Origin of the sequence: Bartonella sp. ML70XJBT (genome assembly GCF_028618425.1) — a bacterium.
In the GTDB taxonomy this organism is placed as follows: domain Bacteria; phylum Pseudomonadota; class Alphaproteobacteria; order Rhizobiales; family Rhizobiaceae; genus Bartonella.
Window position 1 is genome coordinate 173,014 of record NZ_JAQISX010000001.1, and the last position, 57,671, is coordinate 230,684.

45 protein-coding genes and 2 tRNA genes (1 of these 47 running past the window's edge) are annotated in these 57,671 nt (G+C 37.9%); 26 read left to right on the forward strand and 21 right to left on the reverse strand.

Features of this window, described 5'->3' with window-relative positions:
* From pheS to nth, 4 genes are all read right to left on the reverse strand, one after another.
* Positions 1–447, reverse strand: the beginning of a protein-coding gene (gene pheS, locus PVV65_RS00650) for a phenylalanine--tRNA ligase subunit alpha (RefSeq protein WP_273788831.1). Its footprint begins 636 nt before the window's first position; only the first 447 of its 1,083 coding nucleotides appear in the window; it begins with the start codon at positions 445–447; its stop codon lies beyond the left edge, outside the window.
* Between the two features lie 93 nt (positions 448–540).
* A complete protein-coding gene (gene rplT / locus PVV65_RS00655) occupies positions 541–942 on the reverse strand; it encodes a 50S ribosomal protein L20 (protein WP_273753880.1) in 402 nt (133 codons plus the stop codon).
* Between the two features lie 33 nt (positions 943–975).
* Complete coding sequence (gene rpmI / locus PVV65_RS00660; protein ID WP_120121604.1) at positions 976–1,179, reverse strand: 50S ribosomal protein L35; 204 nt, start codon at positions 1,177–1,179, stop codon at positions 976–978.
* A 155-nt stretch (positions 1,180–1,334) separates the two neighbouring features.
* Complete coding sequence (gene nth, locus PVV65_RS00665) at positions 1,335–2,096, reverse strand: endonuclease III (protein WP_275046163.1); 762 nt, start codon at positions 2,094–2,096, stop codon at positions 1,335–1,337.
* 120 nt (positions 2,097–2,216) lie between these two features.
* Between nth and PVV65_RS00670 the strand changes: the two genes are divergently transcribed.
* The 3 genes from PVV65_RS00670 (at position 2,217) to ilvD (ending at position 5,864) form a co-directional block, all read left to right on the forward strand.
* The gene (locus tag PVV65_RS00670; RefSeq protein ID WP_273753879.1) at positions 2,217–2,648 is read left to right on the forward strand and encodes an Hsp20 family protein; all 432 of its coding nucleotides are present in this window, start codon (positions 2,217–2,219) and stop codon (positions 2,646–2,648) included.
* Between the two features lie 26 nt (positions 2,649–2,674).
* Positions 2,675–2,926, forward strand: coding sequence for a DUF1150 domain-containing protein (locus tag PVV65_RS00675; RefSeq protein ID WP_005774433.1), 252 nt, complete (start codon positions 2,675–2,677; stop codon positions 2,924–2,926).
* A gap of 1,099 nt (positions 2,927–4,025) precedes the next feature.
* Positions 4,026–5,864 (forward strand): dihydroxy-acid dehydratase, encoded by a 1,839-nt coding sequence (ilvD, locus tag PVV65_RS00680; protein WP_273788832.1) that lies wholly within the window; start codon positions 4,026–4,028, stop codon positions 5,862–5,864.
* Between the two features lie 1,038 nt (positions 5,865–6,902).
* Here ilvD and mutS read toward each other — a convergent pair.
* On the reverse strand, positions 6,903–9,647 hold the full coding sequence (gene mutS / locus PVV65_RS00685) for a DNA mismatch repair protein MutS (RefSeq protein ID WP_273788833.1): 2,745 nt from the start codon (positions 9,645–9,647) through the stop codon (positions 6,903–6,905).
* Positions 9,648–9,843: 196 nt separating this feature from the next.
* On the opposite strand from mutS, the gene PVV65_RS00690 reads away from it, so the two are divergent.
* A complete protein-coding gene (locus PVV65_RS00690) occupies positions 9,844–12,144 on the forward strand; it encodes an NADP-dependent malic enzyme (protein WP_273788834.1) in 2,301 nt (766 codons plus the stop codon).
* Between the two features lie 65 nt (positions 12,145–12,209).
* On the opposite strand, the gene secB is transcribed toward PVV65_RS00690, so the two are convergent.
* Together secB and PVV65_RS00700 are read right to left on the reverse strand one after the other, a co-directional pair.
* Complete coding sequence (gene secB / locus PVV65_RS00695; protein ID WP_273788835.1) at positions 12,210–12,686, reverse strand: protein-export chaperone SecB; 477 nt, start codon at positions 12,684–12,686, stop codon at positions 12,210–12,212.
* Between the two features lie 144 nt (positions 12,687–12,830).
* Positions 12,831–13,325 (reverse strand): FxsA family protein, encoded by a 495-nt coding sequence (locus PVV65_RS00700; RefSeq protein ID WP_273753874.1) that lies wholly within the window; start codon positions 13,323–13,325, stop codon positions 12,831–12,833.
* A 171-nt stretch (positions 13,326–13,496) separates the two neighbouring features.
* Here PVV65_RS00700 and PVV65_RS00705 point away from each other — a divergent pair, with 171 nt between their 5' ends.
* Together PVV65_RS00705 and PVV65_RS00710 are read left to right on the forward strand one after the other, a co-directional pair.
* Complete coding sequence (locus PVV65_RS00705; RefSeq protein WP_273788836.1) at positions 13,497–14,189, forward strand: Tim44/TimA family putative adaptor protein; 693 nt, start codon at positions 13,497–13,499, stop codon at positions 14,187–14,189.
* A gap of 46 nt (positions 14,190–14,235) precedes the next feature.
* Positions 14,236–14,826 (forward strand): Smr/MutS family protein, encoded by a 591-nt coding sequence (locus tag PVV65_RS00710; protein ID WP_273788837.1) that lies wholly within the window; start codon positions 14,236–14,238, stop codon positions 14,824–14,826.
* Positions 14,827–15,755: 929 nt separating this feature from the next.
* On the opposite strand, the gene PVV65_RS00715 is transcribed toward PVV65_RS00710, so the two are convergent.
* Positions 15,756–16,286, reverse strand: coding sequence for a GcrA family cell cycle regulator (locus PVV65_RS00715; protein ID WP_273788838.1), 531 nt, complete (start codon positions 16,284–16,286; stop codon positions 15,756–15,758).
* 482 nt (positions 16,287–16,768) lie between these two features.
* Between PVV65_RS00715 and PVV65_RS00720 the strand changes: the two genes are divergently transcribed.
* From PVV65_RS00720 to PVV65_RS00730, 3 genes are read left to right on the forward strand one after another with little or no spacing between them, the layout of a single operon-like run.
* Positions 16,769–17,983, forward strand: a complete 1,215-nt coding sequence (locus PVV65_RS00720) for an aspartate aminotransferase family protein (RefSeq protein ID WP_273788860.1) — start codon at positions 16,769–16,771, stop codon at positions 17,981–17,983.
* Positions 17,980–18,912 (forward strand): ornithine carbamoyltransferase, encoded by a 933-nt coding sequence (argF, locus tag PVV65_RS00725; RefSeq protein WP_275065127.1) that lies wholly within the window; start codon positions 17,980–17,982, stop codon positions 18,910–18,912. Before PVV65_RS00720 ends, argF begins: the two co-directional genes overlap by 4 nt.
* Positions 18,913–18,951: 39 nt before the next feature.
* Complete coding sequence (locus tag PVV65_RS00730) at positions 18,952–19,953, forward strand: Hsp33 family molecular chaperone (RefSeq protein WP_273788839.1); 1,002 nt, start codon at positions 18,952–18,954, stop codon at positions 19,951–19,953.
* Positions 19,954–20,343: 390 nt separating this feature from the next.
* Here PVV65_RS00730 and PVV65_RS00735 read toward each other — a convergent pair whose 3' ends face one another.
* The 5 genes from PVV65_RS00735 to ccmA are packed head-to-tail and all read right to left on the reverse strand — an operon-like array spanning position 20,344 to position 23,280.
* Positions 20,344–20,952, reverse strand: coding sequence for a DsbE family thiol:disulfide interchange protein (locus PVV65_RS00735; RefSeq protein ID WP_273788840.1), 609 nt, complete (start codon positions 20,950–20,952; stop codon positions 20,344–20,346).
* Complete coding sequence (locus PVV65_RS00740) at positions 20,945–21,178, reverse strand: hypothetical protein (protein ID WP_273753868.1); 234 nt, start codon at positions 21,176–21,178, stop codon at positions 20,945–20,947. Before PVV65_RS00740 ends, PVV65_RS00735 begins: the two co-directional genes overlap by 8 nt.
* Positions 21,166–21,945: a heme ABC transporter permease gene (locus tag PVV65_RS00745; RefSeq protein WP_273788841.1), complete on the reverse strand. Its 780-nt coding sequence runs from the start codon at positions 21,943–21,945 to the stop codon at positions 21,166–21,168. Before PVV65_RS00745 ends, PVV65_RS00740 begins: the two co-directional genes overlap by 13 nt.
* 46 nt (positions 21,946–21,991) lie before the next feature.
* Positions 21,992–22,657, reverse strand: coding sequence for a heme exporter protein CcmB (gene ccmB, locus PVV65_RS00750; protein ID WP_273788842.1), 666 nt, complete (start codon positions 22,655–22,657; stop codon positions 21,992–21,994).
* A gap of 11 nt (positions 22,658–22,668) precedes the next feature.
* The gene (gene ccmA / locus PVV65_RS00755; RefSeq protein WP_273788843.1) at positions 22,669–23,280 is read right to left on the reverse strand and encodes a heme ABC exporter ATP-binding protein CcmA; all 612 of its coding nucleotides are present in this window, start codon (positions 23,278–23,280) and stop codon (positions 22,669–22,671) included.
* A 296-nt stretch (positions 23,281–23,576) separates the two neighbouring features.
* On the opposite strand from ccmA, the gene acnA reads away from it, so the two are divergent.
* The 11 genes from acnA to gpsA all read left to right on the forward strand — a co-directional run bounded on the left by acnA (position 23,577) and on the right by gpsA (position 37,577).
* Positions 23,577–26,264 (forward strand): aconitate hydratase AcnA, encoded by a 2,688-nt coding sequence (gene acnA, locus PVV65_RS00760; protein WP_273788844.1) that lies wholly within the window; start codon positions 23,577–23,579, stop codon positions 26,262–26,264.
* A 241-nt stretch (positions 26,265–26,505) separates the two neighbouring features.
* Positions 26,506–26,772 (forward strand): 30S ribosomal protein S20, encoded by a 267-nt coding sequence (gene rpsT / locus PVV65_RS00765; RefSeq protein WP_012230450.1) that lies wholly within the window; start codon positions 26,506–26,508, stop codon positions 26,770–26,772.
* 701 nt (positions 26,773–27,473) lie between these two features.
* Positions 27,474–29,045 (forward strand): chromosomal replication initiator protein DnaA, encoded by a 1,572-nt coding sequence (gene dnaA, locus PVV65_RS00770; protein WP_273788845.1) that lies wholly within the window; start codon positions 27,474–27,476, stop codon positions 29,043–29,045.
* A 188-nt stretch (positions 29,046–29,233) separates the two neighbouring features.
* Positions 29,234–30,355: a DNA polymerase III subunit beta gene (gene dnaN, locus PVV65_RS00775; protein WP_273788846.1), complete on the forward strand. Its 1,122-nt coding sequence runs from the start codon at positions 29,234–29,236 to the stop codon at positions 30,353–30,355.
* Between the two features lie 20 nt (positions 30,356–30,375).
* A complete protein-coding gene (recF, locus tag PVV65_RS00780; protein WP_273788847.1) occupies positions 30,376–31,509 on the forward strand; it encodes a DNA replication/repair protein RecF in 1,134 nt (377 codons plus the stop codon).
* Positions 31,510–31,562: 53 nt separating this feature from the next.
* Entirely contained in the window at positions 31,563–32,030 is a 468-nt protein-coding gene (aroQ, locus tag PVV65_RS00785; protein WP_273788848.1) for a type II 3-dehydroquinate dehydratase, read from the forward strand.
* Positions 32,031–32,136: 106 nt separating this feature from the next.
* Entirely contained in the window at positions 32,137–33,108 is a 972-nt protein-coding gene (cyoA, locus tag PVV65_RS00790; RefSeq protein ID WP_273788862.1) for a ubiquinol oxidase subunit II, read from the forward strand.
* Between the two features lie 75 nt (positions 33,109–33,183).
* The gene (gene cyoB / locus PVV65_RS00795) at positions 33,184–35,202 is read left to right on the forward strand and encodes a cytochrome o ubiquinol oxidase subunit I (protein WP_273788849.1); all 2,019 of its coding nucleotides are present in this window, start codon (positions 33,184–33,186) and stop codon (positions 35,200–35,202) included.
* Positions 35,199–35,867, forward strand: coding sequence for a cytochrome (ubi)quinol oxidase subunit III (locus PVV65_RS00800; protein ID WP_273753858.1), 669 nt, complete (start codon positions 35,199–35,201; stop codon positions 35,865–35,867). The genes cyoB and PVV65_RS00800 overlap by 4 nt, the downstream gene beginning before the upstream one ends.
* A 5-nt stretch (positions 35,868–35,872) precedes the next feature.
* Positions 35,873–36,355, forward strand: a complete 483-nt coding sequence (cyoD, locus tag PVV65_RS00805) for a cytochrome o ubiquinol oxidase subunit IV (protein WP_273788850.1) — start codon at positions 35,873–35,875, stop codon at positions 36,353–36,355.
* A gap of 217 nt (positions 36,356–36,572) precedes the next feature.
* Positions 36,573–37,577, forward strand: a complete 1,005-nt coding sequence (gene gpsA / locus PVV65_RS00810) for an NAD(P)H-dependent glycerol-3-phosphate dehydrogenase (RefSeq protein WP_273788851.1) — start codon at positions 36,573–36,575, stop codon at positions 37,575–37,577.
* Positions 37,578–39,470: 1,893 nt separating this feature from the next.
* Here the strand turns inward: gpsA and fabI are convergent.
* From fabI to fabA, 3 genes are read right to left on the reverse strand one after another with little or no spacing between them, the layout of a single operon-like run.
* On the reverse strand, positions 39,471–40,280 hold the full coding sequence (gene fabI, locus PVV65_RS00815; protein ID WP_273753855.1) for an enoyl-ACP reductase FabI: 810 nt from the start codon (positions 40,278–40,280) through the stop codon (positions 39,471–39,473).
* A gap of 47 nt (positions 40,281–40,327) precedes the next feature.
* Positions 40,328–41,548 (reverse strand): beta-ketoacyl-ACP synthase I, encoded by a 1,221-nt coding sequence (gene fabB / locus PVV65_RS00820; RefSeq protein WP_273753854.1) that lies wholly within the window; start codon positions 41,546–41,548, stop codon positions 40,328–40,330.
* A gap of 57 nt (positions 41,549–41,605) precedes the next feature.
* Complete coding sequence (fabA, locus tag PVV65_RS00825; protein ID WP_120121634.1) at positions 41,606–42,115, reverse strand: 3-hydroxyacyl-[acyl-carrier-protein] dehydratase FabA; 510 nt, start codon at positions 42,113–42,115, stop codon at positions 41,606–41,608.
* A gap of 232 nt (positions 42,116–42,347) precedes the next feature.
* On the opposite strand from fabA, the gene irrA reads away from it, so the two are divergent.
* Entirely contained in the window at positions 42,348–42,860 is a 513-nt protein-coding gene (gene irrA / locus PVV65_RS00830) for an iron response transcriptional regulator IrrA (protein ID WP_273753853.1), read from the forward strand.
* Positions 42,861–42,906: 46 nt separating this feature from the next.
* On the opposite strand, the gene PVV65_RS00835 is transcribed toward irrA, so the two are convergent.
* The 4 genes from PVV65_RS00835 to PVV65_RS00850 all read right to left on the reverse strand — a co-directional run bounded on the left by PVV65_RS00835 (position 42,907) and on the right by PVV65_RS00850 (position 47,727).
* A complete protein-coding gene (locus PVV65_RS00835) occupies positions 42,907–43,467 on the reverse strand; it encodes an SH3 domain-containing protein (protein WP_273753852.1) in 561 nt (186 codons plus the stop codon).
* Positions 43,468–44,819: 1,352 nt separating this feature from the next.
* Entirely contained in the window at positions 44,820–45,053 is a 234-nt protein-coding gene (rpsU, locus tag PVV65_RS00840; RefSeq protein WP_273753851.1) for a 30S ribosomal protein S21, read from the reverse strand.
* Between the two features lie 184 nt (positions 45,054–45,237).
* Positions 45,238–46,911 (reverse strand): formate--tetrahydrofolate ligase, encoded by a 1,674-nt coding sequence (locus PVV65_RS00845; RefSeq protein ID WP_273788852.1) that lies wholly within the window; start codon positions 46,909–46,911, stop codon positions 45,238–45,240.
* A 739-nt stretch (positions 46,912–47,650) separates the two neighbouring features.
* Positions 47,651–47,727, reverse strand: a tRNA-Arg gene (locus tag PVV65_RS00850).
* 363 nt (positions 47,728–48,090) lie between these two features.
* Here PVV65_RS00850 and PVV65_RS00855 point away from each other — a divergent pair.
* The 3 genes from PVV65_RS00855 (at position 48,091) to pgi (ending at position 54,217) form a co-directional block, all read left to right on the forward strand.
* Positions 48,091–49,227, forward strand: a complete 1,137-nt coding sequence (locus tag PVV65_RS00855; RefSeq protein ID WP_273788853.1) for an efflux RND transporter periplasmic adaptor subunit — start codon at positions 48,091–48,093, stop codon at positions 49,225–49,227.
* Positions 49,227–52,364, forward strand: a complete 3,138-nt coding sequence (locus tag PVV65_RS00860) for an efflux RND transporter permease subunit (RefSeq protein ID WP_273788854.1) — start codon at positions 49,227–49,229, stop codon at positions 52,362–52,364. Before PVV65_RS00855 ends, PVV65_RS00860 begins: the two co-directional genes overlap by 1 nt.
* A gap of 188 nt (positions 52,365–52,552) precedes the next feature.
* The gene (gene pgi / locus PVV65_RS00865; protein WP_273788855.1) at positions 52,553–54,217 is read left to right on the forward strand and encodes a glucose-6-phosphate isomerase; all 1,665 of its coding nucleotides are present in this window, start codon (positions 52,553–52,555) and stop codon (positions 54,215–54,217) included.
* 1,256 nt (positions 54,218–55,473) lie between these two features.
* Here pgi and PVV65_RS00870 read toward each other — a convergent pair.
* Positions 55,474–55,563, reverse strand: a tRNA-Ser gene (locus tag PVV65_RS00870).
* Between the two features lie 294 nt (positions 55,564–55,857).
* Here PVV65_RS00870 and rplU point away from each other — a divergent pair.
* Together rplU and rpmA are read left to right on the forward strand one after the other, a co-directional pair.
* Entirely contained in the window at positions 55,858–56,334 is a 477-nt protein-coding gene (rplU, locus tag PVV65_RS00875; protein WP_273788856.1) for a 50S ribosomal protein L21, read from the forward strand.
* Positions 56,335–56,346: 12 nt separating this feature from the next.
* A complete protein-coding gene (rpmA, locus tag PVV65_RS00880; protein WP_273753844.1) occupies positions 56,347–56,616 on the forward strand; it encodes a 50S ribosomal protein L27 in 270 nt (89 codons plus the stop codon).
* The last annotated feature ends 1,055 nt before the right edge of the window (positions 56,617–57,671 follow it).

Genomic DNA, 57,671 nt, shown 5'->3' on the forward strand with positions numbered 1-57,671 from the left:
TTCAGGAAAATTCAATGCCGTAAAATTATAATAATCTGTTTCAATATCTGGTCCTTCTGCAAGTGAAAAACCCAATTTTGTATAAATGGCGATAATTTCTTCAATTACTTGTGAAATAGGATGAATACGTCCCCGTTCCATAGGCGAAGAGCGAACAGGCAAGGTAATATCAACCGTTTCACGAGAAAGACGGGCATTCATTGCTTGTCTTTTCAAAAGATCACGCTTTTGCGTCCATAATTCTAAAATGCGATTTTTTAATCCATTAAGAACGGGTCCAACTTTTTGGCGCTCGCTCGCCTCCATCTTTCCTAATGCTTTTAATTTTTCAGAGATACTCCCTTTTTTACCCAATGCTGCAATACGCACTGCTTCAAGGGCCTGTTCATCACCTGCAGCTTCTAAGGCTAAACAAATTTCTTGTTCCAGACGCTCAATATCGTTCATATTTTTGCCTATTTTTTAATAAAAAAAACCCGCACTCGCAATAGCCAGCACGGGACCTCGAATAAATAAATGCTTTAAGAGAACACGACTGGCTTACTTGACAGCGCTTTCAAAAGCATTAGGTGTTGTATCTTTTAAATATTCTAAAGCTTTTTTTGCCGAAGCGACTAAAGCAGAGAATGCTTCTGCCTCATAGATTGCTATATCTGAAAGAACTTTACGATCAACTTCAATACCAGCTTTTGATAAGCCATCAATAAAACGTCCATACGTTAAACCTTCTGCACGAGCAGCCGCATTAATTCTCTGAATCCACAAAGCGCGGAAAGTACGCTTTCTATTTTTGCGATCACGATAAGCATATTGCTTTGAACGATCAACTGCTGCCTTAGCAGCACGAATAGTATTTTTACGACGACCGTAAAAACCTTCAGCCTGTTTCAAAACTTTTTTGTGTTTAGCGTGGGCTGTCACACCTCTTTTTACACGTGCCATGTAATACTCTCCTAAAAATCAAAAGCGTAAGGTTTAAGAACCATTCGGCAAATAATACTGAATAACTTTCTTGGCATCTGGCTCACTCAAAACCATCGTTCCACGTGCATCACGAATAAATTTATTCGAACGCTTAATCATACCATGGCGCTTACCGGCGGCTGCTACTTTAATTTTGCCTGACGCAGTGATTTTAAACCGCTTTTTAGCGGATGATTTGGTCTTCATCTTGGGCATTTTGCTACTCCATACATTAATAATTCAACCGAACATTTTATTCACTCAAGTGGACCAACACTTGAATAAGCATTTAAACAGCCACGGCATGCCCTGCCGGGCGGTTCTCCAGAGACGCTTTCATAAGCTAGTATACACAAAATAGCAAGAGTGTATTACAAAAAAATCGGCGCTCCATTACCTTGAATTTCAACCAAAGGTGCTGGAATAGCATTTGTTTTGCTTGCAGCTTTACATAAATCAGCAATAATGCATTGCCTACATTGTGCTTTACGTGCTTGGCAGACATAACGCCCATGCAAAATCAGCCAATGATGCGCATGACGAAGATAATGAATCGGTATAATTTTTAATAATTTTTTCTCAACAATCTCTGGTGTTTTGCCGGGTGCCAAACCAAGGCGATTGCTTAAGCGAAAAATATGTGTATCGACCGCCAATGTAGGCTGGCCAAAAGCAACATTCAAAACGACATTCGCTGTTTTACGTCCTACGCCTGGAAGCGACATAAGTGCTTCACGCGTATCAGGGACTTGACCACCATATTGCTCCATTAAACAGTTGCAAAGTGCATAAACATTACGTGCTTTTGCACGCCAAAGACCAATTGAACGGATATGGCGTGCTATTCCTTCTTCTCCTAATGCAACCATTTTTTCTGGTTGATCAGCAAGGTGAAAGAGTTCTTTTGTCGCTTTATTAACGCTTACATCTGTCGCTTGAGCTGAAAGAACAACGGCAATCAACAGTGTAAAAGTATTTATATAGTTAAGATCACTTTTAGGTGTTGGGCGTTGCACAGAAAAACGGCGAAATATTTCTGCAATTTCATTTTCATTATATAATATACCAGATAAATTTCGCACCTTTGACAAATTTATGGTATTTCGAGGTATTTTTATGTTACTTTGAGACATTAAGCTCTCTTAATCTTCTCTCTTGAAGTTATCATTCGCGCTCGCTATATGAGAAGAATGCAGCGAACACTTTATATAGAGTTTTGTCAAGTAAAGCCGCTTTAAAGAGGATACTCATGAATGACACATGTGACACCTTTCTCTAATCCTTTCCTTTTAGGATTTGAAACTGTAGAAAAAATATTACAACGTATCGGTAAAGGTGATGAGGCTTACCCAGCCTATAATATTGAGCGTTTACATAAAAACGATGATGCAAATCATATCCGGATAACTTTAGCTGTTGCTGGATTTAAGATTAATCATCTTAATATTTTGCTCGATGATAATCAATTGGTTATTCATGGTAAACAAACAGACAATCAAAATCACCAATATTTATATCGCGGTATAGCCGCGCGGCAATTCCAGCGGATCTTTGTTCTTGCGGAAGGGATGAATGTTACAAATGCAGAGTTGAAAAATGGTCTTTTATCAATTAATCTGTATCAACCAAAATTAAAAAAAGAAATAAAACAGATTCCAATTAAAGTCAGTTGTAGTGAGTCATAAAAGTTAAGGCGTAAAGGAATAGTGAAATGGGAGAACATAAACAAAGCTTATCATTTCAGAACACGTCCTACTCTGATGCGGGACAGATTGCTTATTTAAAAAAGGTTTGTACAGATGATCTGGCTAAAAACTTTCCAGATCTTCCACCTATGACTCCAGGCATTACCATATGGGCGCTTTTTGGTGAAACAGGTTATCCTATCATTTTATCCGATGAACGCTCTATTGCTCTTGCTGGAGCCAATGAGCATGAACTCCAGATTGTTACTCTACACTAGATTGCGCTTTACGAGAAAAAATGGATCTATTTATAAATTCTATCCGTTTTTTCTCAGTTAAAGGGTGTTGTGCTGTTTAGCGGTATTGTTAGATTTTTCCTTCTTTTATTGGTGAGGGCCGCGGTGTTTTAGTATTGTGTGGAGCTTAGAAGGATTGGCATTTTTCTGCAATGTGGCGTTATCACTAAAATAAAAGATTGATGACTATTCATCATTAATTTTTTGTAACTGGAATAAAGAGCCTGAAAATTATGAGATTCCCTCATTTAAGGTATTCTCGTATTGATCAATTAAAATTACTTGTTTTCCCATCATAAGTAGAGTTGGCGTGTAGGTAAAAAATACTTGAAGGAAAGAATATTCCCTTTATGAATTATCTTAATTGTCAATGACTTTTACAACATTGGATGAGTAAAATGTACGATTTTACCAAATTTTTCTTTACATAAATGTAAAGGTGGTGGTGCTCTATAAGTTTTATTTATTTATGGGGATATTATACCATTCATGGGCTTGGTGGTGAAATGGGCTAGAGCATATTAAGAGATACTTCTTTAAAATGAATGCGTGAATTGGTAGGAAAAGTTCATTCCACTGGAGCACTCTATTTGCGTGAAGATCTTGACTTCATTGAAGAATGTGAAAAACAAAAGCATGAGAGAATTATCATTATTTAAGATATCGCTATGGATGCTTTTGAAAGGTGTAAAGCTTAGAGTGTAAGGAGATGGTAGGTTTTTATACCATTATGCTTTCATATTCTTTACCAATTAGGCTGTCCTCTTCTTCCAGAAATTACGCAAACAGATTGATGTAATATACGCACTAAATCTTACATATAAAAATCTAGAATAGTTTGTTCTGCACTGAATCATTTTGAATTTGTCTCAAACGTGTAGTTATTCTGTGATTAGATATTGATTATCAGGTAATAGCAAAATAAAAGCTTTATGACTTTATGAGAAAGTTTATGTAAGGCCTTTAATTTTGTGCTTCGAATGCTTCAGGACAAGGTATTTTTTTTGAATATTAAAGCTTTTGTTTTATGGTGAAGTTACAGCACAACAAGCGAAATGGAATTATTTGAGGGGAAAAAATAATGCCTTCTTACCGTTCAAGAATATCAACACACGGGCGTAATATGGCAGGAGCTCGCGGTCTTTGGCGTGCAACAGGGATGAAAGATGCGGATTTTGGTAAACCCATTATTGCGATTGCGAATTCTTTTACACAATTTGTACCAGGGCATGTTCATTTAAAAGATCTTGGACAATTGGTTGCACAACAGATAGCCATTGCTGGTGGTGTTGCAAAAGAGTTTAACACCATTGCTGTAGATGATGGAATTGCGATGGGTCACGATGGAATGCTTTATTCTCTGCCCTCACGTGAAATTATTGCTGATTCTGTAGAGTATATGGTCAATGCCCATTGTGCGGATGCTCTTGTTTGTATTTCTAATTGTGACAAAATTACACCTGGAATGTTAATGGCTGCTTTACGATTGAATATTCCAACAATCTTTGTTTCAGGCGGGCCTATGGAAGCCGGTAAGATTAAATGGAAAGATCAAGATTTAAGGGTTGATTTGGTTGATGCCATGGTTGCCGCCGCTTCAGAACAGAATTCAGAAGAAGAAGTTGCTGAAATGGAACGTGCTGCTTGTCCTACATGTGGGTCTTGTTCAGGAATGTTTACGGCTAATTCCATGAATTGCTTAACAGAAGCTTTGGGGCTTTCGCTTCCTGGAAATGGATCAGTGCTCGCAACACATGCAGATCGACGGATGCTTTTTGAAGAAGCTGGAAGGCAGATTGTTGCATTGGCCAAGCGTTATTATGAAAAAGATGATGAAACGATTTTGCCACGCTCTATTGCTTCACGCAGGGCTTTTGAAAATGCCATGACTGTTGATATTGCCATGGGGGGGTCAACCAATACGGTACTGCATCTTTTAGCAGCGGCACAAGAAGGTGAGGTGGATTTTACCATGACGGATATTGACCACCTTTCACGTCGTGTTCCAGTTTTATGCAAGGTTGCTCCTGCTGTTGCGAATGTCCATATGGAAGATGTTCATCGCGCAGGTGGTATTATGGGGCTTTTAGGCGAGCTAGATGCGGCTGGACTCATTGATACATCAACTTATACGGTTCACGCAAAAACCATGAAAGAAGCTCTTGATCATTGGGATATAAAACAAACTAAAGAATCAACAGTTTATGCATTTTATCGTGCCGCTCCAGGGGGTATTCCGACACAGATAGCTTTTAGTCAATCTTGTCGCTATGAGACTCTTGATTTTGATCGTGAAAAAGGTGTGATTCGCGATAGAGAGCATGCGTATTCACAAGATGGAGGATTGGCAGTTCTTTATGGAAATCTTGCTAAAGATGGCTGTATTGTAAAAACAGCAGGCGTTGATCAATCAATTTTGACCTTTAAAGGTCCAGCAAGAATTTTTGAAAGTCAAGATTCAGCTGTTTCAGCGATCTTAAATGATAAAATTAAAACAGGTGAAATTGTTTTAATCCGTTATGAAGGACCGCGTGGGGGACCTGGAATGCAAGAAATGCTTTATCCAACGAGTTATCTCAAATCTAAAGGATTGGGCAAAGTTTGTGCACTTATTACGGATGGACGTTTTTCAGGGGGAAGCTCAGGGCTTTCGATAGGCCATATTTCACCAGAAGCAGCTGAAGGAGGAGAAATTGCGTTGGTGGAAGAAGGGGATATCATAGAAATTGACATTCCAAACCGTAGCATTCATATGTTGGTTGATGATGTTGAGATGAAACAGCGTCGTGCCAAGATGGAAGCGAAAGGAAAAGATGCTTGGCAACCAGTTGAGAGGCGTCAGCGCAAAGTTTCAAAGGCTCTCAAAGCTTATGCTGCGATGACAACCTCTGCTGCAAAAGGTGCTGTTCGTAATATTTGATGAGATGAAGGATGCGTCCTTATAAGAAAAGTTAAAGAGAAAGTATGCTTTGATTTTTTGCACGATATTCTAAGCAGATTATTCTATAAGTTTACGAACTTATCATAATATTTTGAGTCATCGTGAATGTGATTAAAAAACATAAATATGATTTAAAAGCTTATTGCAGATTTTTTGTTTTAGCAACTAGCTATATAAGATAGGTGAAGAAGGGGATTGATGATTTTTCATATTATCTTCTAAGTTTTGTAGGAGATTGCGACCTCTTTTTACGCGTATTTAGGAAAGATATTTACTGTATTGGTGATATTATCATGTTATGTCGTAAAACACTCTTATTGAGGGCTGTGATATAAAACGGCCTTCAATATTAAGTATTTTTTAGTGTGTGGGAATATTCTTAAAAGAAGCTTGTCAATTCTTTAGTTTTAGTGAATCATATGACTGAAATTCAAGGAAGAACTTCTAGAATCTGGTCTGAAAACAGCCCAGATTTAAGTGAGAATTTCCATTTTTGAGATGCGGGAAGGAGCTCAAAGGCTTTTTAGGAAAATCAAAAGCAGTAGGGTTTATTCATACGACGTATGTAAAAACAGTAAAAGAGTTCTTTATCGTTTAAAATGTCAACAAAATCTACGATCCATTATCTATGAATTTATTATGCAAAATTGGGTGGCATTCCAACACAGACAGCTTTAAACCAAAGCTGTTGCTATGATAATAATAATATTGATTGTAAAAAAAGTATGATTCATTAAATCTATTTATTCATAGGGGAGAGAAAATTTCATAACAATCTTTGCAAAAAAGGACTGTTTTGTAAAAAGAATCGATGTTAATTAATTTTTTGTATAAGAGCTAATCTTAATCTAAGAAAATATGAAAATGCACAGGGTTTTTCTCTCTATGCTTATCAAAATATGTTGCGCAGAAAAGTGATGAGGATACAGTAAACAACTACTTTATGCTAAAACATATCAAAAAGGGTACTTTAATTTGCTATTAAGAAAGTTTTTTAATAAAAGAGAATATCTATTTTTATAGGGGGTTATTTTTTTCAAGTTGTTTGAGATGATAAATTGTTTCTAAAGCTTGTTTAGGGGAAAGCTCATCGGGATGAATATTTTCTAAAGCTTCGTGAAGTACATCATGTTTGTTTCTTTCTTCGTTAAGGGGAGAGGTTGTTTTAAGAGAAAAGAGTGGTAAATCATCAATGAGTTTATGTCCTTTTCCAGCCATTTCACCTTGTTCTAATTGATGGAGGACATCTGTTGCTCGTGTAATAACGGCTGAAGGAAGCCCAGCAAGTTTTGCGACTTGTACACCATAGGATCGGTCAGCGGCTCCTGGTGTGACTTCATGAAGAAAAACCACATCACCATTCCAATTTTTAACTTTCATGGTTACATTGTGCAGTCTATCAAGTTTTTCGGTCAGTGCTGTCATTTCATGAAAATGGGTAGCGAGAATAGCACGACAGTGATTAACTTCATGGAGATATTCAACAGCAGCCCAAGCAATAGAAAGTCCATCAAAGGTTGATGTTCCACGTCCTATTTCATCGAGAATAACAAGAGAATGGTGACTTGCATGATTGAGAATCGTTGCCGTTTCAACCATTTCCATCATAAAGGTTGAGCGTCCCCGCGCAAGATCATCAGAAGCACCAACACGACTAAAGAGGCGATCAACGACGCCAATATGTGCTGAGGTTGCTGGAACAAAGGATCCCATTTGCGCCATAATAGCTATAAGAGCGTTCTGCCGTAAAAAGGTTGATTTTCCTCCCATATTAGGTCCTGTCAAAAGCCAGATTGCTGCATATTGCTGATTTTTTTGCGCAGAGAGATCACAATTATTGGCAACAAAGGGTTCTGCTGCTTGTTTGCGGAGTGCTTGCTCAACAACTGGATGGCGTCCTGCGGTGATATGGAAGGTCAGTGAATGATCAATTTTAGGGCGGCAATATCCTTGTTCTTCAGCAAGATGTGCTAAAGCGACAGAAACATCTAAAATAGCAAGTGCTTCAGCGGCTTTACGAATAAAATCAACTTGTTCGGTAATTTCCTGAACAAGCGTATCAAATATCTCTAGTTCAAGTGTCAAGGCGTGGTTGGCAGCATGGGCAATACGACTTTCAAGATCAGCAAGCTCTGTTGTTGTAAAGCGCATAGCATTTGCCATTGTTTGCCGGTGAATAAAGCGTGCTTTAGCTTGTGGGTTATTTGTAAGGGAAGATGCTTGTGTACTGGTGACTTCAATGAAATAGCCTAGAATATTATTATGCTTTATTTTAAGCGTCTTAATTTCTGTTTCTTGGGCATATTGCGCTTGAAGTTCAGCAATGACACGGCGTGATTCATCACGTAAAGCACGCATTTCATCGAGTTCTTGATGATAATTGGAACGAATAAAACCACCATCACGTTTAAGCAGTGGGAGATCATCAGCCAATGCTTGGTCTAAATGGCAATGTAAAGCAACGGGTAGATTTGAAAACACCTGTTGTATATCACTTATTTCTTGAGGCGGGAGCTCATTATTAAGAAGCTGATGAATTTCACGAATGATTTCAAAGCCGCGTTGAATCGTTGCCATATCACGGGGACCTCCTCGTCCAAGAGCCAAACGTGAAACGGCGCGGGGCATATCTGGGCCCCCTTTTAAAGTGAGCTTTATCGCTTCTGCAAGAGAAGGATTACGGAGAAAAAAATCGATAGAATCTAAACGCGTATCAATAGCAGAAGGGATGGTAAGAGGAGCAATAAGGCGATCAATGAGAAGGCGAGATCCTCCTCCTGTTACAGTGCGATCAATAGCTTTTAATAAGCTTCCATCCCGTTGACCTGATGTCGTTCGAATAAGCTCAAGGCTTAGTCTGGTTGCAGCATCAATAAAAAGGGTAGCACTTTCATTTTGGCGTTCAGGTTGCATGAGGGGGGGGCGATGCGTGATTTGTGTTTTTTCGATATAACGAATAGCAGCTACGATTGCAGAGAGTTCGCAGCGTGAATAATCGGCAACACCTTCCAGCGTTGAGAGTTTAAAATAAGTGCAAATATCTCGTTCAGCGGTGAGGGTATCAAAGAGACAAGCCGGTTGAGGTGAAACGATACGATCAAGAACATTAAAAAGTGATTTATGCGATTTATCATGAAAAAAGGAATCAGCAACAATGATTTCTTGTGGGTCTACACGCATAATATCTGCTAAAAGTTTTTCTTGGCGGCTTTCTGTTACACGAAATATGCCTGTTGAGATATCAATCCAAGAAAGAGCAAATTCTTCTCTATCGCCAGTTTTTATCCGAGAAAGTGTCATCAGATAATTTGCGCGTGTTGGATCAAGGAGTTTTTCTTCTGTTATCGTTCCAGGGGTTACAAGGCGAACAACATCACGCCGAACAACAGATTTAGAGCCACGTTTCTTTGCTTCAGCAGGATCTTCTGTTTGTTCACAAACAGCAACGCGATAACCACAAGCAATTAGTTTTTGCAAATAATCGTCTGCAGCATGAACGGGAACACCACACATAGGAATATCTTGCCCTAAATGTTTTCCGCGTGCTGTGAGCGTGATTCCTAAAGCTTGAGCAGCTTCAATTGCATCCTTAAAAAATAATTCATAAAAATCCCCCATTCGGTAAAAAAGAAGGCAATCATGATGGACGGCTTTGATTTCTATGTATTGCTCCATCATAGGTGTAAGACGTTCTGAAGAGGAAGCAGAGAGGGAATCAGGCTGTGGAATTAAATTATTTTTATGGTCGTTTTTTTTATCCATTTTTACGTAGCCTCTTCCCTTTCAGTGAAGCTTTTACTCTTTTTTGTTTACTTCGATATTTATTTATCTCTAAATTGAAACGCATCGTCAGATTTGCTAAGGCAAAGAATAGCGATTTCTAACATATGAATCAAATCGAATGATTATATGCATTATCAAGCAGAATTTACACTGTTTTTGGAGAAAATAAAGTGAGATGAAAAAGAGCGAGCAGGATCAGAAAATGTATCAAACGGTTTACAGTGCGAGCGAACGAGAAGCTCTTGATTTTCATAGTCGTGGTCGGCCAGGAAAGCTTGAGATTGTTGCAACAAAGTCTATGGCAACACAGCATGATTTAGCCCTTGCCTATTCCCCAGGTGTTGCGGTTCCAGTTAAGGCAATTGCTCAAAATTCAGCATTGGCTTATGATTATACAGCAAAGGGCAATCTTGTTGCTGTTATATCAAATGGAACAGCTATTCTAGGTTTAGGCAATTTAGGTGCGCTTGCATCTAAGCCTGTGATGGAAGGTAAGGCAGTGCTTTTTAAGCGCTTTGCTGATATTGATTCCATTGATTTAGAAATTGATACAAACGATCCAGAGAATTTTATCAATTTGGTGCGCCATTTAGAACCTTCTTTTGGCGGCATCAATCTTGAAGATATTAAGGCACCTGAGTGCTTTATGATTGAAAGTCGCTTACGCGAGGTAATGAATATTCCTGTTTTTCATGACGATCAACATGGTACAGCAATTATTGTCGCTGCTGGTGTGCTCAATGCTTTGAAGCTAACAGGACGTGATATGCAAAATGCGCGGCTTGTCTGTAATGGTGCTGGTTCTGCCGGCATTGCTTGTATCGAATTGATTAAGGCGATGGGATTTAGAGCAGAAAATATCATCCTATGTGATACCAAAGGTGTTGTCTATGAAGGGCGCAAAGAGGGAATGAATCAATGGAAATCTGCTCATGCTATCCGAACCGATAAACGAACGCTTGCCGAAGCAATGGAAGGGGCAGATATATTTTTCGGGGTTTCTGCTAAAGGTGCATTGACTCCTGAAATGGTGAAGTCCATGGCACCGAAGCCGATTATTTTTGCTATGGCTAATCCCGATCCAGAAATTACCCCAGAAGAAGTTATGCAAGTGCGTAATGATGCCATTGTTGCGACTGGTCGTTCGGATTATCCAAATCAGATTAACAATGTTCTTTGTTTTCCTTATATATTTCGTGGTGCGCTTGATGTGCGTGCAACCGTTATTAATGAAGATATGAAGATTGCTGCGGCAAGGGCCCTTGCTAATTTAGCCCATGAAGAAGTTCCTGACAGTGTTGCAGAAGCTTATCATGGAAAGCGGTTGAAATTTGGACCGAATTATATCATTCCTGTTCCTTTTGATCCACGTTTGTTTACGGTTGTTTCAATCGCGGTAGCAAAAGCAGCGATGAAAAGCGGTGTTGCGCAAAAGAACATAGATGATTTAGAGGCTTATGAGCGCGATTTGAATGCGAGACGTGACCCTACTTCTTCAATGATGCGTGGGATTTATAACCATGTTCGTCAAGCGCCAAAACAAATTGTTTTTGCAGAAGGTGAAGAGGAGCAAGTCATGCGGGCTGCTGTTTCCTATGTTCATCAACAATTAGGAAAAGCGATTTTGGTTGGTCGTGAAGAGCAAGTAAGAGAAACGGCTTTTACCGCTGGAATTGATCTGGAGCGTGAAGGTATCTCAATTATGAATGCTAAGCTTTCCTGTCGTACAGATGCTTATGCAAATTATCTTTATAAAAAGATGCAGCGTCAAGGCTGGCTGTTGCGCGATTGTCATCGCCGTATCAATAATGATCGAAATTATTTTGCTGCGTGTATGGTGGCATTAGGAGATGCGGATGCAATGGTTACAGGGGTGACACGCAATTATGAAACAGCGCTGGTTGATATACGTCGGGCAATTGATGAAAAACCAAAAGAACGACTGATTGGTATTTCAATGGCTATTTGCCGTGGACGAACTGTGTTTATTGCGGATACTGCCGTTTATGAAAATCCTAATGCTAAAGAACTAGCGGATATAGCGGAACAAACCGCTTCGTTTGTGCGTGGATTTGGATGTCAACCAAGGGTTGCGTTTTTAGCGTTTTCTACGTTTGGTTATATGAAAGGGAATGTCACACAGCAAATTCAGGATGCAATTAATATTTTGCATGAACGCAAAGTTGATTTTGAGTTTGATGGAGAAATGAGTGCTGATGTAGCGCTTAATTCAAAATTGATGCAGCAATATCCATTTATGGGATTAACAGAGCCTGCTAATATTTTGGTTATGCCTAGCTATCACGCATCTTCTATTGCAAGCAAAATGTTACAAGAACTTGGAGAAGCAACCATCATCGGTCCTATTTTAATTGGATTGGAAAAATCTGTTCAAATTGTACCGTTTAGTGGAAGCGATACAGATGTTGTCAATATTGCAATGCTTGCAGCTTATCATGCGGCAAAAGTCATTTAAAGAAAAAAGCCCTTAATAGATCAATAATATATTAAAGGGCTTTATGATAGCAAAAGAACAAATTTTTAAGAAGGCTGTTTTTGATTGTCTTTTTGTTCTTCAGCGAGACGCTTTTGAAAGAGAGCTGCAAAATCAATAGGATCAATCCACAAAGGTGGAAAACCACCATTTTGAGTAGCATTAGATATAATTTGGCGCGCAAATGGAAATAAAAGACGGGGACATTCAATAAAGACCAGAGGCATAACATGTTCTTGTGGAATGTTTTTCAGGTGAAAAACTCCTCCGTAAATCAGTTCTACATGAAATAAAGTTTCAGTATTATCATTGGCTTTGACGGAGAGAGATAAAACGACATCATAATTGTCATCACCAATCGGGTTAGCATTGACATTAATATTGATATCAATTTGTGGTGATTTTTCACGCGTACGCAATGAATGGGGAGCACCTGGGTTTTCGAATGATAAATCTTTTAAATATTGCGTTAATACAGCAAAAACCGGCTCTCCGCCACTGTTGTTCATTTCACCTTCGGCCATACGACGAACCTCTCTCATTATAATTATGTATATTTATTTCAGATCTAAAAATCGAATTGGTTATCATGCCTTGCTAAAGGTTGCAAGGAACGCGCGCTTTATCTTGACTATTTTTTTCGTTTGTTGCAGATTTTTTAGGCAAATTCACTGATTATCATCATTTTTGCGCCATGGGGATTCTGTCGTATCATGAATTTTGTAATCTGCAGCGTTAAGATCAATTATTTTTTCAGAATTATTTTTTCTTTTCATATTGGAATTCAACGTATTTTTTAATGATGAAAAGAAATGCCAAGCAAAAGAGCGAATTGGTTTAATAAGAAGTAATATCCCCAAGAGATCTGTTACAAAACCGGGGAGAATAAGCAAAATTGCACTAAACATGATGCAAGCATCATGAATAATATTGTTTTCTAATGTGCGTCCTTGGATAAGTTCACTTTGTATGTTTTTTAAAAGGCTAAGACCTTGAATTCGCAATAAAATAACCCCAATTATGGTTGTGAGAACAACCAAACTCAAAGTTGCCAAAATGCCAATTGCTTGACCAACAAAGATAAAACCAGCAATCTCAATTAACAGAATACAGAGAAATATAACGATAAAAAAACGAGGATTTATAGAATAAAGTTTTATCACATGAAAAATTCCTTCTGGATGAGTAGGGGAGAAGTTCTTAAGAGCATTCCTTATATAAAATTTATAAAAATATTTGAATGGTAGGATTCCCTATTTTACATATTTATTGATAAATGATATTGACTGCAATGTTTTATTACAAACTTAAAGCTTTGGAGATTGACCGCGCCCATGGAATTTGACGTTATACTTGTTATCGCTCTTGTTGTTGTGGTTGTTATTTTTGTGCAACTCCGTAGTGTATTAGGGAAGCGAATTGGGTTTGAAAAGCCTCCCTTTGATCCTTATTCACGTCGTTCTGAAAAACGAGCTGATCCAGAAACGACGGATAATATTGTTTCGTTCCCTCATCAAAAAAATTTACAAAAAGACGATTTTAGTGAAATTGATGAGATTGCACCAGAGGGGAGTATTTTGAATGAAAATTTGCGCGCACTGCGTAGAATTGATCCTCATTTTTCTCCTCAATCTTTTATAAAAGGTGTGCAAATTGCTTATGAGATGATTGTAACAGCTTTTGCCAAAGGTGATCGCAGTCAACTGAAAAGCTTGCTTTGTCAGGATGTTTTTGAAAGCTTTTGTTCTGCTATTGAACAACGAGAAAAAAACAAAGAAAGAATAGAGTTTACTTTTGTTGGAATTAATAAAATAGAGCTTGTTGCGGCGGCAATGCAAGAAAAGGATGAACTTTTAACGGTACGTATTATCAGTGAGATGATTTCTGTTACTTATAATGAACAGGGTGAGCGTATAGACGGTGATACCGATGCTATTATAGAAATTAAGGATATTTGGACGTTTGTTCGTAATAGCCTATCATCGGACCCAAACTGGAAGCTTTTCGCTACAGAAGATGAAAATTAAAGTACCTTTTCTTCCATAAGTACTCAATAATTTATGAGAAATTGAAATGTCCTTAAGTGAATGGAGACAAAAAAGAGATTTATTAACTTCACAAGATCGCCTTTTATGGGAGAAGGTTTGTCGCACAATAACACCGCTTCATGATAAGAGGCTCTCTTCTATATCAGAAAATATTGCAAATATTAATGATAAAAAACAGTGCATAACTCAAGCTCCTCTAGGGGGGCAGGAAAATCAACAACGCTCAACAATTATTAAAAAAGAAAAGAGAGCCGTTACACAAACGCATAAGATTCATTTCTTTGATCATGTTGCACATCGTAAAATTGCCCAAGGTCGTTATCCTCTTGAGGCGCGTCTTGATCTTCACGGTTATATGCAGGAAGAAGCTTATTTTTTCTTAAAAAAATTTCTACAATCCTCTCAACAGAGTGGATTGCGTTATGTTCTTGTTATTACAGGAAAAGGTCGATCTATTGGGAGTGATGGAGCTTTGTATAGATTTGTTCCGTATTGGTTATCAACATCAGCTTTTCGATATTATGTTCATGCGTTTGAGCAAGCAGCACGTCAGCATGGCGGTGAAGGTGCGCTTTATGTTTGGTTGCGTCGTTTTGTGTCGGGAAAAGGAATGTGATACTATCTGTATTCGTTTCAGGTTGAATATTTATTTTAAAAGATCTCGTATATTATAGATCATAGAAGAGGCATGATAAAAGGGTCTTGAATACAACATTTCCTTATTTTAATTTTTTATAAAGAATTACAAAGATTATTCGTCTTACGCACTACACATTGCATCATGCTTTTATTTATCGCGTGTCTTTTTGGTCCATGCTCTTCATGAAAAACAAAATGCTTAAAGTAGAATACACTTGTGTTGCATATTCATGAGCTTATTTTAGAGAAATATCTCTTAATAATTTCAAGCTTATTCTGTAATAGAGTGCATAAAATAGTGATCTCCATGAAGCGTATAAAATTGATTATATACCTTCATCTTTACGCTTAATAAAAAAAGTGTAAGCCACACGATCACACATTTTTCTAGCCCCTAATATTGCAAAACTCTTGGAACTTGAGAGGGGTTATCGGCGGCATGCTTTTTTTAAAAGTGTTTTTACTCTGCATAGGCTCCCTTCGCACATGACGTGCAAACCAAAGGTTTTGATTGCTTCAATATAAGAGAGCTTAAAATAAGAGAGATATATTTGTGGATTTCACTCAGGTTGCTAAACGATAAATTATTTTTGTAAAACAAAACATTACGCTATTATAACATAAAGAATAAAAATATGATAGATTGAGAAATCTGCATTATTCAAAAGATATTGCTATAGATAGTTTTAAAAGCTGTACAATTAAATTAAAGAGAATCGTGAAAATAAAAAACGTAGATTTATAACACACGGCCGCGCAGTAGCACTAAAAGATACAATTTCGTTGAATATTTTCATGAAGAAACGTTCTCATTCATTAAAAACCTCATTAAATCTCTTTCTCATAATAACTCTATCATTAAAATTTTATCATGAGGCGCAGAATATAAAATTATATCGGCGGATATTATACCCTTATTCGCCGTCTTTCAGATATTGGTTGAAATGCTAATTTAGCATGAAAGGCACAATAGGGACTATTTTCATCAGAATCAGCACCACAAAAATGAAAATCGGCTGATAATGGATCGCCAACCGGCCATCTACATGTATTTTCACTCAATTGTAGCAGATTAAGTTGCCGTGATATAGGCACCACTACATTAGATTTTGGAGGCATATCAACTTCTTTGACATCTTCTGCTACAAACTCTGTCTTTAAAGTTGTTTCTTCAACGTTGACAGATGATGTGTTTATTGGCGATACTGTCGCTGTGTTGCGACGCACACGTGGAGATGATGGGCTGCTTGCGGGAGTTTTTTGCGCGCGTGTATTTCCCTGTGCTGTCTTGCCACGTCCTGGCAACTTCAATCGATGCACTTTGCCGATGACTGCATTTCTGCTGACCCCACCTAATTGAGCGGCAATTTGACTTGCACTTAACCCTTCACTCCAGAGCTTTTTAAGAAGCTCAACGCGTTCACATGTCCAACCCATATCAGCACTCCATTCCGATTACGTCACTGAGATGCTTCCCCTTTGCATCTTCAAATGTTTTAATAATGTTCTCAATGCACTAAATGAAAGAATTTTACACTCTAAGTGAGCATAAAAAAATCATTCAACCTGCGGAACTTACAAATCAAAACACATTATCTTGCTTAAACTATAGTGTAAGTTACAATATGCACTCACTCTATGACAAGAGTCTTTGCCTCTCAAAGAGTTTATTTAGAATGTTTTCCCCAACTTGCAAATCAATCATAGGTTAAACGTCCACTTTTGTTTAAGGCTTTTCCCCAAAATGCTTATTTGTAGAACCTTCATTGACTTTTTTTCAATTGGTGTAATGATCTATTCCATGTAATCATTAATCGAGTGAAATGTTTAAAGCACTTTAATGAAATGCATCATGTTATTTTATTTGTAGTATTGCTTTGTATATATCTTGAAAAGATTAAAAGATAAAGGGAATTATGATGGATGCCATCTCTATACAACCACTTTATGAATGCTTTGCACGACGAAATTTGCATTTTAAACAGGGGCATGGTGTATGGCTTATTTCCGATAAAGGAGAACATTATCTCGATTTTACATCTGGCATTGCTGTTAATGCATTAGGGTATGCCCATCCTAAATTGGTTAATACGCTCAAAAGACAAGCTGAAACACTTTGGCATGTTTCCAATCTTTTTCAGTCTCCTGAACAAACAGCTTTTGCCAGGCGACTTTGTACAAACAGTTTTGCGGATAAGGTTTTTTTCTGTAATTCAGGCACTGAAGCATTGGAATGTGCCTTTAAAACGGCACGTCATTATTACTATGCTGCTGGTCATCCAGCACGCACTGAAATAATTACTTTTGAAGGGGCATTCCATGGACGGACACTTGCATCACTTGCTGCGACTGGGCATGAAAAATATCTTGAAGGCTTTGGACCTAAAGTCGGTGGATTTATTCAAGTCCCTTTTTGTGATGAAATTGCTTTGCGTAACGCTATTAATAAAAATACCGCCGCTATTCTGATTGAACCCATTCAAGGAGAAGGAGGAATACGAACGGTTTCCTATGAATATTTAAGATTTTTGCGTAAAATATGCGATGATAATGATCTATTGTTGATTTTTGATGAAGTCCAAACGGGCATAGGACGAACTGGAAAGCTTTTTGCTTATGAATGGAGTGGTGTTACACCTGATATTCTTACTCTCGCAAAAGGATTAGGAGGTGGCTTTCCCTTAGGGGCTTGCCTTGCAACGGATAAAGCTGCAAAAAGTATGACGCCTGGGACCCATGGTTCAACCTTTGGAGGAAATCTTCTGGGGATGGCTGTAGGAAATAGTGTTCTTGATATTCTGTTAGAGCCAAGTTTTCTGACCCATGTTCAGCGCATGGGGGATAAACTAAAAAGTGGACTTTTGCACATTCTCAATATCTATCCTGATATTATCTGCGCAGTTCATGGGATGGGCCTAATGGTGGGCATGAAGTGTGTCGTACCTTCAAATCTTGTCGTTAATGTTTTGGAAAATGAATATCTCTTAAGTGTTGCTGCCAACAATAATGTTGTACGCTTATTGCCTCCTCTTATCATCAAGAAAGAAGAAATAGATGAAAGCTTGAATCGTATTGAAAAAGCAATTTCTTATCTTTCGCAAATCAATAAAGAAGGACAAATATTATACACATGACAAATGCTCTTCGTCACTTCACGGACTTATCAATTTTAACGCCAGCAATGGCACGCGCACTGATTGATTATGCAAAAACACTTAAAGCATCTTTTAAGGTAGGGAAAAGTTTAAAACCTTTTATAGGAAAAACACTTGCGATGATTTTTGAAAAACCATCCACAAGAACCCGTATTTCATTCGATATCAGTATGCGCCAACTTGGGGGAGACACAATCATGCTCACGGGGTCAGAGATGCAGCTTGGTTATAGTGAGACCATAGCTGATACGGCGCGCGTTTTATCCCGTTTTGTAGATATCGTGATATTGCGAACAACAAAACATCAACGTATGCTTGAATTGGCACAATATGCACAAATTCCTGTCATTAATGCCCTTACAGATGATACACATCCTTGCCAAATTCTAGCAGATATCCTAACCTATGAGGAACATCGAGGGCCAATTGCAGGCAAAATATTTGCATGGGTGGGGGACGGTAATAATGTGCTCCATTCCTTAATTGAGGCTGCAGCTCTTTTTGGTTTTCATTTGCGCATTGCTACTCCAAAGGGTAGTGAACCACAAGAGCAATTCATACATTGGGCACGTAAGTGGGGTGCACATCTTATGCTAACGCATAATCCTCAAAAAGCAGCTCAAGATGCTGATTGTATTATGACTGATACATGGGTTTCCATGGGGCAAGAATTTCGTGCTCGCAGTCATTCCATTTTTCAGCCTTATCAAGTCAATGAAGCTCTCATGAAATTAGCAAAACCTGATGCTCTTTTTATGCATTGCCTTCCAGCTCATCGTGGTGAAGAGGTTGTTGATACTGTGATTGATGGACCGCACTCAGTTGTTTTCGATGAAGCTGAAAATCGTCTTCACGTTCAAAAAGCAATTCTTTCTTGGTGTTTACAAGATGCATTTTTCTCTTCATAAGAGCGTCTCTACAACAAATTATAATAAAAGGTAAAGCCCATGAGTGAACAAGCTAAAGATGATGCCTCTCTCAACGACATCTCTTTGCATGAAGAGGATACTGTTATTCCCTTTCAAGTCGAAGAACTTGATATTCGCGGACGTGTTGTACAACTTGGGGAAACTTTAAATTCTATTCTTAACAGACATCAATACCCTGAATCGGTTTCTTATCTTTTGGCCGAAGCTTTGCTTGTAACTGTTCTACTTGGAACTTCTCTAAAGCTTACGGGCAAGTTTATTTTACAAACCCATTCCGATGGACCGGTTAATATGCTGGTGTGCGATTTTTCTCCTCCTTCCAGTTTACGGGGATATGCTCGTTTTAATAAAGAACAGCTTAAACAAGCCATAGATAATGATCAAATCTCTTCAGAAGCCCTTTTAGGAAAGGGTACTTTAGCTTTCACGATTGATCAAGGCCCTCACATGCAACCCTATCAAGGAATAGTTGCATTAGATGGATCAAATTTACAAGAAGCTGCTCGTACTTATTTTGATCAATCAGAGCAAATTTCTACAGATATCCGTTTGGCTGTTGCTATATTAATCAATCGTGACAACCAAGGAAAACCTCAGAAAAGCTGGCGAGCTGGAGGTATTTTGACTCAATTTTTGCCTCAAGCATCGTCCCATCATCGAATAGATGACCTTCATCAAAAGCGAGAAGAAACAAAAGACCAAACCCAATTAGATAACCAATGGCAAGAAGCTAAAATACTCATGGCAACGATTGAAAGTTCAGAATTAACAGATCCTCAAGTCGGGAGTAAACGGCTCTTATTCCGTCTTTTTCATGAACAAGGTGTGAGAGTTTTTAATCCGTTTTCTCTTGTCGACCAATGTTCTTGCTCGCGTGAAAAAATTAAAGGAATGCTGGAAAGCTTTCCCAGTGATGAACGAAATGAAATGGTTAAAAATAAATATATTTCAGTCACATGCGAATTTTGCTCGAAAGTGTATCGTTTTACACTGCAAGAATTTTTGGAAGAAAAAATATAATCAACTTCATAAAAATAATGATTGCAACAAAAACCCATTTTATTCGCGCTATAAAAACCTAAAGCATAAACTCATATGAATCTCTTGAATATTTTTTTCTTAGCATTTTTTGATGTATACCAATGATCTTTCTGTTGAAATCATTATTCACTGGATATGCTTTTTAAAAAAGAGTGCCTTGTAAAAGATATTTTCTGCTCTGGAAAGGGCTTCTTTTTTATTTTTCAATTTAAAAAGCTGTTCATTATACTTATATTAAAAATGCACAAAAAGGTATTTTTAACCTTTTCTTAGCTGTTTTCTTGATTCGGGATAAAAGGATTTGAAAAAAATCTCATAGTATTCGGTGTTTTCATTTCATAGAGAGAAGTGGTAAATTATATTTATAGATCAATATGTTGATACTTTATTTTCTTCTATTACGATTGCTTGTTCAATTTTGGGGAGAATTTTTTTTTGATAAATTTTCCATGTTAGGGGGCCAACATGTTTAGCGATAATGATGCTCTCTTTATTCAAGAGAAAGGTTTCTGGTGGTCCATATACCCCCCAGTCAATAGCTGTATATCCTAAAGCATCAAAGCCAATCAATTTAAAAGGATTACCAAAAAGATTTAAAAAGCGCAGTGCGTTTGCTTTGTTATCCTTATAATTAATACCAATCAGATCAAAACGTTTATCTTGTGCAATTTTCATAAGAAGAGGATGTTCTTCGCGACAGGGTAAACACCAAGACCCCCAAAAATTGATCAATGTGACACGTCCTTTAAACTGTTTTGAATGAAGATAACTGTCCTTATTAAGAAGAGGAAGGTGTATCTCGGGGGCTGGTTTTCCAGCCAATGCATTTGGAAGAAGAGAAGGGTCTTGCGGGTATTTTTTATGCATAAAGTTGAAAAAAAACACCATGAGAAGAAGAAAAAGCACAAATGGTCCAAAAAGAACAAAGAAAACAGGCAAAGATATATTTTTTTTAAGTTTTGGAGGAACGTTATTCATTATATTTTTCTTTTTTTGAAAGCTCTTTTTTGTTTAGCTGCTGGAGAGTGTTTTTTTGGTATAGGGCTTTGCAAAGAATATAGCCAATAAGACAGAGTAGGGATATTGCAGAAAGCGTATAGCTTAAAACAACAATTTGCTTGTGTTTAAGGGTACCAAGGAAAAAATCGATTTTCTGAGATAAGTTTCCTAAAAGTCCGCTGTGGATGCCATTTAGGTCAAGCATGATGAAGAGTCCTGTTGTTGTGCACGACGGGATTTTTTAATCTGAAGTATTTTGATATAACGGCTATTGATTTCATTTCGCATAGCCATCAAATAGAGCGCAATAAACATGAAGATGAAACAAAATAACATGGTTATAAGAGGCCATAACATAGCATTGTCGATTGTTGGTCCTCCAGCACGTAATAAGGAGGCTGGTTGATGTAATGTATTCCACCAATTCACGGAAAACTTAATAATAGGGATATTAACAAAGCCAACAAGGGTAAGAATTGAAGTCGCGCGAGCGGCTTTTACTTGATTGTCAAAAGCACGTCCAAGCAAGATAATGGCAAGGTAGATAAAAAGCAGAATTAAAACCGATGTTAACCGTGCATCCCATACCCACCATGTTCCCCATGTAGGGCGCCCCCAAAGCGCTCCCGTCATGAGGGCCAAGGCAGTAAAAATTGCTCCAATGGGCGCCCCACATTTGAGAGCTATATCAGCAAGATGATATTTCCAAATCAAATTTCCTAATGCTGCTGCACTCATCGTTATATAACAGAATGTAGACAACCACGCAAAAGGGACATGAAGGTACATAATCTTAACAGTCATACCCTGTTGATAGTCGTCTGGTGAATGCATCACGAAAATAAGCCCTAAGATCAGAAGACATAACGTTATGCTGGCGAGCCATGGTAAAATGATTTTGCTTATTTTCATAAAACGGGCAAAACTTATAGGGAGTGACCTCATTTTATATGCGGGCGATAATTCATTCATGAAATTCATAATAAGGGGAATTTTTCTATGCGGCAATCATCTTTTATTATTCTGATAAAAGCTTGAGCGTTAGAGAGGCAACAAAAGAGCTAAAGAGACTCAAAGAAAGTGAAAAAGCGCTAAGAAGAGCCAAGGAAGTAAGAAAAGAGGCATTTGGATTTGTTGGCGCTGTCGCCGCTGAAACGCCAAAAATCATAACTGGAATGATCCACGGCAAGATAATGATGAAAATAAGAAGCGTGCTATGTAACAATGAGCTTGCAAGTGCTGCTCCTATGGCGCCAATAAAAATAATAGCTGGTGTTCCGCATAAAAGGGTAAGTATTGTTGTACAAGTTATCGTGATATCTAAGTGGAGCATGAGGGCTAAAATAGGCGTGGTAAAAATGAGAGGAAGCATCGTTCCTACCCAATGGGCGATGCATTTAGTAAAGACGATCAGCATAAAACTTTGTCTTTGTCCTGAAAGGATAAATTGGTCGAGATTGCCATCATCGCGATCGATTTGAAAAAGTTTGTTCAGATTAAGAAGTCCTGCGAGAAGGGCCCCAAACCACAATATCCCTGGACCTATTTGTGCAAGAATTTTTGGATCTGGTCCAATGGCAAAGGGGGTTATAATTACAACAGCGATGAAAAACAATAATCCTGTTAGCGAAGAGGTTTGTGACGTTAAGAGTAGTTTAAGATCACGCCAGAACAGTGCTTTCATATTCTGCTCTCCTAGAGAGGTAAAAATTTTTCCAGAGCGATTGTATGGTTTTCTGGAAGACCTAAGGAATTATGGGTGGCGGCGATAATCATACCCCCTTGATTGAGATGACGTTGAAAAATACGAGCAAGACGTTTTTGAGCATAGCTATCAAGTCCTGATATTGGTTCATCTAAAACCCAAATAGGACGATAGGAAAGCAAAAGACGAGCAAGAGCGATACGCCTTTGTTGCCCAGTTGACAGAGCGTTAAAAGGTAAATATTCAAGATCAGCAAGGCCAATATCGGTAAGGGCTTCATAGGGGGAGTACAGAGGTTGACCATAAAACTCTGCCCAAAATTGTAAATTATCAATGACAGATAAGAAGGGTTTCATGGCATTTTGAGACCCGAGATAATGACACGCAGTTGTAATAGGGTATCTTTGTTCATCGTCTTTAAGTATGATATGGCCTTCAGCAGCTTCAATAAGACCGACAATGATTCGCAGTAATGTAGATTTTCCGATACCATTTGGTCCAGTGATTGTCATCAGTTGCTGTGGAAATAAACAAAAAGAAAGATCTTGGAACAGAATTTCTCCGTTTCTGTAAGCCGCTAAATCTTTGCCTGATAACACCATGTGACTGCCTATTTTTATATTTCCCTATTCTTTATTGCATTATTGCATAAAAAAACACGTTTTTTTATGCAATTGTCCCTAGAATAGTTCTAGAAATAGTTCTATAAGGGATACGTTACATCAAGATCTGGTGTAGAATGGTTTTTGGCGCTGATTTCCGCATTTACCTATAAAAGGTGGAGGGGGAAATGGATGGCGGAGGTAATTGCGTCTGCGCTCAAGCTGCGACCTTGACTCGTAGTTTGTGTTGTTCATTCCTGGAAATTGGGTGGTTTATAGTATGAGGGTGGACAGTCATGACTCACATTGATAGCTTTAATTGTCGCAGAACGTTAAAGGTTGGTGGCAAAGAATATACTTATTATAGCTTAATCGAAGCGGAGAAGAATGGACTTGAAGGCATTTCGCATTTACCGTTTTCGATGAAAGTTATTCTCGAAAATTTATTGCGCTTTGAAGATGGGCGCACAGTTAAAAAAGAAGACATCCTCAATGTTTCTAAGTGGTTAAGCGACAAAGGGAGCGCAGGGGCAGAAATCGCCTACCGTCCTGCACGTGTTCTTATGCAAGATTTTACGGGTGTTCCGGCGGTTGTTGATCTTTCTGCAATGCGTGATGCTATGGTCAAACTTGGTGGGAACGCTGAAAAAATTAACCCTCTCATACCTGTTGATCTTGTTATTGATCACTCAGTTATTGTTGATGATTTTGGCACTCCTACGGCTTTTAAGGAAAATGTTGAGCATGAATATGAACGCAATGGTGAGCGTTATCGTTTTCTGAAATGGGGGCAACAAGCCTTTCAAAATTTTCGTGTTGTTCCTCCAGGAACAGGGATTTGTCATCAGGTTAATCTCGAATATTTAGCACAATGTGTGTGGATGAAGAATGAAGAGGGGGATGAGACGGTTTATCCGGATACCTGTGTGGGAACTGATTCGCATACGACGATGGTCAATGGTTTGGGGGTTTTAGGTTGGGGTGTTGGCGGCATTGAAGCCGAAGCGGCAATGTTGGGCCAACCCGTCTCTATGTTGTTACCTGAAGTAATTGGTTTTCGCCTAACAGGAAAACTTAAAGAAGGTGTCACAGCCACCGATCTCGTATTAACGGTAACTCAAATACTCCGGCAGAAGGGTGTTGTTGGTAAATTTGTTGAATTTTTTGGCCCTGGTTTGGAGCATATGACCCTTGCTGATCGGGCGACGATTGGGAATATGGCTCCTGAATATGGAGCAACCTGTGGTTTTTTCCCAATTGATAAGGAGACAGTGCGTTATCTCAACATGACAGGGCGTGATGAAAATCGGATTGCCTTAGTTGAAGCTTACTCCAAAGCACAAGGGATGTGGCATGACGAAAGGGTGGCCCATCCCGTTTTTAGCGATACCATTGAATTAGATATGGGAACAGTTGTTCCTTCTATGGCTGGTCCTAAACGTCCGGAAGGGCGTATTGCATTGGAAAATGTTGGGCAAGGTTTTGGGAAGGCATTGGTTGAAGATTATAAGAAAACTTCAGGACAAGATGAGCATTATCCGGTTGAAGGTGAAGAATATACGCTTAGTCATGGTGATGTGGTGATCGCTGCGATTACTTCCTGTACAAATACATCGAATCCAAGTGTTCTTATTGCAGCAGGTCTTTTGGCACGAAATGCTGTAGCAAAAGGTCTAAAAAGCAAACCATGGGTAAAAACTTCTCTTGCACCTGGTTCACAAGTTGTTGAAGCTTACCTTAAAAATTCGGGTCTGCAAAAAGATTTAGATGCATTAGGATTTAATTTAGTAGGGTTTGGGTGCACAACATGTATTGGGAATTCTGGTCCTTTGCATCCAGCTATTTCCAAAACGATTAATGACAATGGTGTTATTGCTGCTGCAGTTCTTTCAGGAAATCGTAATTTTGAAGGGCGTGTCTCTCCTGATGTGCAAGCAAATTATTTAGCTTCACCCCCGTTAGTTGTTGCGCATGCACTTGTCGGGACGGTGTGTAAAGATTTAACCAAAGAACCTCTTGGTGAAGATTTAGATGGTCAACCGGTTTACTTGAGAGATATTTGGCCAACTTCTCAAGAAATACAGGCGTTTATCGAAGAAAATGTCACACGTAAGGTTTTTGCTGAAAAGTATGCTGATGTCTTTAAAGGTGATGAAAATTGGCAAAAAGTTCAGATCCCTACGGGGGCTACCTATTCTTGGGATGAGCAATCCACCTATGTTCGTAATCCACCATATTTCGATGATATGCAGAAAACACCAGATATTTTATCAGATATTAAGGGGGCACGAATTTTAGGTTTGTTTGGTGATAAAATCACGACAGATCATATTTCTCCCGCTGGTTCTATTAAGGCCGCTTCTCCTGCTGGAAAGTATTTAATGGATCATGGTGTTAACGTCGCTGATTTTAATCAATATGGGACACGCCGTGGGAATCATGAAGTTATGGTTCGTGGGACCTTTGCCAATATTCGCATTCGTAATTTCATGTTAGGAGAAAATGGTCGAGAAGGCGGTTATACGATTCATTATCCCTCAGCAGTAGAACAAACCATTTACGATGCAGCAATGACGTATAAAAAAGAAGGTATTCCGCTCGTTGTTTTTGCGGGTATTGAATATGGCAATGGATCATCACGTGATTGGGCCGCCAAGGGGACTAATCTTCTTGGTATCAAAGCAGTGATTGTACAATCTTTTGAAAGGATTCATCGCTCTAATCTTGTTGGTATGGGTATTGTTCCTTTTGTCTTTGAGGAGGGGCTAAGTTGGAAGTCTTTAGGCTTAAAGGGCGATGAAAAGGTAACGATTGAGGGTATTCATAACTTGAAACCTCGTCAAAAGACCGTAGCAAAAATTACTTTTTCTGATGGTACGGTAAAAACCGTTCCATTATTATGCCGTGTTGACACTGAAGATGAGCTAGATTATTTGCATCATGGTGGAATTTTGCAATATGTCTTGCGTAAGCTAGCTGTTTAAATGCTGTTGTTCGTTGAGGAATATCTTTAAACGATTAAGCTATAAAGTTGCGGATCAAAGATTTGTCTTCGTTTTTTTATGTCTGTCTTTGAAAATTTAATTGACGTTGGCTTTGACATTGAGCTATAAGCCACATGAGTTATAAGCAGCTTTATAGTTTTGCTTGGGTTAGGTTTGTTTACATTGGTAGAGTTGGTATTGAGACTCATTTTACCAAGGTGTTGAAAGAGAGATTATATTTATGGCGAATACACCTTCTGCTCGAAAAGCGGTGCGCAAGGTTGCAGCACGCACACAGGTTAATAAGGCCCGCCGTTCACGCGTTCGTACTTTTATGCGTAAGTTTGATGATGCTCTAGCAGGGGGCGATAAAGCATCAGCAGAAATTGCATTTAAGAATTTTGAGCCTGAGATTATGCGTGCGGTTTCTAAAGGTGTTTTTCATAAAAATACTGCTGCGAGGAAAGTATCACGTTTAGCGAAGCGTTTGAAGGCTCTCAGCGTTTAAGATTTTTCTATTTTATTAAGAATCAAGCCAGTATCCGTAAAGGTGCTGGCTTTTTATTTGTTATTTTAAAAATTTTCTATTGAAAACAAGAATCGACAGCGATTCTCCTCTTGAAATAAGGGGAGAAAGTTTATAGGGGGAGTATGGTTATCCACAAGCTTTGTCGATTTTTACAGAGTCTTTTTTGTCAAGCATTTTATTTTTTTTTTTTTAATCTGAAGGGATTCTTTAATGCTTGGTAAATTCAGAAAAAAAAATGAATTGAATCAATTATTTTTCTCATTCCTCATTGAAATAAGCATTTTTTGGGAGCTTTTGATTTTATTTTGACCTCTTGCATTTTACCTCTGCTGTTTTGTATGGTTCTTATGAAGACTAAAAAGCATGAAGGGGTCACATCAGCGCATTATCCTATATTTTGTTGAATATAAAATCTTTGGTTTAGGCTTTTTAAAAGCTTTTGTGTTGGGTAGATTTTTTGATGGTTTTTTAGTTCTCTTAGTTGGTATGTTTACCATTTTAGAAGGGTGGGTCATATCATGAGTGCAAGTAAATCTTATTGGTCATCTTTATTAGTGGGGTTGTGATGAGGCTATCCTAGGGGAGGATGAGTAATCTTATTTGGGGTAGGGCGTTTTGCCTTCGCTAGGTTTATTTTAGCTGTTTGGCAGGACAAAATTTTATTTTTATCAGGATGGAAGATGGTGGATAAATTGAACTCTAAAGCTAGTTCCTTTAAAAGGGTTTCGGTGAATATCCTGTCGGCAGAGAACATAATAAAGAATAGAGTGGCAGAGAGTAATGGGGTTGTTTGTAGAAATGCTTCTATAGGGCATTCTATTGTTTCAGAAGAGGAGGGTGCGGCGGCTTTTATACGTGTTATGGCACAATTAAAGGCGCAGGTTGGTGTTGAGGCTTATACCAGTTGGTTTGGTCGTGTGAAACTTGCTGAGTATAGTCATACTCTTGTAAAACTTTCTGTTCCTACAGCTTTTTTACGTTCATGGATTAATAATCACTATGGTTCTCTTTTGACTCATTTATGGAAACAAGAGAACTCAGCAATTCTTCGTGTTGAAGTTATCGTTCGCGGTATGGAGCGGGTTTCAAGAGATGTTGTTTGTAAAACAAGTGCGCCTTCTGTTGTGCTGGAGGAGCCGGCAACCTCATCTTTTGTTGAGAATTGTGTAGAGCATTCAGTCAAAAGTTCTCAAGCGGGAGTTTTTGGATCTCCGCTTGATTCTCGCTATACTTTTGAAAGTTTTGTTGAGGGGGCGTCTAATCGTGTTGCTTTAGCGGCAGCACGTTCAATAGCAGAGGGGCATAAAAGTGCTTTGCGTTTTAATCCTCTTTTTATTCACGCGTCTGTTGGTTTAGGAAAAACACATTTGCTTCAAGCAATTGCCGCTTCTGCATTGAAGCGTTTAACATCTGCGCGTGTTATTTATTTAACTGCTGAATATTTTATGTGGCGTTTTGCAACAGCTATTCGTGATAATGATGCTCTTTCTTTTAAAGAACAGCTTCGCGATATCGACCTTTTAATTATTGATGATATGCAGTTTTTGCAGGGCAAGTCGATACAACATGAATTTTGCCATTTACTTAATATGTTGCTTGATAGTGCAAAACAGGTTGTTGTCGCTGCAGATCGTCCACCAGCGGAATTAGAATCGCTTGATCTTCGCGTTCGGTCTCGTCTTCAGGGAGGAGTTGCCCTTGAAATTGAGGCACCAGACTATGAAATGCGTTTGCAAATGTTGCGCCAGCGGTTGAAGGTGGCACAGAAAGATGATAGCATGATATCAATTTCTGATGATGTTTTGGAATATATTGCGAAAACGGTTTTAGGATCAGGGCGCGATATTGAAGGCGCGTTTAACCAGCTCTTATTTCGTCAATCTTTTGAGTCTGATTTATCTTTAGAACGGATTGATGAATTATTAGGTCATTTGACACGTCCAGGTGAACCTAAGCGCATTCGGATTGAAGAAATTCAGCGTACGGTAGCACGCCATTATAATGTTTCCAAACAGGATTTGTTGTCTAATCGTCGAACACGTACGATTGTGAAGCCACGGCAGGTTGCAATGTATTTAGCGAAAGTATTAACGCCTCGCTCGTTGCCAGAAATAGGACGCCGTTTTGGTGGGCGTGATCATACAACGGTTTTACACGCTGTGCGTAAAATTGAAGATTTGGTTTGTGGTGATCAGACCTTAGCCAAGGAACTTGAATTACTGAAACGGTTAATTGGAGAACAGGCTGTATAGCATTTATTATTTCTTTCTTTGAAGAGATTTTAAGAGATTTAATGAAAGGATTTGTTTTTTCTCATGCAGGAGTGACTTGCCATTTTAAAAGAGGTTTAATAAACTCTAGCAGGCGATTCTTTAAAAAGGATCTGTTATTTTAATTCTAAGGAATTTTTATCGTTTTTGCTAAATCATATGGGGCTTTTATGCGCATTACAGTGGATCGCAATCAATTTCTTAAGTCTCTTGGTCGTGTTCACCGTGTGGTTGAGCGCCGTAATACTATTCCTATTTTGTCAAATGTTCTAATTGATGCAGAAGATAGTTGTGTGCAGTTAAAAACAACAGATCTTGACTTAGAGGTTACGGAATCTTTTACAGTCAATGTTGAACAGGCAGGAGCAACAACTGTTCCGGCACATTTGCTTTATGATATCATTCGTAAACTTCCTGATGACAATGAAATTGTATTATCTGTTGATGAGAGCCAAGCGAATACAATGTCCGTTGTTTCGGGTTGTGCGCATTTTCAGCTTCAATGTCTTCCGAAAGCAGATTTTCCAGAGTCTCTTCCTGGGCAATTTGGTTATCGCTTTTCTCTATCAGCATCAGGGTTGAAACATTTACTTGATTGTACACAATTTGCCATTTCGACTGAAGAAACCCGCTATTATCTTAATGGTATTTACTTCCATGTTATTCATGATGATGTTTTTAAACTGCGTTTGGTGGCGACGGATGGTCATCGTTTAGCACAAGTTGAGATGGAGGCTCCTTCAGGGGTTGAGGGAATGCCCGGTGTTATTGTTCCTCGTAAAGCTGTAGGAGAGTTGCAAAAACTTCTTTCAGAAGAAAATGATGGTGAGGTATATATAGAGCTTTCAGAAACAAAGATTCGTTTTTCTGTAGGTTCTGTGATTTTTACGTCAAAGTTAATTGATGGAACATTTCCAGATTATCAACGTGTTATTCCTCTTGGAAATGATAAAGAATTAGTTGTTAATCGGCAGGATTTTTCTTCTGCTGTTGATCGCGTTTCAACAATTTCAAGTGATCGGGGACGTGCAGTTAAGTTAACAATTGAGCATGGACAGTTAAGGCTTGTTGTGAATAGTCCTGATTCAGGTAGTGCGGAGGATCAATTATCTGTAACTTACACATCTGCACCACTTGAGATAGGGTTTAATTCACGTTATCTTTTGGATATTGCAGGGCAGCTTTCAAGCGATGAAATGGTTTTTATGTTGGCTGAAGCTGGAGCGCCAGCTTTGATTCGTGATAATGATGATGCGGATGTGCTCTATGTGCTGATGCCTATTCGCGTTTAGGGGCAATTGTTTTGCAATGCATGGTAAGTTATGTGCATAAAGTGGCTGTGAGGCAGCTAAAGCTTTTACGTTATCGCAATTATTCTTTTTTTAATATTCATTTTTCGGGACAGCATGTGGTTTTCACGGGGCATAATGGTGCTGGCAAGACGAATCTTTTAGAGGCATTATCTTTTCTTTCGCCGGGTCGTGGTTTGCGACGGGCTGCGTATTCTGATGTTAGCTTTATAGATGGAGGAGGTGAAGGATTTGTTGTCTTTGCATGTCTTGAATGTGCTCTTTATGGTGAAGTAAAGATTGGTACAGCTTTAGAGGTTAGCGATAACAGTCGAAAGGTCCATATTAATGGTGTGAATGAGTCAAGTGATTGCTTAACAGATTACTGTCATATTAGTATCTTAACCCCCTCTATGGATGGTCTTTTTACAGGTCCTTCGCTTGAGCGCCGTCGTTTTTTGGATCGTATGGTTTTGGCGATTGATCCTTTGCATAGTCGCCGCATAGCCGATTATGATAGGGCGATGCGTGCACGTAATCGTTTGTTTTTAGATGGCAGTGAAGATTATGCTTGGTTTGATGCTTTAGAAAAGCAGATGGCAGAATTGGGGACAGCTATTTCTGCGGCGCGTATTGATGTTATTCGGCTTTTAAATGACATGTTTACACAAATGCCATCACAGATACCTTTTCCGCGGGCTTTTTTGCAAATTGATGGTTTTTTGGAAACAGCTTTAAAGAAACTATCAGCCACTGAAGTTGAAGAGCAATTTTGCGATCGCTTGCAGCGTAATCGTGCAATGGATCGTGCGGCTGGGCGGACATTAGAGGGACCACATCGCACAGATTTACAAGTTTTTTATGCGGATAAAAATAAAGTAGCAACATCTTGTTCAACAGGTGAACAAAAAGCGCTGTTGACAGGTTTGGTTTTGTGTCATGCACGTTTAACAGGTATGATATCGGAAAGGGCTCCCATCCTTCTTCTTGATGAGATGGCTGCTCATCTTGATTCACATCGACGTGCAGCTTTATTTGATATTCTTGATGATTTAGCTGTGCAAACATTTATGACAGGAACAGATCGTCTTTTATTTGATGATTTAAAAGGACGTGCAGATTTTTTTGAGATTAAGGATGGCGCTTTATTACTGTAAAAACATGCTAAATATTTTTTTAATAAGTGATGGTCGAGAAGAAAAGGGTTGCCATGTCTGTTATGATAACGATTTTAAATGGTCCTAATTTAAATTTTCTGGGTCAACGTGAGCCAGAAATTTATGGAACTGAAACTTTAGAAGATATTGAAAAAAGTTGTAGAGAATGGGCAAAAAAAGCTGATGTTATCATAAATTTTTATCAAAGTAACTATGAGGGTCAGCTAGTAGAATGGATACAAGAAGCAATAGGACTAAGTTCTGGATTGATCATCAATCCAGCGGCTTACAGTCATACATCTGTTGCCCTTCTTGATGCTCTAAAAATGTTTTCAGGGCCAAAAGTAGAAGTTCATTTATCCCATATTTATCAACGCGAATCTTTTCGTCATCATTCTTATACATCTTCAGGTGTAGATGCTATCATAAGTGGGTTTGGAAGTGATGGATATCGGTTTGCGCTCGAGTATATTGCAAAACAATTAATAAGGTGTAAAGGTAAAGAGTTAAGTGTTGGATGAGGGTAATATAGACATTGAATTCACTTGATAATTATTTTCAAATCTGTACAATATGAGGTATTATATTTATGGCAAATTTTAGTGCATATGACGGGGGTAAATGAAGATGAAAAGCTTTGTTCGACAATTAGGAATGCTTGTGGTTTTAGGGGGAGCACTGCTTTTGTCTGGTTGTAAAATGGATGTCCTTCAGCCATCAGGTTATGTAGCACATCAACAGCTTATTTTGATTGTTGTGTGTGTGTTTGTTATGCTTTGCGTTGTCATTCCAGTCATGGTAAGTGTGGTATTTTTAGCGATAAAATATCGTGCATCGAATGTGAAAGCGAACTATTCTCCTGATTGGGCACATTCAAATAAAATTGAAGCTTTAATGTGGGGTATTCCAATTGTAATTGTAATGGTTTTAGGTTCATTAACGGCTTATTATACCTATAAGCTTGAGCCTGCAAAGCCTCTTCCAGTAGAGGTTGTGGGTGAAGGAGAGCCATTGCAGATTGATGCTATAGCTCTTGATTGGAAATGGATTTTTATTTATCCTCAATATGGTGTTGCATCGGTCAATGAAATTTACGCGCCTGAGGGACGTCAAGTTTTATTGCAATTGACGTCAGAAAATTCTGTCAATGCCTTTTGGGTTCCTAAATTAGGTACAGTTCTTTACGCTATGCCGCAGATGAATGCTAAGTTGCATTTGATCGCTGAGGAACAGGGCGTATTCAAGGGGACCTCAGCAAATTACAGCGGTGATGGTTTTTCAGGGATGCGGTTTAATTGGCATTCTGTTTCTTCGCAGGATTTTGAAGATTGGATTGTAAAAGCTCGGGCTAATGGTCGAGTACTTGATCGTAAATCTTATCGTCAACTTTCTATTGCGCCTCGTATGGGTGATATTGCTGCGAAGGAGAAAGATGCTGAAGTTCGTTATTTTGCACCTGTTGAGCAGCGGCTTTACTATCGTATTGTTAATCGGTGTGTCGATGAAAATACGGTATGTAATGAAGATTTAATGAAGCGTGCAGCTGCTCAGACACTATGGGGTGCATTGTGTTCAGTATTTGATCCTGATGTTATTTAAAGGGTCAGTAGAGAGAGAGCCCTTTTAATATAAGGTTTCTTTAAAACTTGAATTTCATTTGAAATGGGTTGAGAAATGTTTGGAAGACTTACAGATCCTACGGCAGGTGCTTTTCATGCACTTGCACATGAACCAATCGTTTTGTATACATGTATTGCGATTGTTGTGGTTGGTTTAATTGCTGTTGTTGCTTTAACAGCGCTTGGGTGGTGGGGGATTTTATGGCGAAATTGGATTACCACTGTTGATCATAAACGCATCGGTATAATGTATATAATTCTTGGAATTATTATGCTTGTTCGCGGTTTTGCAGATGCACTTATGATGCGAACGCATCAAGCTTTAGCTCTTGGGAGTGAAGCGGCGGGTTATTTGCCCCCTGAGCATTTTGATCAAATTTTTTCGGCTCATGGCACGATCATGATTTTTTTCATGGCTACGCCTATTTTATTTGGTCTTTTCAATTACCTTATACCGCTTCAAATTGGTGCGCGTGATGTTGCTTTTCCCTTTGCAAATAATCTAGGTTTTTGGATTACGGCAGCTGGGGCAATCTTGATTAATATATCGCTAGGTGTTGGTAATTTTGGTCGTGGTGGGTGGCTCATGTATCCACCTTTTACAGAATTGCAAACGAGTCCAGATACAGGGGTAGACTATTATTTATGGTCACTTCAGCTTTCTGGTATCGCGACAACAATGGGGGCAGTCAATTTTGTTGCAACTCTGATTAAAATGCGTGCTCCTGGAATGACAATGATGAGGATGCCTGTTTTTTGTTGGAGTGCTTTTGTTAGTAATGTCCTTATTTTAGTTATTTATCCTGTCTTAACTGTCGCCTTTGCACTTTTGGCCTGTGATCGTTATTTGGGTATGAATTTCTTTACCAATGTTGGTGGGGGAAATCCAATGGTATGGATTAACTATGTTTGGGTTTTTGGTCACCCTGAGGTTTATGTTTTGGTTGTTCCTGCTTTTGGAATTGTTTCTGAGGTTGTATCAACTTTTTCTTCAAAACGCCTCTTTGGTTACACTTCCATGATATGGGCCATGTTGGTTATTTTGATCCTTTCGCTTCTTGTTTGGGGACATCATTTCTTCACAATGGGTGGCGGTGAAGCTGTAAATACCTTCTTTGGCATCGCAACGATGATTATTGCTGTTCCAACAGGTGTAAAAGTTTTCAATTGGTTGCTCACGATGTATAAAGGAAGGATACGTTTTGAACCTCCAATGCTTTGGTGCATGGGCATGATTTTTACCTTCGTTGGTGGTGGATTAACTGGTGTTTTATTATCGATTGTCCCTGCTGATTGGCAGTTTCATAACTCGCTCTTTTTAGTAGCGCATTTCCACCATACAATTATTGGAGGTGTGGTTTTTGCTTATCTAGCTGGACTTGCTTTTTGGTTTCCAAAAGTTTTTGGTTATAAACCAAATCGCATGCTAGGGATTGCATCTTTCTGGTGTTGGTTTATTGGTTTTTATCTTGCATTTTTCCCTGTTTATGCCCTCGGGCTAATGGGAGCGACGCGCCGTCTTCAGCATTACATGGAACCTAGTTGGCAGCAGATGTTTATTATCGCTGCTCTAGGTGCTTTCATTATTTTACTTGGTATCCTTTGTTTTGTGTTACAGGTTGTTTTGGCAATTTGGTACGGTATTAAGCATAAAGGTCACTTACCGGTAACGTTAAATGATTCTTGGGGTGATGCACGTACACTTGAATGGTTTACCTCTTCACCGCCTCCTTCCTATAATTTTGCTCTCCTTCCGAAGATACAGTCTGATGATGCTTATTGGAATATGAAGAAAAGTGGTTATCAACGCCCAACAAGTGGATTTACAAAAATTCATATGCCCTCGAATACATCGGCTGGAATTATTGCTGGCTTCTTCTCATTAGTTGTTGGTTTTGCGCTTGTTTGGCATATTTGGTGGCTTGTTGCGATCGGACTGGTTGGCTTTATTGCAACGCTTGTGTGTCATTCATTAACAGGTGATCACCATGGTTATTATATTCCAGCTGAAGAAGTACAAAAAACTGAAGATGCCTTTACAGCTGTTCTTAAAGAACAAGGAGTGACAGTATGAGTGCAGTAACAATGAATAATGTGAGTACTGTGGATAAACTTCACCACGATAGTAGCTCAGTCATGACGTTTGGTTTTTGGATTTATATTCTTTCAGACTTAATTCTATTTTCAACGCTTTTTTCAAGTTTTGCTGTCTTTTCTGCTTCTTATGGGGGCGGTAAAGCCGGCAATGAATTTATTGATTTAAAGTTTGTTTTGGTTGAGACTGCTTTTTTATTATTTTCATCTGTCACTTATGGCTTTGCAATGGTTCAAGCGCATAAAAACAACATCAGTGGTGTGCGTTTATGGATGGCTATAACCTTTGTATTGGGGTGTTGTTTCATTGGTATGGAACTTTACGAATTCCATGAACTTTTGAGTGAGGTATTTTATTACGATCCGAATGCTTATGCGGGTATTGATCCTTCAACAGGTCTACAGCTTTTTGGACGGGAAATTCTCTCTGCTTATTGGTCAGCATTCTTTGCTTTGGTTGGCACTCATGGACTGCACGTAAGTGTTGGTCTTCTGTGGATGGTTGTGATGTTTTTTCATCTTCGTCGTAATGGCTTGGATCAGAATAATAAAACACGTTTAGCATGCCTTTCCATTTTTTGGCATTTACTTGATATTGTATGGGTTGGTGTTTTCACCATGGTTTATCTATTAGGAGCGTTATGATGAGCATGCAAAATGAAACACATGGTCCCAGTATTGGTTCCTATTTGGTTGGTTTTATTCTGGCTGTATTCTTCACCTTGGGTTCTTTTATTCCTGTGATGTATGGAATGATGGGAAGTTGGGCAATTAGTACAAAGGTTGCGTATCTTATTGGGATGGCACTTATTCAGATTATAGTACAAATTGTTTTCTTTTTACACTTGAACTCTGGTCCAGATGCCAAATGGAATTTAAGCGCTTTATGGTTTGCTGCTATTTGCGTTTTTGTTATTATTGGGGGAACTTGGTGGGCTATTTCCCATTTGAATTATAATATGATGGGTGGTTCAGGACGTGTTATTGAACCGGAAATATCAAGAATGGATGATTCTTCAGCATCTGAGCAGTTATCAAACAAAGATGTATCTATAAGAAAACAGCCAGAAAAGATGCTGGATTCAGGAATGACTATGGAGAAAGTTCCAAATATGTACTCTCCTGTAGAATAACTATGAGAAATATCTTTAGAGCTGATGCGGTATGTATCAGCTCTAAAGGGGATGTTGCAAAGCTTCGTAGGATATGGAAAAAGGAGCTAAGTGTAAGATAAAGCAATGAAAAAGTAATATTTTATTTACAGGGGTTATATTAAAGAGAGCATTGAAGTTATTTGTAATGATAATGCGCAACTAAAATCGGCAATTTAGAGAATAATCAGAAAACTTAATGAAAACCGTTGCAATGACAGTTATTGGTGCTGGTTCTTTTGGTACTGCGTTAGCGATTGCTCTTGCTCGTAATGGTCATAATATTTTACTTTGGGGATATAATTCTCAACATATCAAAAGATTACAAGAACAACGCTGTAATCAAGTATATTTACCTGACATTCAATTTCCTGAAAACTTATTCCCTGAAGCTTCGCTTAAAACTGCGATAACAGCAAGTGATAATATACTAATTGCTGTTCCAAGCCATGTATTTCATCAAGTGTTGTATAATATTCAGCCTTATTTGGATCAATATTCGCGCGTTATTTGGGCAACGAAAGGTTTAGAACAGGGTACAGGACGTCTCTTACAAGAAGTCGCTCGTGAGATTTTAGGTGAAAAAGTCCCTTTAGCTGTTTTTTCTGGACCAACTTTTGCTAAAGAACTCGCTATCGGCTGGCCTACAGCAATGACGATAGCAGCTTCTGATGTTGGGTTTGGTAAAGAATTGCAGCAACTGTTTCATTGTGACAAAAGTTTTAGAGTTTATAAAAGCTCAGATATGATTGGTGTTCAATTAGGGGGAGCCGTCAAAAATGTTATTGCTATTGGTGCAGGAATATCAGATGGCATGGGATTTGGGGCAAATGCACGAATAGCTCTCATTACACGAGGACTCGCTGAAATCAGTCGTTTAGGGGGCACTATGGGAGCTGAGCTTTCCACATTTATGGGGATGACAGGCTTAGGTGATTTGGTTTTGACATGTACTGATAATCAGTCGCGTAATCGCCGTTTTGGAATACTTCTTGGTAAAGGAATAGATATAAAAGAAGCGGAAAAACAAATTGGTCAGGTTGTGGAAGGGTATTTAAATACCAAGGAAGTATATACGTTAGCAAAACGTATTGGATTGGAAATGCCTATCGTAGAACAAATTTATCAAATTCTCTATTGTGGTAAAAACATAACAGAAGCGGCTAACACATTACTAAGCCGCACTCTCAAGGATGAAATATAACGGCATCCTGTGTTTTTAAATAATTTAAATCGCAAAAAATAGAAACATACTATGATAGAAATATAAAATAGATTGTATTGATGTTTGTATCAGACTATCATATCTCAGAAAATCACAGATTCATGTCATTCGATTTTTTATGAAATAGAGTTGAAATATAAAAGTTTTGGCTCTTGTTAAGTCCCTCTTTGAAAATAACTTATCGTTTCCACTTACGTATATTTGTGTAATATAATGAAAGAGGTATTTTGTTTTTCTCGTTCTTTAATGGGGGTATGTCCTTCAATTAAAACAAAACACTATTGCTCATTTATGTACTTTTTAAAAAAGGCATCTTTACGCAACTCCATTTTACAATGGTACCATAAACAGTATAATTAAAATCCCTGTGAAATACACAAAACCCATTCTGCTTAACATCTTTACGTTTGTGAAGGAGAAAGCCAAACGCTATCACACACTTTTCCGGTTCACAATGTTGAGGCAGATTTTGGCATTTGAGACAGTTCAGTAGAGATATTTACGGATTTTTTTCCTACACATTAATTGTATTTTTTTATATGCAAAAAACGACTTATTTTAATTCAAATATAAAGGTCTAAAATTGAAAGAATATTATTATATTTGTGGCTGTTATTTAAACCGAAAAATAATACGATTATAAAGATAAGATTGAGTTATTTATATTGAATTAGAATCTTTAATATTACGAGATTCTCTTATTTCAAGTCTTTCTATGTTGAATCAACGAAAATCATTCTCTTGCACGTTACAAGAGGGAAAAGTTGTGTGAATAAAGATGTTAAGAAACGACTAAAGATGCCTCTTATGAATCGTTTCAATTTCTAAAAACTATTGCCCCATTGGGGAAAGCAAATATAATGATGGTGTCGTTTTTTTCTTCATAAGTGGAAAGATGGGGGTATGTAAATAGCTTTATGGTTATACTAACGGTTACTCCCATTGCCAAATGGGTTTGGGAGCGAGATATTTCTTAAAAAAACATATGAGTTTACAACCAAAGTGCATTAGATTTAGGGTATTCTGTTTTGCATGAAGGACGTGACTTTAAAAAAACACATGATAAACAAAGGCATGAGGGGAGACGTAATCTTCATTATTGAAAAAATATTGCTGTGAAAGTTGTGCAGCTGAATTAAAGGATGATTGTAAAGCCCGGAAGATAGTTCCTAGCTTTATGCCTTTATATTCTTTCCAAATTAAATTGTCTTTCCGTTTCAGAGATAAATCAAACAGAGATACCCAACATATTTGCTTCTATTTGGCATATAGAAGCCGAGACAGTAAAGAAAGCACTAAATCATCTTAATATTTTATCTAAAATATGTTATGTTTTGGGATTGGATATTGATTTACAAGAAGCTGAAAAAGCATGGGTATTGTTAGGAAAACAACTCCATAAAACACAAAGCTTTCCAGCAAAATGGATTGAGATAGATCGTTTCTTTATAAAATATTTTGAAAACAATAACAATGACACAATTGGTTTGATATTTGATTATCTTTATAGAGGATCGTATACGTCCTTTGCCTTATATTCATAAAGATTAGATTGAGAAAAATATATGGATTATCCTTGGCTTGAAAATAGAAAAGGAAAGCGTAATACGACAACAGGGTTTCATTTCCCTTTTCATCAGAGGCATTAAAAAAACTTAAAACAAACAGTTTGCTATTTCATAATGATTTCTTTTTTTTCCAACCAGTCATGTTCCATCGGTGAAAATTGTATATCATCATATATGCAACAGATTGGACTTGAAGTCCGTCTCTATGAAGTTTAGTCTCGTAAAGAAAGCCGCTCAATACGCGACTAAAGCACTCTACAGGTGATCGGTTTTATTTTTTTAAGTTAAATGTTTTTTATCCGTCTTAAGAATCTTCAGTTTTTTTCAGTTCTTCAAGTATTGGCATAGACATGATATTATAGCCTGAATCAACATAGTGGATTTCACCTGTAACGCCTGATGATAAGTCAGAGAGGAGATAAAGCGCGGATTTTCCGATTTCATGAATATTCACAGTACGACGTAATGGAGCATTCCGACGTTGATGTGAAAATATTGCACGGGCAGCTGCAATGCCATTGCCTGCTAGGGTTCTAACAGGACCCGCAGAAATAGCATTGACGCGGATATTTTGCGGGCCAAAGTCTGCCGCTAAATAACGGACCATAGCTTCCAAAGCAGCCTTAGCTACCCCCATGATATTATAATTAGGAACAACTTGCTGTGAAGCGCCATAGGTAAGAGTTAAAAGTGCCCCTCCATTAGGCATAAGCTTTCCCGCGCGCTGAGCAATTTCAGTAAAGGAATAAGCTGAAATAACCATTGTACGTTGAAAGTTTTCACGCGTTGTAACATCAACGTAACGTCCTTTTAGCTGATTTTTATCTGAAAAACCAATAGCATGGACAATAAAATCAATAGTTTTCCATTCTTTTTCAAGTTTCTCAAAGACGTCGTCGACATTTTCAATTTTTTCAACATCACATTCTAGAACTAATTTGCAGCCAAGCCCATCTGCTAGGGGCTGAACACGTTTCCCGAAAGCATCTCCTTGATAAGTTAAGGCCAATTCAGCCCCTGCTTGTGCGAGTTGACAGGCAATCCCCCAAGCAATTGAATGATCATTCGCAATTCCCATAATAAGGCCGCGTTTGCCCTCCATCAAACCTTTCATATTATTCTCCGTAAGACCGTATTTTTTCAATTACTAAGAACTTTCATTTATATATAGCGTTGAAAAATAAGCGTTGCATTGGTACCACCAAAGCCGAAAGTATTTGACAATACAGTATTCAGTTGTTGATGATCATGTCGTTCACGAACAATTGGCATATCAGCAAAAGCTGGGTCAAGTTCTTCAATATGGGCACTTTCACAGATAAAATTATGATTCATCATTAACAATGTATAAATTGCTTCGTGAACACCTGCGGCTCCTAAGGAATGCCCTGTTAGAGATTTGGTAGCAGAAATGGGGGGACATTGATCACCTGCTCCAAAAATACGCCGGATAGCTTCTATTTCAGGAGGATCTCCAACAGGCGTTGCTGTTGCATGGGGATTGATATAATCAATTTTATCGTGGACTGTTGCAAGGGCCATGCGCATGCATCGTTCTGCTCCCTCTCCTGATGGAGCGACCATATCATGTCCATCGGATGTCGCGCCATATCCAATGATTTCTCCGTAGATTTTTGCCCCACGGGCTTTAGCGCATTCTAGTTCTTCAAGCACTAAAACACCAGCACCACCAGCAATAACAAATCCATCACGATTGACATCATAGGCACGTGAAGCTTTATGAGGGATGTCATTATATTTGCTAGACATAGCGCCCATAGCGTCGAATAAAACAGAGAGTGTCCAATCCAAATCTTCACAGCCGCCGGCAAAGATGCGATCCTGTTTACCATATTGGATCAATTCATAAGCATTCCCAATACAATGATTGGAGGTAGCACAAGCTGAAGAGATTGAATAGTTGACCCCTTTTATTTTAAAAAAAGTTGCCAGTGTTGCAGATGCAGTAGAACTCATCGCTTTAGGGACAACAAAAGGTCCAACACGTTTCGGACTCTTTTGGCGTGTAATATCAGCAGCTTCTACGATTGACTGCGTTGAAGCACCTCCAGAACCCATAATAATACCTGTGTGTTCGTTTGATACTTCATGAGGCTCTAGACCAGCATCAGCAATTGCTTGATCCATGGCGATATGATTCCATGCGGTTCCACGCCCATGAAAACGTAGAGCACGTCGATCTACAAGTTCTTCTATATTAATATCAGGTTTACCGTAAACTCTGCTACGAAAGCCTAACTCGGCATATTGAGGTGCGTAAGAAATACCGGATTTTGCTTCACGTAAACTGGTTAAAACAGCTTGGGGGTCATTTCCAATCGCGGAAACAATTCCCATTCCGGTTATAACAACTCGACGCATTCATACCTCCTTATTCCATACAGAATAGTAAAAAATTATTTCTGATGAAAATAACATTCAATCTTCTTTGAATAAAGCAACGCGTAAATCATTTGCCTTATAAATAGTTTCTCCATCTGCTTTGAGCCATCCATCAGCTATTCCTAAGACTAAATTTCCCCGTCGAATACGCTTAAAATCTATTTCATATTCAAGAAGTTTGGTTTGTGGTGTTACCATACCTGATAATTTTACTTCACCTGTTGATATCGCTCTCCCTTTCCCTGGTTCTCCTAGCCAACCAAGAAAAAAACCTGTTAATTGCCACATACCATCTAGTCCAAGACATCCTGGCATAACGGGATCACCTATAAAGTGACAATTAAAGAACCAGTGATCTGGTGTAATGTCAAATTCAGCACGAACCATCCCTTTATCGTATTTACCACCAGTTTCACTGATTTGAGTGATTCGATCAATCATCAACATTGGCGGTGCCGGCAATTGCGCATTACCCTTACCAAACATTTCGCCGCGAGCGCAGCTTAGAAGCTCTTCATAAGTGTAGCGAGACTTTTGTTCAGCCATGGTTACTCCATTTATTTGCATATATCTTTATTTCTGCGCTTTTCCCCAATCTACTTTTAGAGCAAATTTTAAAGAGAGGGAAATGATTTTATATCATTTTTAATGACAAAAGCCCTTTTTTATGTATTCTACATAGATAATTATTTAAAAATGGAATACAAGATTGTACCATCCTGTTCCCATTTTTTTATTTTTATCTTACTTAAAGCAGGAAGATATTTTGGTTTGTAATATGTCAGGAAGTGCAGACAATTTAGATATGAATGAAGAGCAACAGTCCACAAAAGAGTGTGGAGAGGGTATGCAGTATTATTCCACTTCTATGTTAGAAAAACGTTTGCGTGAAAATGGGTTGCGCCCAACACGTCAACGGTTAGAACTTGCACATATGATTTTTTCTCAAGGCAATCGTCATATTACTGCTGAAGAGCTCTATGAGGAAGCGGTGAGGGTAGGTGTTCCTGTATCCTTAGCAACGGTTTACAATACGCTTCATCAATTTACGGAAGCGGGATTATTACGGATTATTGCTGTAGAGGGTTCGAAGACTTGGTTTGATACAAATACCTCTGATCACTACCATTTTTATATAGAAGGTGAAAATCATATTCTTGATATTCCTTGCAATTTAGAAGAATTTCCTATTATTGGAAATTTGCCTACACCACCAGAGGGTATGGAAATTTCACATGTTGATTTGATTGTTCGATTGAAACAAAAGAATCAATCTTGTGATAGGGAATAGGCATGTTCAATGAGAAATAAAAATTGAACTTGATGCGTTTGAGCATTCACCAACCTTTTATTTTTTCATCAGGATAAATCCCCCATAATTGAGGTTGATGAAGCCATCCATGAACATTATTAAGAGTAATTTCGCACCATTGTCCATCACATTGGTGGATATTGCCAATGACATTAGGCTCCACCTCTGCCACAAGTTGTGCATTATCGGTGGGTTTTTTTCGTAGCATTAGTCTTTTTGTTTTATCTTTTTGCCATGGAATAGTTATAGCCGTTCGTTTTCCTGATAAAAGTGATTGATATACCCACCCTTCATCGCCTTCTGCATCACGAATTTTGCGCCATTGATCATATTCTTGGATGATTTCAATAGGTAACCCCTTCTTTTTGTAGGTAAAAATAATAGAATAGTTGCTTCCTGGCCCAACACGGACATTAACACGCGTAGGTTTAATCGAAGCAAATCGTGGAAGCGGTAAACCACTAGGTCCTAAATTCTGATTAAAGGTTTGTGCGTGCAACAAACCTGGTGTACCCAACACAATGACTTTTGCTATTAAGATACATGATGCAAGCATTAAAACGCGAAACCAACGAGAATTTTGCACACTGAACTCCTTTATTTCATCATATATTGGTCATTTAAAATCTGGAAAATAAGATTGGAGACGGATAAAAATTATGCCATATCGCCCGTTAAAGAGATCTAAACAATGAAAAAATTATTACGAAAAGAGCAAAATAAAGAAAACAAAAATTTGAATTTTTGAGTACTTTAGGGTGATTATGAGGTAATAGTTGTAAATAAATATTGGACTTTTAGCGAGTTGTCTGCGTGAGAAAAATATTAAAACAGAAAAGTATATTGTGGCCAGAGCAGTTTTTGTATAGGAAGCCAGAGCTAGAATTTTGTCTCTTTTTTGCAAGAGCGTTTCTCGAAATAAAAGCACAGTTATGCATGTTATGAATACGAAAATTGTTCAGTAAAGGGATTATGCTTTGGCTTGAGAAGATAGTTTTGAATGGATAAAAGAATACGCTGAATGGAGCATTTAAGTTTAAAATATGAGTAATATTATAGGGTAGATTGATATATAAGACCTTATGCAATGATATTTTATCCGTACGTTAATAGAGCAGGTACATCATCATTCTATGCCACAGGTCTCAATGCTATACAGTTCCTATTATTTAGAACGTTTATAAAATGCATTTTTATTTTATTTGCAGACGCTCCCTGTGTGTCGCGATGTACAAGAAAAAAATTGATTCAAAATATGAGAAGATGTTGAGAGAGTTTGCTGTATGCGGAGTTATTATCTGATATGAAAAAATATGAAAGAAGATTATTTATGATGATAAATCAATAAGTTATCAATTTTATTTCAGCTCAGTATAAAAAGTTTTATGAAAGAGGAGGGATTATTCGACACGCTTATGAGGTTAATTACATAGACAAAGAGACAGAGGATTATGTATTTTCATATCCTTCCACACACAATCGCCTATTACAATAGTCATTTGTGTTTTGCAATCTGATCTAAAATGTCCGAAAGATGCAGAATATTTAAGGACAAAAGAAGAAAATCATCATCAGACGTACATATAAGAAACAGTTATTTGAGAGATAAAAAGAAGGAGGAAAATTATAGCAAAAAGTAATAATAAAACACCTTACACTCAATACACATTTTACACAAGAACAAGTCCCTTCAATATCTAAAGCATCGTTTTTTATCTATTTTTTAGAATTACAAGAGTGAAGTAAACGCCACCTCTATGATAAAAATTTATCACTTTATAGATAAGTAACACACTCGTTTATATAACTAAAGCCCTAGACAACATAACACACAAAAAAACACGCCTCAGAAACTTATTGCAACTGCCTATAAAGATAAAATCTCAAGGTATCTTATTCTCTATTCCTTATGCAATCCTATAATGCATCAAAAGCACATCACTTTATTACGCCAGTTCGTCCGTTACTAACAAAACCTTCTCTTTGCGCACGCTTACGAGCAAGCTTACGTGTACGACGAATAGCCTCAGCTTTTTCACGAGCACGCCTCTCAGACGGCTTTTCATAATAACTACGCATTTTCATTTCACGGAAGATACCTTCACGCTGCATCTTTTTTTTCAACGCACGGAGCGCTTGATCAACATTATTATCACGAACGAGTACTTGCACTATTTATCCTGCTTTTTCAGTGTCATAAATGATAGGAAAACCCACGTCCCTTTAAAGGCATATCCAAAAGGACAAAAGCTTATATCATACAAATAAGACATTTGTCTATATAGCTTTTTAAAATTCTATTCTTTTTGTAATAAAATTCTTTTTATAATAAATGATAGAGTTCACGGTTATAAACTTATGAAAGTCCTTGTATTTGATCATTTTCATCAAGATAAATTTTTTCAGCGGCGGGATAATGCGGTAAGCCGGGCATGGTCATAACATCTCCACAAATGACAACAATAAAGCCGGCTCCTGCACAGAGACGAACTTCTCGCACAGGGATGTCAAAATCAACAGGAGCACCATACTGCTTGGGATCAGCAGAAAAAGAATAAGGTGTTTTTGCCATACAAATAGGGTAGTTTCCAAAACCTTCTTTTTCCCAAGATTCAAGTTGTTTAAGAATAGGAGCTGAGATGATGGCGCTACGCCCACCGTACACCTTTGTTATAATACAATTAATTTTTTGAATGAGGGGAATATCATCTTGATAGAGAACTTTAAAATGGGAATCTTGCTGTTCAATTAAGGTGACGAGTTCTTGTGCAAGCGCTACTGCACCTTTTCCACCTTGTTCCCAATGCTTACAAATAATAGCTTTGTGCCCAGTTGTTGCAACTATTTTTTGTAATGTTCTTATTTCAGCATCGCTATCGCTGTCAAAATGATTAATTGCTACAACACAAGGAATACCGTAGAGCTCCATATTTTTGATATGTCGTAAAAGATTAGCTGATCCCTTTTCTAAAGCAGTGATATTTTCTTCTGTCAGGTTATTTTTATCCACACCACCATTCATTTTTAATGCACGAATCGTTGCAACAATCACTGTTGCATTTGGCACAATACCTGCTTGCCGACATTTGATATTGAAGAATTTTTCTGCTCCAAGATCGGCTCCAAATCCTGCTTCTGTGACAACATAATCAGCGAGTTTTAAAGCGGTTTTTGTTGCTATAACTGAGTTGCAACCATGAGCAATATTGGCAAAAGGTCCTCCATGCACGAGAACAGGATTATTTTCAATTGTTTGTACAAGATTGGGCTGTATGGCGTCTTTTAGAAGAACTGCCATTGCGCCTTCTGCGTTGAGATCAGCCACTGTTACGGGCGTTTTATCATAACGATAGGCAACAATAATTTTTTTGAGTCTTCGTGTAAGGTTTTCTAAATTTTCAGCAAGACAAAGAAGTGCCATAATTTCTGATGCAACAGTAATATCAAAACCTGTTTGGCGTGGAAAACCATTTGTTATGCCTCCCAATGAAATAACGATATCACGCAATGCACGGTCATTCATATCAAGAATGCGCTTCCAAACAATGCGACGTGGATCAATGTTTAGAGTATTTCCCCAATAGATATGATTATCGATCATTGCGGCAAGAAGATTATGCGCTGCTGTAATAGCATGAAAATCACCAGTAAAATGTAAATTAAGGTCATCCATTGGAACGACTTGCGCATAACCACCACCTGCGGCACCGCCTTTTATACCAAAACAGGGGCCTAAAGATGGTTCTCTCAAAGTGGCTATTGTTTTTTTGCCAATGAGATTAAGAGCGTCATTCAGTCCAACAGTTGTGGTTGTTTTGCCTTCTCCAGCAGGTGTGGGATTGATGGCCGTGACGAGGATAAGTTTACCATCTGGGTTTTTATTGAGCGATTTTATGTAGGAGGAAGAAATTTTGGCTTTATCATGTCCATAGGGAATGAGGTTTTCATGGGAGATACCAATTTTTTGTGCAATTTCAGTAATATGCTGCTTTTTAGCAGTGCGAGCAATTTCAATATCTGTTTTAGGCATGGAAAAATTCTTTAAAATGAGCTTTTATTAATGTTTAGAATCTCTATTCTCTGGATTAATAAGAAGAATCCATAGAGAATATAAAGTGTAAGATATCATAGAGGTCAATGATATGTCGCGCAAGAGATAATGCTAAAGAACGACAAGAGGAGTTTTAGCGAGTTTTTAGAAAAAAGAATCTTTGTGTTGTAAGTTTCGGTAAGTTTTTAGCTAGTCTGCAATATTACTTTCAATATCAACGAATAATGAACATCAGAAGAAAGTTTTTAGGTAATTAATTTAAAAACTTTTTATGCAGCGATATTGATATCTTATATTTGTTATTCCGGATAGTCCGTTGAAAAAATTTTAGAAGGCAGTAAACCACAATTTGTGGGGACACATCTAAAGCCCCCTTGATGGAAAAGATAGAAAAAAGATAGAAATAAGCAAGTAAAAAAATTATCCAACTGATTGGAAAGTATAATCCAGAAGAAATCAAAAACAAGTGCATAGATTGCGAAAAGAAAGCAACAACACCCACCAACTTATGCAATCGTTACGATTATTGCTAATGAAAACACTTTTGGATTAAATTAAAGGCCACAAACATCCCATTCTATCAAAAATTAAAGAAACGACTCACAATAGAATGGAATAAAAAGCTATGAGAAATTCAAAGATAAGCAAAAAATAAATCACGTATTAGAAGAATTTCAAGAACTTGAGTTTGTGAGTAAAATATTGATTTTGCTAATAATGGCGCACCCGAAGAGATTCGAACTCCTGACCCCCAGATTCGTAGTCTGGTGCTCTATCCAGCTGAGCTACGGGTGCACACATTTTAATTTTCTATATGTCTAAGACAAAAGGTTCCTAATCGTTTCATTAAAGAAATGCAAGTGAAACTTGGGTCATCATAAAAAAATCTTTTTTTTATGAGATATTAAAAAAGTTATAATATATTATCAATTCAATTGAATTTTTAATAAGATCAGTTTTTTGTTATGATCGTACAAAGCAATATGAACGATAGTTAACTTGACCTTTTAGTCTATGAACGATAGTCAGCCAGAGAGAAGATATGTTTTTGCGGTGGGGGGTAAGATATATACCTGCTGTTTGGTTGTTATGTAAAACGCCGATATTATTACTGTTGAAAACTATTTCAGGTAAACATGATACAGCAAGGGTAGATGTATGGCGTTATTAAAAAAGATCTTTCCATTGGTGTTATTAATTGTCGTTTTAACGGTCACTTATTGGGTTGGAAAACAGAGTGTAGAGCAACCTATTTCTACGGTGGATAAAACGGGTATATCGTATAAAGCTTCAAAGGGAAAAATAGGAAGACCACCGACGAATGTTGTTGTTGATTTTATAAAAACGCAAGATTTTTATGAACATCTTAACGTTATTGGGAGCGGAAAAGCGCTTGCTGAAGTAGATTTAACCCCTTTATCATCAGGTGTTATCGATAAGTTTTTTGTGTCTGCTGGTACAAAAGTACAAGTGGGAGACGTGATTGCAAAGTTTGATTCTAAAAAGGAAGAGATAGCGGCCGCAAAAGCAAAAGTGCAACGTGATAATAATGCTTTAACACTTTCACGTATTCTTAAATTACGAGCGAGCAATACAGCAACGGAAGTGCAAGAAATTACGGCACGTTTAGAATTAGATAATGCAAATTTAGTTTTACGGAATGCTGAGGTAGATCTCGAGCGGCGAACAATTCGTGCACCGATTCCTGGAGTTGTTGGTATTCTACCTGTTGATGCGGGAAATAATGTGACCCTTAATACTGTAATCGGTCGTATTGAGAATAGAGAACGTATTTTGGTCGATATATGGATCCCTGAACGATATGTATCGCGTATCCATAAAGGAGATAAGGTAACAGCAACATTAACAGCGCAGCCAGATAAAACTTTTGTTGGCCATATTTACACGATTGATAATGTCATTGCCCCAGAAAGCCGTACACTTCATGTTCAGGTTGAAATCAATAATGAAAAAGATACCCTCATGTCTGGTATGTCCTTTTCTGTTGCCTTGCAATTCCATGGAGGATCTTTTCCTGTTGTTAATCCTCTCGCGATTCAATGGAACAGTAAAGGATCATTCGTTTGGCGTGTGAGAGAAGGAAAAGTAGAGTCTGTTCCTGTATCGATTATTCAGCATGAAGCAGATCAAGTTTTCGTGAAAGCCCCTCTGGAAAATGGTGATCAAGTTGTTATTCAAGGGGTGCAAATGCTTTATCCAGGAAGTAAAGTAATTATTGATGATCCAAAGTCCCATCAACAGCAATTATCAGCAGTTTATGGAATGGATATATAATGAGCCAAGAATTGAGCACAAAACAGCCAATATCACAGGCGGAGCAAGGTGGTCTTATTGCCTTATTTATTCGCAGACCGGTTTTTACTTTTGTTTTGAATGCCATGATCATCATTGCAGGATTTGCAGCGTGGTTGAATGTTGATGTGCGAGAATTACCCGATGTTGATACGCCAGTAACAACGATTGTGACGGTGTTTTCTGGTGCGTCAGCGGAAACAATTGATCGTGAAGTGACAAAAGTTATAGAAGATGCTGTTTCTCGCGTTTCAGGGGTTAAGACGATTTCTTCAACATCTTCTTTTGGGCGCTCTCTTGTGCAGATTAATTTTAATGTTGGTGTTGATTTGAATGTAGCGGCATCTGATATCCGTGATGCTCTGTCTCGCATTGCTTATTCTTTACCCAAAAATGCAGATGTTCCTTTGATCATTAAAGCAGATTCGAATGCTGCAGCCATGATGTATTTGGTTGTGACATCACCAACAATGAGTATTGATGATTTAACAACAGTTGTAGACGATCAGATTGTTGATGCAATTTCTGCTGTTGATGGTGTTGGTGATGTCCAGGTTGCAAGTGCTCGCACAAAGATTTTTCAGATTGATATAGATCAAGCAAAACTTGCAAGTTATGGATTAACTGTCGCAGATATTTCACGTGTTCTTGCTGATATGACAACGGATGTTCCAGTAGGATCATTACGCAATTCTAAGCAAGCTTTAGTTGTTCGTGCCACTGCACGTTTAACAACACCAGAATCTTTTGAACAAGTTGTTTTAAAGCCTCATGTACATCTTGGTGATGTTGCGCATGTAACTTTATCACCCGATATAGAAAACGTTATTCTTCGTATCAACGGAAAGACAGGGATTGGATTAGGTATTGTGCGTAAAGCACAATCCAACACGCTTAACATTTCTGCAGGCGTGAGAGCCGTTGTTGATAATCTCAAAAGTATCGTTCCTTCTTCTGTACATATAGATGTTATTAGTGATGATGCAATTTTTATTAAAAGCGCCCTTCATGAGGTTGAGGTTGCATTGATCATAGCTATTTTGAGCGTTGTCTTGGTTATTTTTCTTTTTCTCAGAGACATTCGTGTAACGCTGATACCTGCTTTATCTCTTCCAGTCGCTTTGATTGGTACTATTGCCGCTATTTATCTTGTAGGGTTTTCATTGAATATTCTCACATTTTTAGGGCTTGTTTTAGCTACAGGGCTTGTTGTAGATGATGCCATTGTTGTTCTGGAAAATATTGTTCGATGGCGCAATATGGGCATAGGTTCTAGGGCCGCAGCGGTATTAGGAACCCGTGAAGTCTTTTTTGCTGTTATCGCAACAACGTTGACTTTAGTGGCTGTGTTTGTCCCTATCTCTTTTCTTCCTGGACAAGTTGGAGGACTTTTTAGAGAATTTGGTTTTGTTTTGGCAATTTCTATTTTGCTTTCTTCAATCGTTGCCTTAACGCTTTGTCCTATGTTGGCTTCACGTTTTCTCAAAGAACATATTGAGGAGAAAGAAGAAAAATTCCATCATCATTTTACTTTTTTATATAAATGGGGTTCTTTATTTCATAAGGCCTATACGTACAGTTTGCATAAATGTTTAGAAAAGCCTTGGGCTGTTGTTATTGCTTCACTTGTTTTTGCAGCGCTTTGCGTTGGAGGCTATACGAAGTTGCAACAAGAATTAACACCAGCAGAAGATAGAGCCCTTATCTTTTTGGTCATTAATGGACCTCAAGGTATTTCAACACAATATTTGAACGAGCAGGTAGAGCAAATTGAAGAAAGTTTACAGCCATTACGTGATGCAGGTGAGATTGCTAACAATTACTCTATTGCAGGTATTGGTGGTTCACCCAATACTGCTTTTTTGGTTTTATTGCTTTCACCTTGGGATAAACGTGTACGTAGTCAGCAAGAAATTGTGAAAGATGTTAATGCGAAGGTTAGGCAATTTCCGGCAGTTTTTGTGTTTGCTGCACAGGGAAATTCTCTAGGTGTGAGAGGAACGGGGCAAGGGTTACAATTTGCAATTCTTGGTAATGATTATGCAACATTACAACCTATTGCTGATCAGTTGGTGCGTGCTTTACAAGCAGATCGGCATTTTATTCGCCCACGTCTTACTGTTGATGCCACACAACCGCAATTTTTTATTGAAATCAATCGAAAAAAAGCCTCCGATTTAGGGATTGATATCACCAATTTGGGCGATACATTACAAGCAATGTTGGATGGTAAAAAGATTGGTTCCATTAACGTGGATGATCATTCTTACGATGTTAAATTGATATCGCGTAAAAATCATATGAAGAGTCCTAGCGATTTAGAAAATATTTTTTTAAAGACGAAAGACAATCGATATGTTCCTTTATCGGTTATTGCGCGTTTGCATGAAAAAGCTATCGCTCCCCAATTAAAACGGGAAAAGCGCATGAGTGCTGTCATTTTAAGTGCAGATCTTGCTCCAGGTATCACTTTAGGGGAAGCTTACCAAACTGTGCAGAAAATTGCTTCTCCTTTGTTATCAAAAGGAACCTATGTGGTTCCCTTAGGAGAAGCCGAAACACTTAATGAAACATCTTCCAATTTTATGATTGTTTTTGGCATTGCTTTTTTGATCATTTTATTGGTTTTAGCGGCTCAGTTTGAAAGCTTTATTTCAGGATTCATTATCATGGCCACTGTTCCATTAGGGATTGGTTGTGCTGTAATTGCTATGCTCTTAAGTGGTGTGAGTCTTAATATTTACAGTCAAATTGGATTAATTTTGTTAATTGGCGTTATGGCAAAAAATGGTATTCTGATTGTTGAATTTGCAGATCAATTACGTGATCAGGGAAGAAACGTGCGTGAAGCTGTAGAAGAAGCAGCAAATATTCGCCTTCGTCCAGTTTGTATGACAATGATTTGTGCCATTTTAGGGGGTATCCCTTTGGTTTTAGCCAAAGGTGCTGGTGCAGAAGCGCGTATAGCTTTAGGTTGGGTTATCGTTGGTGGTTTAGGTTTAGCAACTATTTTTACACTTTACGTTACACCGGTTGTTTATCTTTTTTTAGGGCGCTTTATAAGATCAAAAGCAGAAGAAGATTTGCGCTTAACAAAAGAACTCAATCAAGTTAAATGATATATCGAGTAGAAAAGGTTTGAAAGTTTATTTTTATAAAAATATCATTTTCCGATCTTATTTTTTTACTTTTATATTCCTTCATTTTTGTGTGAGCGGTGAAAAGAGTGAGCAATCAAGGAGACGTTTTCTGCTTTGTTATTGTTTGTCCGTAGATTTCATTATCAATAACCATATAGGATAAGCTTATGGGAGATGGCTTTTCAATTCGAAATGAAAAGGTTTTTGAAGCCGCATTAAGAGCTTTAAAAAGCCATGCTGCAAAGGATAGGGTCTATGATATTCGTAGGCATTTTGTAGAGGATGGTCAGCGTTTTTCCCATTTTTCTCTCAGATTTGATGATCTTCTTTTTGACTTTTCAAAATGTGGTGTAACATTTAAAACGTTGCAACTTCTAGATGATTTAGCTGTCGCAGCAGATGTATTAGGCCGACGTGATGCAATGTTTTCGGGTCAAGCTATTAATACAACCGAAAAGCGCTCTGTTCTTCATATTGCATTACGTTTACCTGCTGACGAAATTTTCATGCTGGGTGGCCATAATCTTATTCCCGATATTCAAGACGTCCTTCAAGATATGGAAAGATTTTCTGAAAAGGTACGTGATGGCTGCTATAAGGGGCATGGTGGTGAGAAGATAACCGATATTGTAAATATTGGTATTGGTGGTTCTGATCTTGGACCGGCGATGGTTACACGTGCATTAAAACCTTATCATGATGGTCCCCATTGCCATTTTGTTTCTAATGCGGATAGTGCAGATATTTTTGATGTTCTCTCTGTTTTGAATCCAGCAACAACGCTATTTGTCATTGCTTCTAAAACTTTTACAACGGCTGAAACAATGGCAAATGCTCAAGTTGCCCGTCAGTGGATTTGTTCATATTTAGGGGAAGAAGCTCTCCACACGCATTTTGTTGCTGTTTCGAGTGCACTTGATAAAGTAGAGGAGTTTGGCATAGATTCTTCGAGAGTTTTTCGATTTTGGGATTGGGTTGGAGGCCGTTATTCAATTTGGTCAGCTATTGGTCTTGTTGTGATGTTTGCAATAGGGGGGCATAATTTTCGTCAATTTCTCCAAGGCGCTCTGCAAATGGACCAACATTTTAAAACCATGCCTTTGCATAAAAATATTCCTATTCGATTTGCTCTTTTAGGTTTCTGGCATCGTGTTATTTGTGGTTATTCATCACGTGCTGTAATTCCCTATGCACAGCGTTTAGCGCATTTTCCAACTTATTTACAACAACTTGATATGGAATCAAACGGGAAGCAAGTCTCGCTGGATGGCAAACCATTAAATTTTTCAAGTGGTCCAGTTGTTTGGGGTGATTCAGGGACCAATGGTCAACATGCTTTTTTTCAACTTCTGCATCAAGGAACCGATGTTATTCCTGTAGAATTTATTTTATTTATCAAAGGGCATGAGCAAAATTTATGTCCTATGCATGATATGTTGGTAGCAAACTGCTTAGCGCAATCCAAAGCCTTAATGAAAGGACGCAGTGTTGAGGAAACACGGCATATTCTTTTAAAGAATGGCACTGATGCGTGTGAGGCAGATAATTTAGCACTTCATAGAAGCTTTGCAGGAAACCGCCCTAGTATTACGTTGATTCAAGATTTATTGACACCTTTTGCGCTCGGTCGTCTCATCGCACTTTATGAGCATCGTATTTTTGTCGAAGGTATTTTAATGGACATTAATTCATTTGATCAATGGGGTGTTGAGCTTGGTAAAGAATTAGCAGATGAATTATTACCAATACTTCGCGGAGAAAATAAAGCAGATAAACGCGATAGCTCGACATTAGGGTTGTTAGCACATATTCAGGCAAGACGTGCAAAATAATACAGAACCCATTGTGCATTATCATCTTTACACCTATGAATGAGGGTGCAAGGTAACAGCATCATCATTCTGTTTGCGTGCTCAAAATTTTGCGATAATCTTTGTCTTTAGATAGTCTACAAAAAGCATTTTTATTTTTTTAATAGTTCTTATTCTCTTTGCTTATGAGGAACAAAAAAACAATACTGATTGATTCAAGATAAATAAGCAAATTTCAAATAAGAAAAATTTTAAATATTCGAGATTTTTATTCAACATACGGAAAGATAAATTACCATTATAAATCAATAGATTGTCTAAATATAATTTGAAAGTATTTCTTTATTATGTGCAAAAGAGATTTATGAAAAAATAATGTGTGATAACCCGCTATTTTACGTACATCTATCGTTGAGCTATTGTTTGTTAGATTGAATCTTAACAGCAGAAAATTAAAAAACGAGACATCATAAAAATTAAAATCTGTTGAACCTATCACACCAGCTGCTGATTATAAGGTTGACAAAATCAGGTTAGAGAAGACTATGGAATAGCGGCTTCGAGCAATAAACGCCTAAAAACAGATCAATAGAGCACACTGCGAACGGAAATATCACAAACTCTTGTTGAAATATCCTCTAATAGGTATATTGTGTCAAGCAACAGCTACTAAATCATGGAGGATTTATGAGTAATATTTCTACTTATCCTGTTACCCCAAACCTACAGTTAGTATACGTATCAAACGTAGAGTATTCTACTGCTTTTTACAAATTCATCTTTAAGAAAGAGCCTGTATTTATTTCGCCACGCTATGTTGCATTTGCTTCTTCGGGTGATGCACTCTTTGCACTTTGGTCTGGGGGGATGCGCCTGAGGAAAATGTGCCTCGTTTTTCAGAAATTGGTATTATGTTGTCTACAGGAGAAGATGTAGATAAGCTTTATGCGGAATGGCAAGAGCAAACCACCGTTGAGATAAATGTCTTGAAGGAACCATATACTGACATATTTGGACGTACCTTCCTCATCAAAGATCCCGACGGCCACATTATTCGTGTTTGTCCACTAGATTAAATTGAAGTACAATTCGGTCAACTTGACCGAATTCTTCAAAATTTCTTTTATTTTTTAATAACGTGCCAGAAATCCAAAAAAACTTTGAAAAGAATAACATTGATACAAAACTAGGTGTCAAAATATACAAAATCTGCTGACAAGCTACAGAAAAGCTACATGCATTAAAAATATTTAAAAAAGATGCTTTATTGAGCGCTTTGGCGGAGAGAGAGGGATTTGAACCCTCGATAGAGTCACCCCTATGCCGCATTTCGAGTGCGGTGCTTTCAACCACTCAGCCACCTCTCCATATGAAGTGCGGCAAAAATCCGCACTATTTGAGTTAAGTATAGTATATGACGGGTAGATAACCTTCAATTGTTTTTGGTACAACCTTTTTTTATTTTTTATGGGACTTTATTGACAGAGAATAGAAATTCATTCATATAGGCAGAATATGAGCGTGGGGAAATCTGCGCATATTTTTGTTGAGGAAGGTTTTATCCTCCTTTAACAGTGGTTACGACTGATAAAAAGCAGCCTATTTTCCCTTATTTCAAGGTAGAAATTAAATAAAAGCTGGAGTGAACGGAAGGATAAAAAATGTTCGCAGTCATTAAAACCGGTGGTAAGCAATACCGCATTGTTGCTAACCAAGTGGTAAAAGTTGAAAAAGTTAGTGGAAATGCGGGTGATGTTGTTGAATTCAATGATATCTTGATGGTTGGGCAAGAAGGTAATGCGGTTATTGGGACGCCTGTTGTTGCTGATGCACTGGTGACGGCTGAGATTTTAGAACAGGCACGTGGGCGCAAGGTTATCGCATTTAAGAAACGCCGCCGTCAGAATTCTAAACGCACGCGTGGTCATCGTCAAGAATTTACAACAGTGCGTGTTTTAGAAATTTTAATGGGTGGTTCAACGTCTAAAAAAGCAGTTACAAAACCCGTAAAAGAGGAAACAATGGCAGCAAAAAAAACAGAAAATGCCACTGTTGAGAAGAAAGCTGAGAAAACAGTTGAAAAAAAGGCTGCATCGCAGAAGAAAGCGGCTGTATCATCAAAAAGTAAGAAAGATTAAAGGAGAGCGTCTATGGCACATAAAAAAGCTGGTGGTTCCTCGCGTAATGGTCGCGATTCAGAATCGAAACGTCTAGGCGTTAAAAAATTTGGTGGTGAAACCGTTATTGCTGGGAATATTATCATCCGTCAGCGTGGTACACGTTGGCATGCTGGTGACAATGTCGGCATGGGAAAAGATCATACGCTTTTTGCTTTATCAAAAGGAAAGGTTTCTTTTCAACGGAAAGCGGGTAACCGTTCCTATGTTTCAGTTATCCCTATGGTGGAGGCAGCGGAGTAATCTGTAGCATTTTCTCTAGCAATCAATTGGGATTTCATTATATTTTGGAATTTCATTGAATTGCAGTTGTAGTTTTTAAGCAATAAGCATTAAAAGGGAAAGATAACATTCTATCTTTCCCTTTTTGCGTTGGTACTATGATGAATCTAGAAAGTATACGAAAAACGAAAAAGGTAGAATTGGGTAAATGAATTTTTTCCATGAGAGAAAAATTTGTGCTGCGTTGTGTTTGCATTGAAGGTATTGATATTATGATGTAATTTGTTGATAAATTTGTATGTGATAAAAGTGAGAAGAATTTACTTTCTTTTTATGCATGAAGAAGTGCTGAGTGATTTTTTATAAAAGAGGCAATTTGTTTTTGGAAAATTATTGAGAAATTTAATACAATCATTTTGATAAAGATGAATCTTTTCATAGGCCGTGTGCTGGTGATGGGGCAGGTGGGATCGTTCTTTTAAAAAAGAAGGAATAAAAATCCATAAGATTAAATGATTAAAGCTGCTATAAAGAGAATATGTATTAAAGCGCTCCAGTCAATCGAGAGTGAAATTATATTTTGAAGGAGGATTGAAGATATAAAAACAGCCGATGTGCAATCAGCTATCTTCGAGAGTATTTAGTTCTAATTTCACTCTTTATTGTAAAAATAAATCAGCATAAGGGGTAAGGTTAAGGCCGTAATTATTTTTAAGTTTTGTACTTTATTTATCTCATTTGTAGAAATGTCTAGAAAGTAAGATTATCTATAGAGTTTTTCTTAGTTTTATTGCTTTATGATGGTGTTTAGAGGATGTGCGTTCTTTGCAAATGCGTATCAGAGAGTATTATGTGTTTGCGATATTGATTGAAGCAAAGGATTAGCTTAAAATATATCAATATCATATAATTGATGGATGAGTATCGTAGGGTGAGCGCACAGAATTTAAAAATAGTAAGTTGCATGAGACAATTTTTGATGATGTAATAAATTGATAAGAGGGACACAGAAAGTTAAATCAACTTGAAGGAAGAGTCAAAATGTTAGCTGAGTTACAAATGATTGAGGAGAATGC

Excerpts from the sequence above, each read along its gene's own strand:
- ccmA (WP_273788843.1), bottom strand. The coding sequence starts at position 23,280 with ATGGTGTTATCAGGCAAAGATTTAGCGGCTTACAGAAACGGAGAAATT.
- mutS (WP_273788833.1), bottom strand. The coding sequence starts at position 9,647 with ATGGATAAAAAAAACGACCATAAAAATAATTTAATTCCACAGCCTGAT.
- cyoA (WP_273788862.1), top strand. The coding sequence starts at position 32,137 with ATGAAAAGCTTTGTTCGACAATTAGGAATGCTTGTGGTTTTAGGGGGA.
- rpmA (WP_273753844.1), top strand. The coding sequence starts at position 56,347 with ATGGCACATAAAAAAGCTGGTGGTTCCTCGCGTAATGGTCGCGATTCA.
- dnaA (WP_273788845.1), top strand. The coding sequence starts at position 27,474 with ATGGTGGATAAATTGAACTCTAAAGCTAGTTCCTTTAAAAGGGTTTCG.
- PVV65_RS00800 (WP_273753858.1), top strand. The coding sequence starts at position 35,199 with ATGAGTGCAGTAACAATGAATAATGTGAGTACTGTGGATAAACTTCAC.
- PVV65_RS00670 (WP_273753879.1), top strand. The coding sequence starts at position 2,217 with ATGACACATGTGACACCTTTCTCTAATCCTTTCCTTTTAGGATTTGAA.
- cyoB (WP_273788849.1), top strand. The coding sequence starts at position 33,184 with ATGTTTGGAAGACTTACAGATCCTACGGCAGGTGCTTTTCATGCACTT.
- aroQ (WP_273788848.1), top strand. The coding sequence starts at position 31,563 with ATGTCTGTTATGATAACGATTTTAAATGGTCCTAATTTAAATTTTCTG.
- PVV65_RS00720 (WP_273788860.1), top strand. The coding sequence starts at position 16,769 with ATGGATGCCATCTCTATACAACCACTTTATGAATGCTTTGCACGACGA.
- gpsA (WP_273788851.1), top strand. The coding sequence starts at position 36,573 with ATGAAAACCGTTGCAATGACAGTTATTGGTGCTGGTTCTTTTGGTACT.
- rplU (WP_273788856.1), top strand. The coding sequence starts at position 55,858 with ATGTTCGCAGTCATTAAAACCGGTGGTAAGCAATACCGCATTGTTGCT.
- PVV65_RS00740 (WP_273753868.1), bottom strand. The coding sequence starts at position 21,178 with ATGCTTGACCTAAATGGCATCCACAGCGGACTTTTAGGAAACTTATCT.
- ilvD (WP_273788832.1), top strand. The coding sequence starts at position 4,026 with ATGCCTTCTTACCGTTCAAGAATATCAACACACGGGCGTAATATGGCA.
- PVV65_RS00705 (WP_273788836.1), top strand. The coding sequence starts at position 13,497 with ATGGAATTTGACGTTATACTTGTTATCGCTCTTGTTGTTGTGGTTGTT.
- fabB (WP_273753854.1), bottom strand. The coding sequence starts at position 41,548 with ATGCGTCGAGTTGTTATAACCGGAATGGGAATTGTTTCCGCGATTGGA.
- PVV65_RS00845 (WP_273788852.1), bottom strand. The coding sequence starts at position 46,911 with ATGCCTAAAACAGATATTGAAATTGCTCGCACTGCTAAAAAGCAGCAT.
- pgi (WP_273788855.1), top strand. The coding sequence starts at position 52,553 with ATGGGAGATGGCTTTTCAATTCGAAATGAAAAGGTTTTTGAAGCCGCA.
- PVV65_RS00710 (WP_273788837.1), top strand. The coding sequence starts at position 14,236 with ATGTCCTTAAGTGAATGGAGACAAAAAAGAGATTTATTAACTTCACAA.
- irrA (WP_273753853.1), top strand. The coding sequence starts at position 42,348 with ATGTCAGGAAGTGCAGACAATTTAGATATGAATGAAGAGCAACAGTCC.
- ccmB (WP_273788842.1), bottom strand. The coding sequence starts at position 22,657 with ATGAAAGCACTGTTCTGGCGTGATCTTAAACTACTCTTAACGTCACAA.
- cyoD (WP_273788850.1), top strand. The coding sequence starts at position 35,873 with ATGCAAAATGAAACACATGGTCCCAGTATTGGTTCCTATTTGGTTGGT.
- PVV65_RS00675 (WP_005774433.1), top strand. The coding sequence starts at position 2,675 with ATGGGAGAACATAAACAAAGCTTATCATTTCAGAACACGTCCTACTCT.
- acnA (WP_273788844.1), top strand. The coding sequence starts at position 23,577 with ATGACTCACATTGATAGCTTTAATTGTCGCAGAACGTTAAAGGTTGGT.
- PVV65_RS00715 (WP_273788838.1), bottom strand. The coding sequence starts at position 16,286 with ATGGGTTGGACATGTGAACGCGTTGAGCTTCTTAAAAAGCTCTGGAGT.
- rpsT (WP_012230450.1), top strand. The coding sequence starts at position 26,506 with ATGGCGAATACACCTTCTGCTCGAAAAGCGGTGCGCAAGGTTGCAGCA.
- PVV65_RS00745 (WP_273788841.1), bottom strand. The coding sequence starts at position 21,945 with ATGAATGAATTATCGCCCGCATATAAAATGAGGTCACTCCCTATAAGT.
- nth (WP_275046163.1), bottom strand. The coding sequence starts at position 2,096 with ATGTCTCAAAGTAACATAAAAATACCTCGAAATACCATAAATTTGTCA.
- recF (WP_273788847.1), top strand. The coding sequence starts at position 30,376 with ATGGTAAGTTATGTGCATAAAGTGGCTGTGAGGCAGCTAAAGCTTTTA.
- PVV65_RS00735 (WP_273788840.1), bottom strand. The coding sequence starts at position 20,952 with ATGAATAACGTTCCTCCAAAACTTAAAAAAAATATATCTTTGCCTGTT.
- fabA (WP_120121634.1), bottom strand. The coding sequence starts at position 42,115 with ATGGCTGAACAAAAGTCTCGCTACACTTATGAAGAGCTTCTAAGCTGC.
- secB (WP_273788835.1), bottom strand. The coding sequence starts at position 12,686 with ATGGCCGAAGGTGAAATGAACAACAGTGGCGGAGAGCCGGTTTTTGCT.
- PVV65_RS00855 (WP_273788853.1), top strand. The coding sequence starts at position 48,091 with ATGGCGTTATTAAAAAAGATCTTTCCATTGGTGTTATTAATTGTCGTT.
- rplT (WP_273753880.1), bottom strand. The coding sequence starts at position 942 with ATGGCACGTGTAAAAAGAGGTGTGACAGCCCACGCTAAACACAAAAAA.
- argF (WP_275065127.1), top strand. The coding sequence starts at position 17,980 with ATGACAAATGCTCTTCGTCACTTCACGGACTTATCAATTTTAACGCCA.
- PVV65_RS00690 (WP_273788834.1), top strand. The coding sequence starts at position 9,844 with ATGAAAAAGAGCGAGCAGGATCAGAAAATGTATCAAACGGTTTACAGT.
- fabI (WP_273753855.1), bottom strand. The coding sequence starts at position 40,280 with ATGAAAGGTTTGATGGAGGGCAAACGCGGCCTTATTATGGGAATTGCG.
- PVV65_RS00860 (WP_273788854.1), top strand. The coding sequence starts at position 49,227 with ATGAGCCAAGAATTGAGCACAAAACAGCCAATATCACAGGCGGAGCAA.
- dnaN (WP_273788846.1), top strand. The coding sequence starts at position 29,234 with ATGCGCATTACAGTGGATCGCAATCAATTTCTTAAGTCTCTTGGTCGT.
- PVV65_RS00730 (WP_273788839.1), top strand. The coding sequence starts at position 18,952 with ATGAGTGAACAAGCTAAAGATGATGCCTCTCTCAACGACATCTCTTTG.
- rpmI (WP_120121604.1), bottom strand. The coding sequence starts at position 1,179 with ATGCCCAAGATGAAGACCAAATCATCCGCTAAAAAGCGGTTTAAAATC.